The sequence below is a fragment of the Xanthomonas sp. NCPPB 1128 genome, from assembly GCF_001043115.1.
In the GTDB taxonomy this organism is placed as follows: Bacteria; Pseudomonadota; Gammaproteobacteria; order Xanthomonadales; family Xanthomonadaceae; genus Xanthomonas_A.
This window is the reverse complement of record NZ_LFME01000001.1, coordinates 113806-170296: the sequence shown is the minus strand read 5'-3', so window position 1 is coordinate 170296 and position 56491 is coordinate 113806. Positions and strand designations below refer to the sequence as shown.

General features: G+C 69.9%; 48 protein-coding genes, 4 tRNA genes and 1 pseudogene (2 of these 53 running past the window's edge). 28 read left to right on the top strand and 25 right to left on the bottom strand.

Annotation, left to right across the window (positions count from 1 at the left end; genetic code table 11):
- The 8 genes from ACP93_RS00750 to ACP93_RS00715 form a co-directional block, all read left to right on the top strand.
- A protein-coding gene (locus tag ACP93_RS00750) for an efflux transporter outer membrane subunit (protein ID WP_048488955.1) crosses the window boundary here: on the top strand, positions 1-1098 show its 3' portion. 327 nt of this gene lie to the left of the window's left edge; 1098 of the gene's 1425 nt are visible here — the last part of the coding sequence; its start codon lies beyond the left edge, outside the window; it ends in the stop codon at positions 1096-1098.
- Positions 1098-2231 (top strand): ABC transporter permease, encoded by a 1134-nt coding sequence (locus tag ACP93_RS00745; protein ID WP_048488954.1) that lies wholly within the window; start codon positions 1098-1100, stop codon positions 2229-2231. Before ACP93_RS00750 ends, ACP93_RS00745 begins: the two co-directional genes overlap by 1 nt.
- The gene (locus tag ACP93_RS00740) at positions 2228-2992 is read left to right on the top strand and encodes an ABC transporter ATP-binding protein (RefSeq protein WP_048488953.1); all 765 of its coding nucleotides are present in this window, start codon (positions 2228-2230) and stop codon (positions 2990-2992) included. Before ACP93_RS00745 ends, ACP93_RS00740 begins: the two co-directional genes overlap by 4 nt.
- Complete coding sequence (locus tag ACP93_RS00735) at positions 2989-3888, top strand: HlyD family secretion protein (protein ID WP_048488952.1); 900 nt, start codon at positions 2989-2991, stop codon at positions 3886-3888. The genes ACP93_RS00740 and ACP93_RS00735 overlap by 4 nt, the downstream gene beginning before the upstream one ends.
- 92 nt (positions 3889-3980) lie before the next feature.
- Complete coding sequence (locus tag ACP93_RS00730) at positions 3981-4808, top strand: alpha/beta hydrolase (RefSeq protein ID WP_048488951.1); 828 nt, start codon at positions 3981-3983, stop codon at positions 4806-4808.
- Entirely contained in the window at positions 4808-5170 is a 363-nt protein-coding gene (locus ACP93_RS00725; protein ID WP_048488950.1) for an EamA family transporter, read from the top strand. The genes ACP93_RS00730 and ACP93_RS00725 overlap by 1 nt, the downstream gene beginning before the upstream one ends.
- Entirely contained in the window at positions 5167-5565 is a 399-nt protein-coding gene (locus ACP93_RS00720; protein WP_019802414.1) for a DMT family transporter, read from the top strand. The genes ACP93_RS00725 and ACP93_RS00720 overlap by 4 nt, the downstream gene beginning before the upstream one ends.
- Positions 5555-6808, top strand: a complete 1254-nt coding sequence (locus ACP93_RS00715; RefSeq protein WP_048488949.1) for a DegT/DnrJ/EryC1/StrS family aminotransferase — start codon at positions 5555-5557, stop codon at positions 6806-6808. Before ACP93_RS00720 ends, ACP93_RS00715 begins: the two co-directional genes overlap by 11 nt.
- Positions 6809-7049: 241 nt before the next feature.
- Here the strand turns inward: ACP93_RS00715 and ACP93_RS00710 are convergent, their stop codons facing one another.
- Both ACP93_RS00710 and ACP93_RS00705 read right to left on the bottom strand, forming a co-directional pair.
- Positions 7050-7928: an arginase family protein gene (locus ACP93_RS00710; protein ID WP_082143330.1), complete on the bottom strand. Its 879-nt coding sequence runs from the start codon at positions 7926-7928 to the stop codon at positions 7050-7052.
- Between the two features lies 1 nt (position 7929).
- Positions 7930-8997: a GNAT family N-acetyltransferase gene (locus ACP93_RS00705; RefSeq protein WP_048488947.1), complete on the bottom strand. Its 1068-nt coding sequence runs from the start codon at positions 8995-8997 to the stop codon at positions 7930-7932.
- Positions 8998-9109: 112 nt separating this feature from the next.
- Here ACP93_RS00705 and ACP93_RS00700 point away from each other — a divergent pair, with 112 nt between their 5' ends.
- Both ACP93_RS00700 and ACP93_RS00695 read left to right on the top strand, forming a co-directional pair.
- Positions 9110-9385: an acyl carrier protein gene (locus ACP93_RS00700; protein ID WP_048488946.1), complete on the top strand. Its 276-nt coding sequence runs from the start codon at positions 9110-9112 to the stop codon at positions 9383-9385.
- Between the two features lie 6 nt (positions 9386-9391).
- Positions 9392-10630 carry a beta-ketoacyl-[acyl-carrier-protein] synthase family protein gene (locus tag ACP93_RS00695; RefSeq protein ID WP_048488945.1) on the top strand — a complete coding sequence of 413 codons (1239 nt, stop codon included), beginning with the start codon at positions 9392-9394 and terminating at the stop codon, positions 10628-10630.
- Between the two features lie 65 nt (positions 10631-10695).
- Here the strand turns inward: ACP93_RS00695 and ACP93_RS00690 are convergent, their stop codons facing one another.
- From ACP93_RS00690 to ACP93_RS00680, 3 genes are all read right to left on the bottom strand, one after another.
- Positions 10696-12051 carry an aspartate aminotransferase family protein gene (locus ACP93_RS00690; protein WP_198526533.1) on the bottom strand — a complete coding sequence of 452 codons (1356 nt, stop codon included), beginning with the start codon at positions 12049-12051 and terminating at the stop codon, positions 10696-10698.
- A gap of 122 nt (positions 12052-12173) precedes the next feature.
- A complete protein-coding gene (locus tag ACP93_RS00685; protein WP_048488943.1) occupies positions 12174-12866 on the bottom strand; it encodes an MtnX-like HAD-IB family phosphatase in 693 nt (230 codons plus the stop codon).
- 327 nt (positions 12867-13193) lie between these two features.
- A complete protein-coding gene (locus ACP93_RS00680; RefSeq protein ID WP_048488942.1) occupies positions 13194-14069 on the bottom strand; it encodes a LysR family transcriptional regulator in 876 nt (291 codons plus the stop codon).
- A gap of 113 nt (positions 14070-14182) precedes the next feature.
- Here ACP93_RS00680 and ACP93_RS00675 point away from each other — a divergent pair, with 113 nt between their 5' ends.
- A complete protein-coding gene (locus tag ACP93_RS00675; protein WP_048488941.1) occupies positions 14183-15046 on the top strand; it encodes an SDR family oxidoreductase in 864 nt (287 codons plus the stop codon).
- A 243-nt stretch (positions 15047-15289) separates the two neighbouring features.
- Here ACP93_RS00675 and ACP93_RS00670 read toward each other — a convergent pair.
- The 3 genes from ACP93_RS00670 to ACP93_RS00660 form a co-directional block, all read right to left on the bottom strand.
- Positions 15290-15376: transfer RNA gene (locus ACP93_RS00670), tRNA-Leu, on the bottom strand.
- Between the two features lie 189 nt (positions 15377-15565).
- Positions 15566-16972, bottom strand: coding sequence for an oxygen-independent coproporphyrinogen III oxidase (gene hemN / locus ACP93_RS00665; protein WP_048488940.1), 1407 nt, complete (start codon positions 16970-16972; stop codon positions 15566-15568).
- 44 nt (positions 16973-17016) lie between these two features.
- Positions 17017-17460: a group III truncated hemoglobin gene (locus ACP93_RS00660; RefSeq protein WP_228135920.1), complete on the bottom strand. Its 444-nt coding sequence runs from the start codon at positions 17458-17460 to the stop codon at positions 17017-17019.
- Positions 17461-17687: 227 nt separating this feature from the next.
- Between ACP93_RS00660 and ACP93_RS00655 the strand changes: the two genes are divergently transcribed.
- From ACP93_RS00655 to ACP93_RS00645, 3 genes are all read left to right on the top strand, one after another.
- A complete protein-coding gene (locus tag ACP93_RS00655) occupies positions 17688-17993 on the top strand; it encodes a hypothetical protein (RefSeq protein WP_048489141.1) in 306 nt (101 codons plus the stop codon).
- Between the two features lie 101 nt (positions 17994-18094).
- The gene (locus tag ACP93_RS00650; RefSeq protein WP_048488938.1) at positions 18095-19126 is read left to right on the top strand and encodes a 4Fe-4S dicluster domain-containing protein; all 1032 of its coding nucleotides are present in this window, start codon (positions 18095-18097) and stop codon (positions 19124-19126) included.
- Between the two features lie 135 nt (positions 19127-19261).
- A tRNA-Gly gene (locus ACP93_RS00645) sits at positions 19262-19337 on the top strand.
- A 142-nt stretch (positions 19338-19479) separates the two neighbouring features.
- On the opposite strand, the gene ACP93_RS00640 is transcribed toward ACP93_RS00645, so the two are convergent.
- Together ACP93_RS00640 and ACP93_RS00635 are read right to left on the bottom strand one after the other, a co-directional pair.
- Positions 19480-19896 (bottom strand): DUF4087 domain-containing protein, encoded by a 417-nt coding sequence (locus ACP93_RS00640; RefSeq protein WP_048488937.1) that lies wholly within the window; start codon positions 19894-19896, stop codon positions 19480-19482.
- Positions 19897-19987: 91 nt separating this feature from the next.
- On the bottom strand, positions 19988-20440 hold the full coding sequence (locus ACP93_RS00635) for a hypothetical protein (protein ID WP_228135919.1): 453 nt from the start codon (positions 20438-20440) through the stop codon (positions 19988-19990).
- A 253-nt stretch (positions 20441-20693) separates the two neighbouring features.
- On the opposite strand from ACP93_RS00635, the gene ACP93_RS00630 reads away from it, so the two are divergent.
- The 6 genes from ACP93_RS00630 to ACP93_RS00605 all read left to right on the top strand — a co-directional run bounded on the left by ACP93_RS00630 (position 20694) and on the right by ACP93_RS00605 (position 30753).
- Positions 20694-21266 carry an RNA polymerase sigma factor gene (locus tag ACP93_RS00630; protein WP_048488936.1) on the top strand — a complete coding sequence of 191 codons (573 nt, stop codon included), beginning with the start codon at positions 20694-20696 and terminating at the stop codon, positions 21264-21266.
- Positions 21247-22308, top strand: coding sequence for a FecR family protein (locus tag ACP93_RS00625; RefSeq protein WP_048488935.1), 1062 nt, complete (start codon positions 21247-21249; stop codon positions 22306-22308). The genes ACP93_RS00630 and ACP93_RS00625 overlap by 20 nt, the downstream gene beginning before the upstream one ends.
- 69 nt (positions 22309-22377) lie before the next feature.
- The gene (locus tag ACP93_RS00620; RefSeq protein WP_106407035.1) at positions 22378-25425 is read left to right on the top strand and encodes a TonB-dependent receptor; all 3048 of its coding nucleotides are present in this window, start codon (positions 22378-22380) and stop codon (positions 25423-25425) included.
- A gap of 168 nt (positions 25426-25593) precedes the next feature.
- Positions 25594-27267 (top strand): tetratricopeptide repeat protein, encoded by a 1674-nt coding sequence (locus ACP93_RS00615; RefSeq protein WP_048488934.1) that lies wholly within the window; start codon positions 25594-25596, stop codon positions 27265-27267.
- Positions 27268-27362: 95 nt separating this feature from the next.
- Positions 27363-28559, top strand: coding sequence for a DUF3142 domain-containing protein (locus ACP93_RS00610; protein WP_048488933.1), 1197 nt, complete (start codon positions 27363-27365; stop codon positions 28557-28559).
- Complete coding sequence (locus ACP93_RS00605) at positions 28546-30753, top strand: hypothetical protein (protein WP_048488932.1); 2208 nt, start codon at positions 28546-28548, stop codon at positions 30751-30753. The genes ACP93_RS00610 and ACP93_RS00605 overlap by 14 nt, the downstream gene beginning before the upstream one ends.
- 355 nt (positions 30754-31108) lie before the next feature.
- Here ACP93_RS00605 and ACP93_RS00600 read toward each other — a convergent pair whose 3' ends face one another.
- Complete coding sequence (locus ACP93_RS00600; protein WP_048488931.1) at positions 31109-31417, bottom strand: hypothetical protein; 309 nt, start codon at positions 31415-31417, stop codon at positions 31109-31111.
- A gap of 9 nt (positions 31418-31426) precedes the next feature.
- Positions 31427-32023 carry an STY0301 family protein gene (locus ACP93_RS00595; RefSeq protein WP_228135918.1) on the bottom strand — a complete coding sequence of 199 codons (597 nt, stop codon included), beginning with the start codon at positions 32021-32023 and terminating at the stop codon, positions 31427-31429.
- Positions 32024-32131: 108 nt separating this feature from the next.
- Between ACP93_RS00595 and ACP93_RS00590 the strand changes: the two genes are divergently transcribed.
- Positions 32132-32527: a DUF2628 domain-containing protein gene (locus ACP93_RS00590; protein ID WP_048488929.1), complete on the top strand. Its 396-nt coding sequence runs from the start codon at positions 32132-32134 to the stop codon at positions 32525-32527.
- Positions 32528-32687: 160 nt separating this feature from the next.
- Positions 32688-34853 (top strand): TonB-dependent siderophore receptor, encoded by a 2166-nt coding sequence (locus ACP93_RS00585; RefSeq protein WP_048488928.1) that lies wholly within the window; start codon positions 32688-32690, stop codon positions 34851-34853.
- A 146-nt stretch (positions 34854-34999) separates the two neighbouring features.
- On the opposite strand, the gene ACP93_RS00580 is transcribed toward ACP93_RS00585, so the two are convergent.
- Positions 35000-36184 carry a hypothetical protein gene (locus tag ACP93_RS00580; protein ID WP_048488927.1) on the bottom strand — a complete coding sequence of 395 codons (1185 nt, stop codon included), beginning with the start codon at positions 36182-36184 and terminating at the stop codon, positions 35000-35002.
- A 385-nt stretch (positions 36185-36569) separates the two neighbouring features.
- On the opposite strand from ACP93_RS00580, the gene ACP93_RS00575 reads away from it, so the two are divergent.
- From ACP93_RS00575 to ACP93_RS00560, 4 genes are all read left to right on the top strand, one after another.
- Positions 36570-36643 (top strand) — tRNA-Cys (locus ACP93_RS00575).
- A 903-nt stretch (positions 36644-37546) separates the two neighbouring features.
- Positions 37547-37876 carry a MoaF-related domain-containing protein gene (locus ACP93_RS20765; RefSeq protein WP_053069631.1) on the top strand — a complete coding sequence of 110 codons (330 nt, stop codon included), beginning with the start codon at positions 37547-37549 and terminating at the stop codon, positions 37874-37876.
- A 96-nt stretch (positions 37877-37972) separates the two neighbouring features.
- Complete coding sequence (locus ACP93_RS00565; protein WP_048488926.1) at positions 37973-38809, top strand: MBL fold metallo-hydrolase; 837 nt, start codon at positions 37973-37975, stop codon at positions 38807-38809.
- 546 nt (positions 38810-39355) lie between these two features.
- A complete protein-coding gene (locus ACP93_RS00560; protein WP_048489137.1) occupies positions 39356-40213 on the top strand; it encodes an SMI1/KNR4 family protein in 858 nt (285 codons plus the stop codon).
- Positions 40214-40356: 143 nt separating this feature from the next.
- On the opposite strand, the gene ACP93_RS00555 is transcribed toward ACP93_RS00560, so the two are convergent.
- From ACP93_RS00555 to kdsB, 6 genes are all read right to left on the bottom strand, one after another.
- A tRNA-Gly gene (locus ACP93_RS00555) sits at positions 40357-40432 on the bottom strand.
- Between the two features lie 36 nt (positions 40433-40468).
- Entirely contained in the window at positions 40469-41104 is a 636-nt protein-coding gene (gene pgsA / locus ACP93_RS00550; RefSeq protein ID WP_017912639.1) for a CDP-diacylglycerol--glycerol-3-phosphate 3-phosphatidyltransferase, read from the bottom strand.
- Between the two features lie 9 nt (positions 41105-41113).
- Positions 41114-42973: an excinuclease ABC subunit UvrC gene (gene uvrC / locus ACP93_RS00545; protein ID WP_048488925.1), complete on the bottom strand. Its 1860-nt coding sequence runs from the start codon at positions 42971-42973 to the stop codon at positions 41114-41116.
- Positions 42970-44391, bottom strand: coding sequence for a nhl repeat protein (locus ACP93_RS00540; protein ID WP_048488924.1), 1422 nt, complete (start codon positions 44389-44391; stop codon positions 42970-42972). The genes uvrC and ACP93_RS00540 overlap by 4 nt, the downstream gene beginning before the upstream one ends.
- The gene (locus ACP93_RS00535) at positions 44388-44876 is read right to left on the bottom strand and encodes a low molecular weight protein-tyrosine-phosphatase (RefSeq protein ID WP_048488923.1); all 489 of its coding nucleotides are present in this window, start codon (positions 44874-44876) and stop codon (positions 44388-44390) included. Before ACP93_RS00535 ends, ACP93_RS00540 begins: the two co-directional genes overlap by 4 nt.
- A complete protein-coding gene (kdsB, locus tag ACP93_RS00530) occupies positions 44873-45652 on the bottom strand; it encodes a 3-deoxy-manno-octulosonate cytidylyltransferase (RefSeq protein WP_048488922.1) in 780 nt (259 codons plus the stop codon). The genes ACP93_RS00535 and kdsB overlap by 4 nt, the downstream gene beginning before the upstream one ends.
- A 217-nt stretch (positions 45653-45869) precedes the next feature.
- Here kdsB and ACP93_RS00525 point away from each other — a divergent pair, with 217 nt between their 5' ends.
- Entirely contained in the window at positions 45870-48059 is a 2190-nt protein-coding gene (locus ACP93_RS00525; RefSeq protein ID WP_228135917.1) for a TonB-dependent siderophore receptor, read from the top strand.
- Between the two features lie 460 nt (positions 48060-48519).
- On the opposite strand, the gene ACP93_RS00520 is transcribed toward ACP93_RS00525, so the two are convergent.
- On the bottom strand, positions 48520-50121 hold the full coding sequence (locus tag ACP93_RS00520) for a phage tail sheath family protein (RefSeq protein ID WP_082143344.1): 1602 nt from the start codon (positions 50119-50121) through the stop codon (positions 48520-48522).
- Between the two features lie 212 nt (positions 50122-50333).
- Here ACP93_RS00520 and ACP93_RS20885 point away from each other — a divergent pair.
- Positions 50334-50545 (top strand): annotated as a pseudogene (locus ACP93_RS20885) (integrase core domain-containing protein); the annotation flags it as partial.
- On the opposite strand, the gene lpxK reads toward ACP93_RS20885, so the two are convergent.
- The 5 genes in view from lpxK to ACP93_RS00495 are tightly spaced (at most 4 nt apart) and all read right to left on the bottom strand, a layout consistent with a single transcriptional unit that may run on beyond the window.
- A complete protein-coding gene (lpxK, locus tag ACP93_RS00515) occupies positions 50542-51576 on the bottom strand; it encodes a tetraacyldisaccharide 4'-kinase (protein WP_048488920.1) in 1035 nt (344 codons plus the stop codon). The pseudogene ACP93_RS20885 and the gene lpxK overlap by 4 nt on opposite strands.
- Positions 51573-53345 carry a lipid A export permease/ATP-binding protein MsbA gene (msbA, locus tag ACP93_RS00510; protein WP_048488919.1) on the bottom strand — a complete coding sequence of 591 codons (1773 nt, stop codon included), beginning with the start codon at positions 53343-53345 and terminating at the stop codon, positions 51573-51575. Before msbA ends, lpxK begins: the two co-directional genes overlap by 4 nt.
- Complete coding sequence (locus ACP93_RS00505; protein ID WP_019800228.1) at positions 53342-53779, bottom strand: ExbD/TolR family protein; 438 nt, start codon at positions 53777-53779, stop codon at positions 53342-53344. The genes msbA and ACP93_RS00505 overlap by 4 nt, the downstream gene beginning before the upstream one ends.
- Positions 53780-53783: 4 nt before the next feature.
- A complete protein-coding gene (locus ACP93_RS00500; RefSeq protein WP_048488918.1) occupies positions 53784-54452 on the bottom strand; it encodes a MotA/TolQ/ExbB proton channel family protein in 669 nt (222 codons plus the stop codon).
- Positions 54346-56491: the 3' portion of a DNA internalization-related competence protein ComEC/Rec2 gene (locus tag ACP93_RS00495; protein WP_082143343.1), read on the bottom strand. 407 nt of this gene lie beyond the right edge of the window; the window shows 2146 of its 2553 coding nt (coding positions 408-2553); its start codon lies beyond the right edge, outside the window — the gene reads right to left on this strand; it ends in the stop codon at positions 54346-54348. Before ACP93_RS00495 ends, ACP93_RS00500 begins: the two co-directional genes overlap by 107 nt.

The following is a 56491-nucleotide window of genomic DNA, read 5'->3' as shown; positions in this document are numbered from 1 at the left end:
CTCGACCCGATCGACCCCGACGCCAGCGCCTCGTTCTTGGTGGTCGGGCTCGACTCGGAATGGGAGCTGCCGCTGTTCGGCCGCGGCGAGGCGACCCGGCGCATGGCGCGCGGCGATCTGGACAACGCCCAGGCCGACCTGGCGCAGGTGCGCGCGGCGACCATCGCCGAGGTGACCCGCAACTGGATCGACCTGCGCCACGCGCAGCAGGCCGAGCGGCTACAGCAGGACGTGGTCGCCGCACGCCAGCGCCAGGCGACCCTGCAGGCGGCGCTGGTCGACCTGCACCTAGCCACCCCGGCCTCCGCGACGCAGGCGCAAGCCGCCGCGCTGCAGGCGCAAAGCGCCATGAACGAACCACGCGAGGCCGCCGCCGCGGCCGCGCGGCGCCTGGCCCTGCTACTGGGCCGCAGCGCGCCCGACCCGGCGTGGAGCGCGGCCGCGGCCAGCGCCGCGCCGACGACGCTGCAGATCGCGGCGGTCGACAGCGTCCCGGCCGATCTGCTGCGCCGGCGCCCGGACATCGCCACGCGCGAGGCCGAGGTGCTGAGCGCCGCCGGCGCGCTGGACCTGGCCCGCGCCGATCAGTACGGCAGCATCGGCCTGGGCGGTTCGATCCGTTGGTCCACCACCCTGCTGAGCCACCGCCGCACCGCCACCCACGGCATCGCCTCGTTCGGCCCGGTGATCGACATCCCGCTGTTCGACTGGGGCATCCGCCATGCCAAGGCCAAGGCGCGCGGCGATCTGCTGGAAGCGGCGACCCTGGCCTACCGGCAGACCGTGCTGGCGGCGGTCAACGAGGTCGAGGACGCCCTGACCGCACTGGAACAGCAGCGGCGCAACGTCGAGACCCAGCAGCAAGTGCTGCAGGCACAACAGCAGGCCAGCGACGTCGCGCAGCAGCGCCGGCGGCTGGGCTTGGGCAGCGACCTGGACGTGGCCACGCAGCAGGCCGCGCGCGACCAGGCCGCCCTGGAACTGCTGGAAGCGCAGCGCCAGCGCGACCTGGCCTACGTCGCCCTGCACACCGCACTGGGCAGCGCCACCGCGCCGATTCCCGACACCGGCACCGAACACCAAGGCGCGCAACCCTGATGGTCGCGCTGGCCCGCCAGACCCTGCGCTACGAGTGGCGACGCTTCCTGCCGGTGGTGGTATCGGTGGGCTTCGCCAGCCTGTTGCTGCTGCTGCAGACCGCGCTGGTGCTGGGCATCTTCGGCAGCGCCAGCGTCTACGTGTCCGGCTCCGACGCCGACCTGTGGCTGGGCTATCCCGGCACGCAGAGCGTGGACCAGGGCCGCGCCATCGATCCGGACGCGGCCGCGCCGCTGTACCTGGACCCGCGGGTGGCGCAGGTCGAGCCGTTCCTCTGGTTCGACGGCGACTGGCGCGGCCCCGGCGACACCGGCGCGGTGTCGGTCTACATCTCCGGCATCGACACCCGCGACGGCGGGCTGATGTTCTCCCGTCTGCTCAGCCCGGCCCTGCGCGCGGCACTGCGCGAACCGGACACCGTGGTGGTGGACCGCGCGGAACTGGACAAGCTCGGCGTCGGCGTCGGCAGCAGCGCGCGCATCAATGGCCACCGCGTGCGGGTGATCGGGGTCGGCCGCGGCCTGCGCGCGCTGGGCGGGGTCAACGTGCTGGCCTCGCTGGACACCGCGCGCGCGCTCAACAGCGATACCGCACACCCGGACTGGCCGACCTACATGGTGGCCAGGCTGCGTCCCGGCACCGACCCGCAGGCGGTGGCGCAGGCGATCGACGGCGCGGTCGCGCGGCCGCGCGTGGAAGCCTGGAGCGCGGACGATTTCGCCCGGCGCAGCATCCTGTTCTGGATGTTCGACACCGGCGCCGGCTCCGGCGTGCTGTTCCTCGGCGGCATCGTGCTGCTGGTCGGCGTGGCCATCACCAGCCAGACCTTGCTCGGCACCGTGCTCGGTGCGGCGCGCGAGTACGCCACGCTCAACGCGCTGGGCGTGAGCATGCGCAATCTGCGCTGGGTGGTGCTGGAACAGGCCGCGTGGGTCGGCGCGCTGGGCCTGATCGGCGCCAGCGCGCTGGGCGCGGCGCTGGTCGCGCTGGCCCGCGCGCACGACGTGCCGGTGGCGTTCAACGCCAGCGGCTGGGGCCTGTGCGTGTGCGCGGTGATGCTGCTGACCGTGGTCTCGGCGCTGGCCGCGCTGCGCGGGCTGCGCCGCGCCGATCCGGCGTTGCTGCTGCGATGAGCCGGATCGTCGCCCCCGCCGCGCTGCACCCGGCCGCCGCCACCCTCTGCGGCAGCGGGCTGTGCAAGAGCTTCGTCTCCGGCAGCCTGCGCACGCCGGTGCTGCGCGACGTGGAACTGCAGGTGTGGCCGGGCGAACTGACCCTGATCTCGGGCCCGTCCGGCTGCGGCAAGAGCACGCTGCTGTCGATCCTCAGCGGCCTGCAGCGTGCCGACGCCGGCCAGGTACTGGCGCTGGGCGAGGAGCTGGGCGCGCTCGGCGCCACCGCGCTGGAACAGTTCCGCCTGCGCCACACCGGCTTCATCTTCCAGGGTTTCAACCTGTTCCCGGCGCTGTGCGCGCTGGACCAGGTGCGGCTGCCGCTGCAGTACATGGGCCTGGCGCCGGCCGAGGTGCGCAGCCGTGCCGAAGAGGCGCTGGCCGAAGTCGGCATCGCCCACCGCCAGCACCTGCGCCCGGCCGAACTGTCCGGCGGCGAGAAGCAGCGCGTGGCGATCGCCCGCGCGCTGGCCAAGCACCCGGCGCTGCTGTTCGCCGACGAACCGACCAGCGCGCTGGACGCCGGCAACGGCCAGATCGTGATCGACCTGCTGCACCGCATCGCGCGCCGCCACAACACCATGGTGCTGTGCGTGAGTCACGACCCGCGCCTGATCCGCCACGCCGACCGCGTGCTGTCGATGGAGGACGGCCGCATCCTCGACGACCGCCGCGTGAATGCGCCGCCCTCGCCCCTGCCCTCACGGAATCCCGCACCATGAAAGCGTTCGCCGCCGCGCCCCTGCTGAGCCTGCTGCTGGCCGCATGCGCGCCCTCGGACCGCACGCCGGCCCCGGCGCCGGCCGCCACCCCGGCCTACCTGGCGGTGGCGCGCGGCCGCATCGATGTGGAAGGCGGCGTGCTCAAGCTCGGCCTGCCGGTCGCCGCGACCCTGCGCGAGGTGCCGGTGCACGAGGGCGACGCGGTGCAAAAAGGCGCCTTGCTGATCGCCGGCGACGACCGCGCCGCCGCGGTCGACCTGGACATCGCCCGCACCCGCGCGCAGGCCGCGACCACCCACCTGAAACAACTGCAGCAACGCCTGCAAAGCGCCCAGCAGAAGCAACGGCGGCTGGCCGAGGCCGCACGCTTGGGCGCCGGCGACGGGCAGAGCGCCGACGACGCCAGCGACGCGGTGCAGGGCCTGGTCGACGCGCTGGACACCGCGCGCAGCGATGCGGCCCTGGCCGAGGCGCAGGTGCGCGCGGCCGAGTTGCAGCGCGCGCAATACCGGCTGCAGGCGCCGGTGGCCGGGCGCGTGCTGCAGCTGTCGGCCGCGGTCGGCGCGCGCAGCGAGGCCAACGCGCCGCTGCTGACCCTGCTGCCGGACGCGCCGCGCCTGGTCCGCGTCGAATTGAACGAAAGCTATGCCGGCAGCGTGACCCCGGGCATGGCCGCCGAGGTCATCAGCGACGATGGCCGCCAGACCGTGCTCGGCGAGGCGGTGGTGCGCTGGCTGGCGCCGGCCTACGGCCCCACCCAGCTGCACGACGACGCCACGCCCGCCGGCAACGACCGCAGCGTGGCCTGCGTGCTGGCCTTCACCCAGCCCTCCACCCTGCGCCTGGGCCAGCGCGTGCTGGTACGCTTCCGCAACCCGGCCGCGGCCAAGCGCTGAGCCTGCACGCCGCCACCGCGGCGAAAGGCTGCTGAAACGCGCGGCGGCGACCCTGCACGGATGACCTAGACTGCGCAGCCGCGCCCATTCCGATGATCCAATCTGCCGAGTTCCACTTCGAAGGCGGCCGCAACGGCGTGCTGCTGATCCATGGCCTGACCGGCACGCCCAGCGAGATGCGCCTGCTCGGCAAGAGTCTGAACCGGGAAGGCTTCAGCGTGCACGGCGTGCAGCTGGCCGGCCACTGCGGCGACGAGGACGACCTGCTGGCCACCAGCTGGCGCGACTGGTACGCCAGCGTCGAGGCCGCCGCCGAGCGCATGCGCCCGCAGGTCGACCGGCTGTTCGTGGCCGGGCTGTCGATGGGCGCGCTGCTGGCGCTGCGCCTGGCGCAGGAGCGTCCGCAGTGGGTGGACGGGGTCGGCGTGCTCGGCGCCACCTTCCGCTACGACGGCTGGAACATCCCCAAGCGCGCACGCCTGGCGTTCCTGCTGCCGTGGTTCAAGCGCCTGGGCATCGGCAAGCGCCGCATGTTCCTGGAAGAGCCGCCGTACGGCCTGCGCGACGAGCGCATCCGCGCCCAGGTCAGCAGCGCCATGCTCGGTGGCGACAGCAGCGCCGCCGGCCTGCCCGGCAATCCGTGGCATGCGCTGGCCGAGATGTACCTGCTCTCGCGCGACGTGCGCCGCAACCTGCCCAAGGTGGTCGCGCCGTGCCTGGTCGCGCACGCGGCCGAGGACGACATCGCCGACCTGAGCAACGCGCGGCTGGTGATCGCCAACGTCTCCGGGCCGACGGAACTGCTGCTGCTGCACGACAGCTACCACATGATCACCCTGGACCGCGAACGGCGCGTGCTCGGCGCGCGCCTGGCGCAGTTCTTCGCCGCCCTCGCCCCCCCGCAGCAGGCGGCTGCCTGATGGCGATGAGCGGCACGGTGGTCGGAATCTGGCTGGCGACGGTGGCGCTGGACACCGCCGGCCAGTTGGCCTTCAAGTACGTCGCCAGCCGCCCGCAGGGCACGGGCATGGCGCGCTGGCAGAACATGGCCCGGCAGCCGTACTTGTGGGCCGGCGTGGCCTGCTACGTGTTCGAATTCCTCGCCTGGACCGCGTTCCTGTCGCTGGTGCCGCTGGGCCGCGGCGTGCTGTTGGGTTCGATCAACATCGTGGCGATCATGCTGGCCGGGCGCTGGCTGTTCGGCGAACGCCTCGGGCGCATGCAGGTGGCCGGCATCTGCCTGGTCAGCGCCGGCGTGGCCGTGGTGGGGTTGGGCTCGTGAGCCGGCCGCCGCTGCATCGCTACGCGGTGGGCTTTGCCCTGCTGCTGAGCTTCGACACCCTGGCGCAGATCGGCTTCAAGCTGGCCGGCACCCACGCCTTCCCGCCGCAGGCCGAACTGGCCTGGGTGCTGCGCCTGCTCGGCAGCCCGTGGCTGTACGCCGCGCTGCTCGGCTACATCGGTGCGTTCTTCACCTGGATGAAGTTGCTCGAGCACGCCCCGATCGGCCCGGCCTTTGCTGCCTCGCACCTGGAGGTGGTCAGCGTGATGCTGCTGTCGGCCTGGTGGTTCAACGAACACATCGGCGTCCTGCAGGCGCTGGGCGCGGCGCTGATCGTCGGCGGCATCGTCTGCCTGGCGATGGGCGAACGCGCGGATCCCGCCGATGCGCATTGAGATTCCGCCGACCGCCGGCCTGCCGTTGCAGTGGCGCGACCTGTGGCCCGGCCGCGCGCGCACCCGCCTGGCCAGCGCGGTCGGCCTGCCGCAGGCACTGCTGACCTGCTCCGGCACCGCGGCGCTGATCGTGGCCCTGCGCACCCTGACCGCGGCCAACCGGCGCCGGCAGGTGCTGGTGTCGGCCTACACCTGCCCGCTGGTGGCACTGGCGGTGGCGCACTGCGGCCTGCAACTGGTGCTGTGCGATCTGCTGCCCGGCTCGCTGGAACTGGACCCGGTGCAGCTGGCGCAACGCTGCGGCAGCGACACCCTGGCGATCATCGCCACCCATCTCGGCGGGCGTCTGATCGACCTGGCGCCGCTGCGCCGCGCCGCCGAAGGCTGCGGCGCGCTGCTGATCGAGGACGCCGCACAGGCGCTGGGCGGCGTGCACCCCGACGGCCGCCCGGCCGGCCTGGGCGGCGACATCGGCTTCTGCAGCCTGGCCGCCGGCAAGGGCCTGACCCTCTACGAAGGCGGCCTGCTGATGTCGCGGCACGCGCCGCTGCAGCGCAGCCTGGCCGACACCGCCGCGCGCCTGGGCCAGCGCGACTGGCGCTGGGAACTGCGCCGCAGCCTGGAGCTGCTCGGCTACGCCGCGCTGTATCGGCCGCAGCCGCTGCGCTGGGCGTATGGCGCGCCGGTCCGCCGCGCACTGCGCCGCGGCGACCGCGTGGGCGCGGCCGGCGACCGCTTCGGCACGGCCATCGCCCAGCACGCGGTCGGCGCCTGGCGCGAAGGCGTCGGCGTGCGCGCCAGCGCGCGCTGGCCGGCATTTCTTGCCCAGATCCGCGAGCAGGGCCGGCGCCGCAGCGCGCGCCTGGCCAGCATCCCCGGCCTGACCGTGATCGCCGATACGCCCGGTGCCCAGGGCAGTTGGCCGATCCTGATGGTGCTGCTGCCCGACGCGGCTGCGCGCGAATCGGTGCTGGCGACGCTGTGGCCGCGCGGACTCGGCGTGGCGGTGCCGTTCGTGCATGCCCTGCCCGGCTACGATTACCTGGACGGCATCGTCGAGCGCACGCCGATGCCCAACGCCAGCGACTTCGCCGCGCGCTGCCTGAGCATCAGCAACAGTCCGTGGCTGGACGAGGCGCGCTTCGAGACCATCGTGGCCACGCTGCAGGCGGCCTGCGCCGCCGCGGTCGGGCCTGCGCCGCTGGACCTCGACCTGGTGCACGCCGCTGCGCCGAGCGTCTGACAGGGCACCATTTGCGAGCATCGCGTCGCGCGGAAAGCGCGCCGCTGATCACGACGGAAGCATCCCGTAGGAGCGGCTTTAGCCGCGACGGGCGTTACCGGTAATGCCCGTCGCGGCTAAAGCCGCTCCTGCGGGACAACCTGCACTGCCGTCGCCCGCGCAAGCGAACCGCGCGACGCAGGCATCCCGGCGCTCGTCGCTGCGGCAGCGCCTGCGAGGCGCTGCCTTGGCATCGGCCAGATCAATCCACAGTGGCCGCGTCCAGCGCCGCCAGCAGCCGCAGGTTCAACGCGTGCTGCTGCGCCTGCCACGCCGACAGATCCGCCGGCGACGGCTCGGGTTGCGCATCCAGCGCCGCCAGCTTGCGCTTCCACCACTGCGGGTAATGTGCCAGCGAGACTTCGCCGGTGATGTCGCTGCCGCACACCTGGCCGCGCAGCGCCTCGATCGCCTGCAGCAACTGCGGCACGCGCAGGTGGCCCTGGTCCCAGTTGGTGCGCACGTCCTGCGGATCCAGCACGTCCTTGTCCAGCGACAGATAGGTCGGCATCGGCGTGCGCCGCAGGTGCTCGACGAAGGCATCGCTCAGCGTGCTCACGCTGTCGAAGCCGCGCACCGCCTGGCCCAGGCCCAGCCGCCGCGCCCAGCCCACGTCCACGCCGCTGCACCAGTAGCGCAGCTTGCCGCGGTACAGCGGCAGCAGATGGTTTTCCCAGGCATGGCCGGGGCCGACGTCGCCGGAGGTGATGCCGGCCACCTCGACCTGCGCCACCTGCGGCAGCGCGGCGACGCGTCGCACCCACGAGCCGCAATGCACCCCGAACGGGAAGCGCATGTTGTCCGGGTGGTTGTCGAACACCACCACCCGCAACGGCGCCTGCGCGCGCTGTGCCAGGCGCACGATCAGCGGCAGGCTCAGGTGATGGAAATCGCCGCTGCCCAGCAGCACGGTGCCGTACTGCGCCGGCAGCGCCTGCTCCAGCGCCGCGCCGAAACGGCGCAGCCGCGCCATCGAGCAGGCGAAGCGCAGGCCATCGCACCACTTGCGCAACGGCAGGCGCACGGCGTCGGGCACTGCGCCCAGCGAATCATCGAGATCGAGCAGGACCGGGGTGCGCATCTCAGTCCTCCTCGGCGGCATCGGCCGCCGGCCCGACGTCGTCGGATTCGAACAGCGACCGCAATCGGCGCAGCACGGCGCGCAGCAGTGGATTGCGCAGGTACACCGCATGCCAGGTGTAGGTGAAGCTGGCGCCGAGCTGGGCCTTCACTTCCGGATCGGTCCAGCCGGCGACGTAGGCGGTCAGGCCGTGGCGGCAGGCGTAATCGAGGTTCTCGATCCAGCTCAGCGCGTACAGGTTGTGGTCGCGCGCATCCGGGTAATGCAAGCCGATGTACTTGTCGAGCAGCCGGCCTTCGTGCACGTAGCACAGGTTCCAGCCGATGATGCGGCCCTGGTGCCGGTACACGAACACCTGCCCGTTCGAGTCGGCGTCGGTCAGCAGCGCATCGAAGAACGGCGCGGTGAGCAGGTCGAAATGGATCTCGCTCTGCGCATACACCTCCTGGTACAGCGCATAGCAGTGCGCGCGCAGCGCCGCATCGGCGAAGGCCGGGCCGGTCGGCAGCACCTCGATCTCCAGGTTGGCGCGCGAGCGCAGCTTGCGGCGGATGTTGCGGCGGCGCCCGCGCGAGAGCCGCGCCAGGTATTCGTCGGTGGAGGCGAAATCGATCGGCACCCAGGCCAGCGCCTGCCCGCGCAACAGGACGTAGCCATTGCGCTCGCAGGCGTCCAGGAACGCCTGCGCCCAGGCGTTGTCGGTGTCATCGAGCAGCGGCGAGCGCTGCGGCACGTCCTTGACGATCATCAGCGCGCGGCGCCGGCCCAGTTGCGCGCGCCACTGCCGCGGCAACTGCGCCGGGTCGGCCGCGCGCGGCAGCCAGGCGTATTCGCTGACGGTACTGCCGACGAAACTGGTGCGCGGCCGCAGCAAGCGCTGCCACAGGCGCTGCAGCGGCAGCCGCGCGACCTTCGCGCGCAGCGCCGGCTCGGCCGTGGTGAGCAGGTCGAAATCGGCCTCGAAGGCCGGCACCCCGTGCTCCAGGGGCTGGATCAGGAAACCGGCGGGCGGGTGCTGCAGGAACTGCCGCTGCAAGGCCTGAGGCTCGAGTTGGTTGACGAAAGGCATCTGCAAGATTGATCGTCTAGCGTGGAGAATGGATGCTGCGGCCCAGGCCGCAGCGTGCGATCCACCGGCGGCGGGTGCCGCACGGTGGCCCTTCATTTCGCGGAGCACTGCCATGACCCCGTCCATCGAGTCGCAAATCCACAGCATCGTCGCCAAGCATGGCGAGATCGACCCGGCACGCCTGACCCCCGATGCCAAGCTGCAGGACCTGGGCGTGGATTCGCTCGAGGCCATCGAAATCCTGTTCGACATCGAAGAGCATTTCGACATCACCTTCCCGCAGCGCGACCCGAACCTGGACGACGGCTCGCTCGGCAAGCTGGTGCAGGCGGTCGAGGACGCGCTGGCGGCCAAGGCGGCGGCCAGCGCGGCGCAACCGGCGCACTGACGCACCATGGGCGCCTCTCCGCACGCGCGGCGCGTCGTCGTCACCGGCATGGGCGCGGTCAGCGCGCTCGGCCTCGGCGCCGAGGCGCTGTGGAGCGCGATGCGCGAGGGCCGCAGCGGCATCGCCGCCCTGCCCTCGCCCGATCCGCTCAGCACCCTGAAGATGCGCGTGGCCGCGACCCTGCAAGGGTTCGCCCCGGACGCCACGCAGACAGGCGGCATCGCCCCCGGCCAGCTCGATCGCATGACCCAGATGGCCCTGGTCGCCGCCCGCGAGGCGATCGCCCAGTCCGGCCTGCCGCACGGCGATGCCGCGCTCGGCGCGCGCTGCGCGGTGGTGGTCGGCACCGGCGTCGGCGCCGAACTCAGCCGCGACGAACAATCGCGCCGGCTGTACCGCGACCAGGCAGAGCGCCTGCATCCGCTGACCATCGTGCGCAGCATGGCCAATGCCCCGGCCAGCCAGATCAGCATCGCCTTCGGCCTGCGCGGCCCGGCCTTCGCCGTGTCCAGCGCCTGCGCCTCGGCCAACCACGCGTTCGCCCAGGCCGCGCTGATGGTCCGCCATGGCCTGGCCGACGTGGCCATCGCCGGCGGCAGCGAAGCCTGCCTGAGCCTGGCGCTGGTCCGCGCCTGGGAAGCGATGCGGGTGGTCAGCGACGACACCTGCCGGCCGTTCTGCGCGCAGCGCAGCGGTCTGGTGCTGGGCGAAGGCGCGGGGATGTTCGTGTTGGAAAGCGCCGAGCACGCCGCCGCCCGCGGCGCGCGGCCGCTGGCGGAACTGGCGGGATTCGGCATGAGCTCCGATGCCGGCGACATCGTCGCGCCGAGCATCGACGGCGCCGCCACGGCGATGCGCCTGGCGCTGCAGGACGCCGGCCTGGCGCCGGAACAGATCGACTACATCAACGCCCACGGCACCGGCACCCAGGCCAACGACCGCTGCGAAACCCAGGCGCTGCGGCAGGTGTTCGGCGCGCACGCCGAGGCGTTGGCGGTCAGTTCGACCAAGGCGGTGCACGGCCATGCGCTCGGCGCGGCCGGCGCGTTGGAACTGGTGGCGGCGATCGGCGCGCTGCGCGAGCAGGTGGTCCCGCCCACGGCCAATTTCCTCGATGCCGATCCGGAATGCGATCTGGACTACGTGCCCAACCAGGCGCGCGCCCGCCACGTGCAGGCGGTGCTGAGCAATTCCTTCGCCTTCGGCGGACTCAATGCGGTGATCGCGCTGCGCGCGGCGGGCTGAAGCGCCCGCCGCCGCAAACAACGGCGGGAGGCAACGCGATATGCGCGCGTCGTCTCCCGCCCGGCTCATGCGACCTGCTTGGCGCGGGTCAGCAACTGGTCCAGCAAGGACAGGCCAAGGTCGATCTCTTCGTGGCTGATGTGCAGCGACGGCGCCAGCGTGATCACGTTCTTGTAGTAACCGCCCACGTCCAGGATCAGGCCGATGCGCTTGCCGTTGTGGCGCAGCTCGCCTTCCAGGCCCATGTCGACCATGGTGTCGAGCAGCTTGCGGTTCGGCGTGAAGCCGTCCGCCTGGCAGATCTCCGCGCGCAGGGCCAGGCCCAGACCGTCGACGTCGCCGATTTCCGGGTGACGCTTCTGCAGGTCGCGCAGGCCGTCGAGGAAGTGCGCGCCCTTGGCCATCACCATCGACTCGTAGTCGGTCTCGGCCAGCATGCGCATGGTCTCCAGTCCGACCGCGGTGCCCAGCGGGTTGGAGGCGAAGGTGGAGTGGGTCGAACCCGGCGGGAACACGGTCGGGTTGATCAGCTCCTCGCGCGCCCAGATGCCGGCCAGCGGGTTCAGGCCGTTGGTCAGCGCCTTGCCGAACACCAGCACGTCCGGGGTCACGCCGAAATGCTCGATCGCCCACAGCTTGCCGGTGCGGAAGAAGCCCATCTGGATCTCGTCGACCACCATCAGGATGCCGTACTTGTCCAGCACCCGCTTCAGGCCGGTGAAGAAGTTCGGCGGCGGGATCACGTAGCCGCCGGTGCCCTGGATCGGCTCGACGTAGAACGCCGCGTATTCGCACTGCCCGGCCTTGGGATCCCACACGCCGTTGTACTCGGTCTCGAACAGGCGCTCGAACTTGGCCACGCACTGCTCGCCGTACTCTTCCTTGGACATGCCCTTAGGGCCGCGGAAGTGGTACGGGAATTCGATGAACTGGGCGCGGTCGAAATGACCGAAGCGACGGCGGTAGCGGTACGACGAGGTGATCGCCGAGGCACCGAGGGTACGGCCGTGGTAGCCGCCTTCGAAGGCGAACACCAGGCTCTTGCCGGCGCTGGCGTTGCGCACCAGCTTCAGCGAGTCTTCCACCGACTGCGCGCCGCCGACGTTGAAGTGCACGCGGCCCTTGCGGCCCCACTTGCGCTCGGCGTCGACCGCGATGGTCTTGGCCAGTTCGATCTTGGTCGGGTGCAGGTACTGGCTGGCGACCTGCGGCAGCGTCTCGATCTGGCGGGTCAGCGCCTGGTTCAGGCGCGGATTGGCGTAGCCGAAGTTGACCGCCGAGTACCACATCTGCAGGTCCAGGTACGGCACTTCCTCGGTGTCGTACAGGTAGCTGCCGTCGCAGCGGCCGAAGATGCGCGGCGGCTCGCTGTAGTGCACGGTGTCGCCGTAGGAGCAGTATTGGGACTCGTCGGCCAGCATCTGCGCATCGCTCAGCGCGCGCTGGTGGTCGGCGCCGGTGCGCAGCAGCGCCTCCGGATCGGGCGCGGCATCGCCATGCAGCGGTGCGAGCGAGGAAAGCGGGACATTCCGGTTCATCGGGATCAGGCTCGTTGGGTGACAGGAAGCGGGAAGGACACGGGGGCGGTCGCCGGCGTGGCCAGGTCGGGCAGCAGGGCGATGGCGTCGTCGAAACCGGTGATCGCGCAATGGGCGATCCCGTTGGCGCGGCAATGGCGCAGCAGCCCGTCCTTGGCGAACACCAGGTCGGCCTTGCCGGCCAGGCAGAAATCGGAGCGGCCGTCGCCGATCAGCAAGGTGGCGCGCTCGGGCGGCTGTTGCGCCATCACCGCGCACTTGCAGGTGCCGCTGGGGCAGTCCGGCCGCGCATGCGGCGAGGCCATGCGCCATTCGCCCGCGTCGGTACGCAGCAGGCGGTTGGCGATGATCGGCAGATGGTGCAGGCCGTGGCGGGCCAGGATCCGGGCGATGCCGTAGTCGAGGCCGTCGCTGACGATGCTCAGCGGGATGCCCAGGCGCTCGGCCAGCGCCACGAAGCGCACGAAGGCCGGATCGATCCGCACCGCATCGAGCACCCGGTGCAACGCATCGACGTCGCCGTCGAGCAGCGCCACCTGCTTGCTCATGCACTCGCGGGCCCCGATCCGACCAGCGACCCAGTCGTCTTCCAGTTCCTGCCAACCGGGACGCCCGAGGTGCTCGAGCAGGCTGTCGGTCACGTCCTGCAGGGAAACGGTACCGTCAAAATCGCAAAGGATGTTCCATTGGGCGCGCAAGGTGGCTCTCCGGCTGATGGGGGCAGAGCCTAGGCACGCTGTCTTTCGCACTCCTTTCGGCGAGGTGAAAGAAAGCGGAGCGTTCACATTGGGCGTGGTAGGCGGCCGGGCCCCCTCCCCTACGGTTGAAGCCGGGATGCCCAGCACGGGGACTTCACGGGCCGAGCTTGCTGGCGTGTCCGGTTGGAGAGGCAGAGAGGGCGTCGGCGGAAGTGAGGGCAGTAACCCTAGTGGAGCCAGCCAACGCATGTGGCCGCATGCCGCTGGCGCGATGACGCGACGCGGTCAAACACGCTAGATCGTAAGCGGATCCATGCAGCAGTCCTGTTACACGACAAACCATCCGGTCGGGTACTGCTCCGCCATGAACTCCACGAACGCCTTGACCTTCGGGCTTTGCAGGCGACGCGACGTATGCATCACCCAGAGCTGGGTGTCCTTGCCGGCGATGCCCCAGGACACGAGTTCTCCGCTGTCCAACTGGGTGCCGACGATCGACTGCGGCAGCAGGGCGGCTCCCGCACCCGCCACGACCGCATCGCGGATCGACAGCAGCGACGACAGCGTGAGCACCGGCTGCGGCTCGTAAGCGGCCTGCCCATCTCCTACGGACCAGACGTCTCCCTCTCGATGGGTCTGCATGACGACCGCAGGGATAGGAGCCGGTTCGCCAAAGGCGTCTGCAGGAATCCGTACCGACGGGGCCGCTGCGAGGATCAGCCTGTCTTTGGCGAAGCACCTGCCGACCAGGCCCCCTTCTTCCCTTGGATTGACACGGATCGCGACGTCGAAATGCTCCTCGACCAGATCGGCCAAACGGTCTTCCGCAACGACCTCGATCTGAACGTCCGGATATAGGGCCCTGAATCGCGCAGCCAGCCGACCAAGCGCGACCTGCGAGAACAGCAGCGGCGCGGCAACGCGAAGGCGTCCGCGCGGCCCGGTCACGCCTTCCCGCGCCGTCATGACCGCCTCGACGATCTCACGCATCGGGCCGGCGGTCTGGGAAAGCAACAGCGCTCCCGTCTCCGTGAGCACCAGACTTCGGCCGCCTCGCTCGAGGAGGCGAACCCCCAAGGCGTTTTCGAAATCGGCGAGCCGTCGCGAGAGGGTGGCTTTCGAACGGCCGCTGGCGCGGCTGGCTTTACCAAAGCCACCGTGCGCCGCCACGAGCTGGAAATCCTGAAGCGCGTCGAGATCCATAGCCGTCCCATATATGAGACGTGCAGTCTATATTTTTCTATCTGTGATTCGCAAATGAAACGACCTACAGTTCATTCGCACCAACCAACCCATCCCATCAAGGAGCACTCGCTATGACCATCCTCGTCACTGGCGCTACTGGCCGCGTCGGCCGCCACGTCGTCGCACAACTCTCCCAGCGTGGCGCACGCGTCCGCGTTCTGAGCCGCGACCCATCCAAAGCTGAATTCGACATCACCGTTGAAGTGGTCAAAGGCGACCTGTTGGACATCGGTTCCCTGCGTCGCGCGCTCTCCGGGGTCAGGACGCTCTTCCTCCTGAACGCGGTGACCGGCGACGAGTTCACCCAAGCGATTATCACGCTCAACATCGCGCGCGAGATGGGCGTCGACCGGGTCGTCTATCTGTCGGTGTTCGATGCCGACCGTGCGGTGAACGTGCCGCACTTCGCCGTGAAGTACGGTGCCGAACGGATGCTGGAAGCGCTGGACTTCAGCGCCACGATCCTGCGGCCGACCTACTTCATCGACAACGAAGTGATGATCAAGGACATCGTGAAGAACTACAACGTCTACCCCATGCCCATCGGCTCCAAGGGCGTGGCCATGGTCGACACCCGCGACATCGCCGAAGTCGCCGCGATCGAGCTGATGCGCCGCGATCAGGCGCCCGGCAAGCTGCCGATCGAGACGATCAACATCGTCGGCCCCGACACCCTGACCGGCGCGGACGCGGCTGCCATCTGGAGCGAAGCGCTCGGCCGTCCGATCGCCTATGGCGGCGATGATCCGAGCGGCTTCGAAGCGAACATGGCCAGTTTCATGCCGACGTGGATGGCCTACGAAATGCGGGTCATGGCCGAACGCTACGTCAGCGATGGCATGCTGCCCAACGAGGGCGACCGCCAGCGGCTGGTCGAACTGCTCGGGCGTCCTCTGCACTCCTATCGCGGCTTCGTCGCTGGACTTGCAGGTTGATTACCTCCCAAGGATCGGAGGCTGGAGTTCCATACGCGGAACTCCAGCGCCTCGCGCGAGGGCGGCGGGCGGCGGGCGGGAGGCGATCATCAGCAGCAGAATGCTGTTCGCATTGGCCATGGCGGTAAGCGGCCTCGCACAGGTAGCGCCCTACCCTCACTGCGCGAACTAGTGGGCTGCACAAAAACTACACAGCAGTGAAGTCGATTCGAGCCACTGAAGCGCTCGAAATTTACGCATCCATGGTGCCCGGAGCCGGAATCGAACCGGCATGGGGTCGCCCCCGGCGGATTTTAAGTCCGATGCGTCTACCAGTTTCGCCATCCGGGCCTGGTGGCGCGTAGCGTGCCTGATCGCGTGGCGCTTGTGAACCGCGGGGCGATGCCGATCCACCACGCGCTCCGAATCGGGACACCGCATGCTGGCATCGGCACGCCCGAGCGACGCCACCGAAAAGTCCCCGGTACCGCCGCCACGGCGGCACCGGGGATGCCAACGGCAAGGGAATCCGCGCGGCGCTCAGATCGCGCGCGAATAGCGCGCCGGCTGGTCGGGCTGGCGCAGGTAGCGGTCGAAGCACATGGCGATCAGGCGCAGCAGCGGGCGGCCGCGGGCGGTGGCCTGGACCACGCCGTCGCGGTAGTCGGCCAGGCCGTCCGCGCACAGCGGCACCAGGGCGCGCAGCTCCTCGCGGAAATAGCTGGCGAAGTCGATGCCGTGGCGCTGCGCCAGCGCTGCCACGTCCACGCTTCCCTGGCACATCAACTGCTGGATCAGCTCGGCGCGCAGGGCGTCGTCGGCGCTGAGCTGCAGGCCGCGCAGCACCGGGCTGTCGCCGGCGTCCACGGCCGCTTCCCAGGCCGGCAGGTCGCGCTGGTTCTGGCTGTAGCTGGCGCCGATGCGGCTGATCGCGCTGACGCCCAGGCCCAGCAGGTCGGTGTCGGCGTGGGTGGTGTAGCCCATGAAATTGCGATGCAGGCTGCCCTGCCGCTGCGCGCGCGCCAGGTCTTCCTGCGGCAGCGCGAAGTGGTCCATGCCGATGTACTGGTAACCGGCCGCCGAGAGCCTGCGCACCGCCAGCCCGAGCAGTGCCAGCTTCTGTTCGGCGTCGGCCAGGTCGGCGTCGGCGATGCGCCGCTGCGCCTTGAACAGCTGCGGCATGTGCGCGTAGCCGTAGACCGCCAGGCGGTCCGGACGCGCGGCGATCACCGTCTCCAGGGTCTGCTCGAACCCGGCGAGGGTCTGCCGTGGCAGTCCATAGATCAGGTCGACGTTGACCGAGCGCATGCCGTGCACGCGGCAGGCACGCAGGATGTCCAGGGTCTCGTGCACGCCCTGGCGGCGGTTGATCGCCTGCTGCACCAGCGGATCGAAATCCTGGATGCCCAGGCTGGCGCGGTTGAAGCCCAGTTCGGCCAGCGCGGCGATGTCCTGCGGGGTCACCGTGCGGGGGTCCAGTTCGATGGACATCTCGCGGTCCGGCGCCTGGCTGAAGCGGAACAGGCTGCGCAGGCCCTGCACCAGTTCGCCGAGCAGCTCCGGCGCCAGGAAGTTCGGGGTGCCGCCGCCCAGGTGCAGTTGCACCACCTCGCGCTCGCCCTCGAAACACGCGGCCATCATCGCCGCCTCGCGCAGCAGCCGCTGCACGTAGCCGCGGCCGCGCTCCGGGTCGCGGGTGATGACCCGGTGGCAGCCGCAGTAGAAACAGGGGCTGCGGCAGAACGGCACGTGCACGTACAGCGACAGCGGCCGCCGCGGATCGCTGGCCTGGACCGCGGCGAACAATTGCGCCGGGCCGAAGCCGGTCTGGAAATGCGGCGCGGTCGGGTACGAGGTGTAACGCGGGCCGGGACGGTCGTAGCGGCGCAGCAGGTCGGCGTCGAAGGTCCAGGCGGCGGAAGGATCGGGCGCGGTGGGGATGTCCATGGACCGAGCATGCGCGGCACCGGGCGCGGCCGCCTTGACCTGGATCAATCTGCGCATACGGCCGGCGGTAGCGGCGACACCGGCTCGAACGGACGCCAGCTCATCTGGTGACGGCGCCAGAAGGTCTCGGCGATGCGCTGGGCGATGTCGTCGGCCAGCAGCCGCATCGGCGCGTTGTGCAGTTCGGCGGTGGTGGCGCGGAACAGGCCCAGCCAGCGCTGGAACAGCAGCTCGCTGAGTTCGCGCATGGCCATGTGCCGCGGCATTGGCGCACCGCGGAAGCGCCGGGTACCCCGCAGCATCGCCGACCAGAAATCACACAGCTGCCGCTCATGCGCATCCCAGTCCTCAATGTGCGCGGCGAACACCGCCGACAGATCGGCGTCGGCGCGCACGCGGCGGTAGAACGCTCCCACCAGCGCCTGCACCTCCGCTTCGCTGCACAGGTCCGGCCCCGGCAAGGGCATGCCTTCGATCTCGTCCTGCATGGCCCGCTCCGCATTCTTCGATGTCGCCAGTCTCCACGCCGCCACGGCGGCGGCCTTGATCAGGATCAATGTCGGGCCGGCCCGCGCTGCCTAGTCTGCCGCTGCGGCATGCGCCGACGCCGGTGTCGACGGGGGATCGGCGGCCAGGCGGCTGGCAGGCGCGGCGACGTGTGGCGCCGCAGCCTTGGCGCATGCCGCATCCTCCTTCCGCGATGGAATCCACCGTCATGACCCCTCCCGACGATCCGCTGCTCGATCCGCTCGATCCCGGCACGCCGCGCCCGCTGGTGCAGCGGCTGGGAGTGATCCTGTGGCCGAGTTTCCTGGTCGCCGGCGCCATGAGCGTGCTGTTCTTCGCCCTGGTCGATCCGCTGGCGCTGCGCGACATCACCTTCCCCGGCCGCCAGATCAGCCGCGAGCTGGGCTATACGGTGGGTTTCTTCATGTTCTGGCTGGCGACGCTGGCCTCGAGCCTGCTGACCGGCTTCCTGTTGCGTCCGGCGCCGCACGGCGACGCCACGCCGCTGTCCTGAGCCAGCTGCCGATGCCTCGCCCGATCCACTTGCATGTCGTCACCTCACCCGCAGCCGCGGCAGGACCGGCGCTGCCACATCGGTACACGCAATGCCGACGCGTGGTGCTGTGGCTGCTGTTCGCCGCCTTCTACCTGCTGCCCTGGCTGCGCTGGCAGGGCCGGCAGGCGCTGCTGCTGGACCTGCCGGCACGGCGCTTCGACGTGTTCGGCTGGACCCTATGGCCGCACGACGTCGGCTGGCTGCTGCTGGCGCTGGCCGCCGCCGCCGCGGCGCTGGCGTTGCTCACCACCTTGGCCGGGCGCCTGTGGTGCGGATTCGCCTGTCCGCAGACGGTGTGGAGCCACGCTTTCGGCTGGATCGAACGGCGCTTCGCCGATTGGCCGGCCGCGGCACGACACCTGCTGTGGGCGACCGTGGCGCTGTGGACCGGGGTCAGCTTCGTCGGCTACTTCTTGCCGATCGCCGATCTGGTCGCGCGCCTGCATCCGTTCGCCTGGAGCGGCTGGGAGACGTTCTGGGTGCTGTTCTATGCGCTGGCCACCTGGGGCAATGCCGGCTCCCTGCGCAGCCAGGCCTGCCGCTATCTGTGTCCGTACGCGCGCCTGCAGCCACTGCTGTGCGACCGCGACACGCCGCTGATCGGCTACGACGCGATGCGCGGCGAACCGCGCGGCGCCCGCGCATGCGGCACTGGCAGCATCGCCCAGCGCGGGCGGCGCCTGCTCGACCCCGTCACCGCCCGCGACTACGCGTTGCGCGCCAGCATCGCCCAGCTCGCCGGCCAGGGCGGCAGCCGCAGCGAGGCCCTGGCCGCCTATGCCGGCACCCTGCCCAAGTTCAGCGCCGAGCAGCTCGGCGACTGCGTGGCCTGCGACGCCTGCGTGCAGGCCTGTCCGGCCGACATCGATCCGCGCAACGGCGCGCACTACGCCTGCACGGCCTGCGGCGCCTGCGTCGAGGCCTGCGACCGCAGCATGGACCGCCAGGGGTTCGCCCGCGGCCTGCTGCGTCGGGCCGGCGCCAATGCCATCGACCGCCAACCGCGGCGCTGGTGGCAGCGGCCGCGGTTGCTGGGTGGCGGCGCTATCTTGCTGGTGGCACTGCTGGCGTGGTGGTGGCTGGCGGCCTGAGCCGGATTGGCCCGCTGTCGCGGCGCTTTGGGAGCCGCGCGGCCCCGCAGACGTCCTGACGCGGCGCGCGGACATTTTTTTGCAACGCAGGGCTAGCGCACCTACCGGCAGGCGTGTAGAATGCGCGGCTCCCAAGCGGGAATAGCTCAGTTGGTAGAGCGCAACCTTGCCAAGGTTGAGGTCGCGAGTTCGAGTCTCGTTTCCCGCTCCAAATTGCGTCACTCGCCTCCTGCATGCGAGTGAAACCCTAAAAAGGAGCTTCGGCTCCTTTTTCCGTTGTTGCGCTCCGCACCCTCCGCGGCAACGCTTCCGGGAATGCCGCCGCACAGGCAGCCCGCTACGGAGCGAACACGCTACTTCAGCGGATTCTCCGGCTCCTTGCCCTGCAGCGCCTTGTCCTGCCGGCAGATCTTCAAGGGCTGCACCGTGACCGCTACGATCGTGGTCACTTCCTGGGTGTCGTCACGCGCACGCACCTTCAGACAGGCGCAGCCATAGCCGGCACTGCCCGTTCCGGTCGCCACCCAGCGCGCCCGGGAAAACGTCGGCCACGTGCCCTCGGCCTGGTGACCACCCTGCTGGCCGACCATCCATTCGCCGTCCTTGTCCACGAGCGTGGCGTTGCCGGGCGAGGGATTGTCGAACCAGCCGCAACGCGTGACGGTCTGCGCAGGCGGCGCGGCCTGCGCGACGACGCACAGGCCGAGCGCCGCGACCAGGGCCGCGCCGCATACGCGGACGCACTGCAGGACAGGTCGCGATGGGGTCATGAGGTCAGCATCGAGTGGCGAGGCCGGCATCATCGCAGATTGGCGTTTGCCGGCGTTCTCGAGAGGCCAGGCACAGCGCCAGCGCAGCGCGTTAGTGCGCTTGCTCCTGATAATCGGTCAGATAGTGCTCCGGGTTGCTCTCCGCCGACAGGCCGGCGTCGTAGCGCACCCAGGTCGGCTTGGGCGCACCTGGCACATACAGCTCGCCCGCGGCCTCGCTGACGATCAGCAGCACGTAGGGACGTCCGTCGAGTTGCACGGTGTAGCGGGTGTCCTTGTCGGTGGTGCGCGTGCTGGCGAGCAGGATCTTGCCGTCGATGGCGCTGTCCGCGTCGATGACCTGGATCAGCGCCTGTTGCCGCTCGCGCGGCCCGTAGCGCAGCGTGGACACCTTGACGCCATCGGCCGAGGCGTAGGCCTTGACCTGCTTGGCCACCTCCGGCCGCGCCGGCTCGGCATGCGCGACGGCGGTGGCGCCGGCGAGCGGCAACGCGCACAGCAGCAGGGCGAAGGTGTGGTGACGCAAACGGGACAACAGGTGCATTGGCCGGGTCCTTGGTGGGAAACTAGCGGGGATGAGCGGACCGATCGCATCGGCCCGTGCTGGAATAGACGAAGCAGACCGCCGCTTCCCCCATGGCAGCGGATCGAGGAGAAGCGAGTGACAGGACGCACCCTGCTTTGCCGCGACGGCGGCTCCCTGGCGCCACCGGCGCCATCCCACCCGAGCAGCGACACGCCGGCCCATCGCCTGCGCTACGCCGGTCGTGTGCAGTGCCATCGCATGGAGCCGCGCCATGAGCAATGAACTGGACCGCTGGTTCGCCCAGCAGATCCTCGTCCACGAGTCGGCGCTGGTCGCCTACCTGATGCGAAGCTGGCCGCATCCGCAGGAAATCCACGATCTGCGCCAGGAGGTCTACACCCGCGTCTACGAAGCGGCGCGACGCGCCTTGCCGGACACGCCGCAGGCGTTCCTGTTCGCCACCGCGCGCAACCTGATGGCCGACCGGGTGCGGCGCAGCCGCATCGTTTCCATCGAGGCGGTGGGGAATCCGGACGACTTGAACGTCTTGATAGACGAACGCTCGCCGGAACGCTGGCTCGGCGGCCGCCAGGTGCTGGCGCGGCTGGCCCATGCGCTGGACCGGCTGCCGGACCGCTGCCGCGAGGTGCTCTGGCTGCGCCGGGTGGAGGAACTGTCGCAGAAGGAGGTGGCGGTGCGCCTGGGGATCAGCGAGAAGACCGTCGAAAAACACATGGCCAAGGGCGTGCGCCTGCTCGCCGATCATTTCCATGGCGCGGTGGTGACCGCCGCGCCGATGCCCGTGGTGGTGCAGGAACCGCAAGATGGAAAGCTGGGCGATTGAAGCGCTGGCCGCGCAGTGGCTGACGCGGCGCGAGAGCGGCACCTGGAGCGCGGCGGATCAGGCCGAACTCGATGCATGGCTGGAGGCGTCCACCGCGCACCGGGTCGCATTCCTGCGCCTGGACGTGGCCTGGAACGAAGCCGCGCGCCTGCGCGCGCTGGGGGCCGGCATCCCCGCCGGGCAACCGGCGCCGCGCGGCTTGAGCACCGGCCTGACGGTGACGCCGGGGCCATCGATTCCGTCGCCGCTGCAGCTGCCGGTGGTCGCACGCGCGGCCACCACGCGGCGGCACGCCACAGTCCGCCGCCGCGGCTGGCTGCTGGCCGCGCTCGGCGCCGCAGCCAGCGTCGCCATCGCCGCCGGGCTGTACCTGGGCCTGGTGCCGGCGACACCGACGGCCCAGGCCTACCGCACCGAGATCGGCGAGCTGCGCACCGTCACCCTCGCCGATGGCTCGCAGGCGACGCTGAGCAGCGACAGCCTGCTCGAGACCAGCATCGGGCCGCAGGCGCGCCGGGTGGTGTTGCAGCGGGGCGAGGCGTTCTTCTCGGTCCACAAGGATCCGGCGCGGCCGTTCGTGGTGCAGAGCGGCGCGCGCCGCGTGGTCGCGGTCGGCACCCGCTTCGACGTGCGCCAGGATCGCGACGCGCTGCGCGTGGTGGTGACCGAGGGCATGGTGCGCATGGAGGATCCCGGCGCCGCCGACCGCACGCAGGCCGTGCTGCTGCCCGCCGGCAGCATCGCCACGGCCGGTCCGCAGGGCGCACGCGTCCACCGTACCAGCGTCGCCGAGGCGGAGCGGCAACTGGACTGGCGCCAGGGCTACCTCAGTTTCGACGATGTGACGCTGCCGCAGGCGGTGGCCGAGATCAACCGCTTCAACCGGCGGCCGCTGGTGCTGGCCGATCCGGCGCTGCATGCGTTGCGGATCAGCGGCAGCATCCGCTGGAACGATCTGGAGGGCTTCGCGCGGCTGCTGGAACGCGAGTATCCGGTGCGCATGGAACCGCATGCGGAAGCGGTGATCCTGCACCGGCGTTAGCCGCCGCGGCCGCGCCGTGCCGCGGCGCGCCCCCCCTCCCCCGTTCCGTCGCGCCACCAGGAGATGCGTATGCCGCAGCGGTCGATCCAGCGCAGACTGACGTGGGGCGCGCTGCTCGCCACGGCAGCCGCTTCGGCGATCGCGCAACCGGCCCGCTTCGACATCCCGGCCGGGCCGTTGGCGCCGGCGCTGAACACGCTGGCGCGGCAGGCGGGCCTGCAACTGCTGTATCGGCCCGACCTGGTCCGCGACCTGTCCACCCCGGGCGTGCGCGACGTCGCCGATCCGCTGCGGGCGCTGGACGCGCTGCTGCAGGGCACCGGCCTGCAGGCCCAGCGCGTGGGCAACGATATCGTGCTGCAACGACAGGCCGCAGTCGCGGCGCAGGCGGTTGCACCGGCGCGCACGGATGTGCCATCTGCCGCCGCGGCGCCGGCGCAGCTGGCCACGGTGCAGGTCACCGGCTCGCGGATCCCGCGCGCGCAACTGGAAGGGCCGGCGCCGGTGACGGTGATCGATGCCGAGCAGATCCGCGCCAGCGGCTTCCGCCGCCTGCCGGACGTGCTGCGCGCACTGACCCAGAACAGTGGCGAGACCCAGAGCCAGCAATCGGGCAGCGGCGCCGACTACACCCCGGGCGCCGAACAGGTGAGCCTGCGCGGGCTGGGCCCGAACCATACCCTGGTGCTGATCAACGGCCGCCGCGTCGCCGACTTTCCGCTGCCGTTCAACGGCCGCAGCAATTTCGTCGACGTGGCCAGCCTGCCGCTGGCGATGGTCGAGCGCATCGAAGTGCTGAGCGGCAGCGCCTCGGCGATCTACGGCTCCGACGCGATCGCCGGGGTGATCAACATCCTGCTCAAGCGCGACGCCGATGGCACCACCGTGGACGCCCGTGTCGGCCAGAGCAGCCGCGGCGATGCGCGCACGCTGCAGGCCAGCCTCACCCATGGGTTCTCCGGGCAGGCGCTGTCCGGCCTGGTCGGCATCGAGGCGAATCTGCAACAGCCGCTGTGGGCCTACCAGCGCGCCCGCCAGGATTCCAGCAACGACGCCCCCAATGCACGCGCGACCGCACCGCGGCGCACGTTCCTGCGCACCGATGGCGACGACGTCTATCTCGACCCGGGCGCGGCGGCCTGCGCGCAGCTCGCGGCGCTCAATGGGCATGACACCGGCTACAGCGCGCGCGACGGCGCCGGTGCCGGCGGCCTGCCCGGCTACTACTGCGGCAGCTCGCGCGCGATCGCCTACGGCACCATGCTGCATCGCCGGCGTAGCCTCGATGCCTATGCCACGCTGCATCGCGCGCTGGGCGAGCGCGCCGAGTGGTTCGCCGACCTGCAACTGGGCCTGCAGGACATCGCACTGATGCGCGGCGTCCAGACCTGGGCCTACATGCGCCCGGATGGCAACGAGGAAGGGTATTTCTACAACCGGCGCACCGCGCAGGTGGAGTACTGGAGCCGGCAGTTCGCACCGGAGGAAATGGGCGGACTGGCAGTCGGCATGGTCCGCAACCGGCAACAGCGCCTCAGCGTGGCCACCGGCGTGGACGGCGCGTTCGGCAGCGACGGCTGGTCCTACGAGGCCGTGCTCAGCCACTCCCAGGCACGGCTGCGCACACGTTGGCCGCAGATCGTCGCCGCGCGCGCCAATGCCTGGTTCCTCGGCAACCAGGTCGGCGTGGATCCGCGTTCGGGCTATCCGAGTTTCGACGCCGACCCGGCGCGGCTGTACACCGCACTGACGCCGGCCGAGTACGCCGCGATCGCCGCGCGCACCACCTACCGACCGCAATCGCGGATCGACGCGGCCACGCTGACCCTGCGGCAACCGGCGCTGTTCGGCTTGCGCGGCGGCGATGCCGGCCTCGCGCTTACCGCCGAAGTCGGCGAGCAGGCCTACGCCCTGCACCCCGATCCGCTGGCGACGCAGTCCTACTACTACAGCTGGCGCGACGCCGATGGCGCAGGGCAGCGCCGACGTTGGGCGCTGGCCGCGGAACTACGCGCGCCGCTGCTGGAATCGCTGATCGTGGACAGCGCGGTGCGCTACGACCGCTACGCCTATTCCGGCCGGCAGATCGGCCGCTTCACCTGGAGTGCCGGCCTGGAGTGGCGGCCGAGCGAACGCCTGCTGCTGCGCGCCTCGCAGGGCCTGGCGTTCCGCGCGCCCGACCTGCATTACCTGTATGCCGGTGAGGGCATCGACGAAAGCCAGGGCACGGACTACCTCCGTTGCGCCCGCGAAGACGCCGCCGTGGCCGCCGCCGATTGCCGCTTCGACAACGAGCCGCTACTGCGCAGGCGCGCCGGCAATCTGGATCTGAAGCCGGAGACCAGCCGCGCCTGGACCGCCGGGCTGGTGTGGTCGCCGCTGCAGGGGCTGGACCTGAGCCTGGACTATTTCGCGATCGATCTGCGCGACCAGGTCCAGGATCTGTCCGCCGATCGCGCGTTGCGCGATGAAGCCGACTGCCGTCTGGGCCGCCGCCCGCTCGCCTCGCCCGCCTGCCAGCAGAGCATCGCCCGGGTCGTCCGTACCGCGGACGGACGGCTCTACGCCGTGGCGCTGGGCCCGATGAATCTGGCCCGCACCACCACCAGCGGCCTCGATGCGTTGCTGCATGGGCAACGCGACACCCGCTTCGGCACGTTCGACGCCTTGCTCGCCTACACCTGGGTCCGCCAGTACCGCACCCAGCTCTATGCCGGCGAGCCGATGCACGGGGCGTTCGCGGTGAACAGCGGAGTCGACATGCCGCGCACCAAGGCCAGCGCCAGCCTGCGCTGGTCGCGCCAGGCCTGGTCGGCGACCCTGCACGCGCAGCGACTGGGGCGCCTGCCCAGTTGGGCGTCCTCCACCGGCACCTACGACCCGAACAGCGGCCTGTCGCCCTGGATCGGCGCCAGCTATCGCGTCAACGCCACCGTGGAATACCAGCTCGACGCGCGCACCACGCTGTCCCTGGGCGCCACCAATCTGTTCGATGCGATGCCGCCGCGCGATCGCAGCGCCATCGTCTACCCGTTCTACGACATGTCCTGGTTCGATACCGTCGGCCGCCAGCTGTTCGTCCAGTACAGCCGGCGCTTCGGCGCGGCGGCGCCCTAACGGCGCAACGCCGTGCGATCGGCGGCAGCGCGCAGCGCCGCCGATCGGTCCCGGCCGCGGTAGGGAAAGCGGCAGCTGGCTCGTCTATCTACCGCAACGTTCCCGCGGGAGACGCTGCCGCGCGCTGCTGCCGGTTCCCGCACCGCCCTGTTCCGGAGCCTTCGCTGCATGCAGACCCTGATCCAACGCGGCATGGCCGCCCTTCACCAGGACGACGTCGACGGACTGTACGCGCTGTGGTCCGGCACCACCGTGCTCAACCACCTGCAGGAGGCCGACCTCGACCTGCTGATGCAGCGCTGCGACGCCAGGATCCAGGCCGCGCCGGGCGACGCCGGGCCATGGCTGTTGAAGTGCCTGATCTACCTGGACTGCAGCGCCCACTTCAGCGGCGACCGCCGGCAGGCGCTGCGCACCGTCGCCGACTGGGCCGAGCGCGCGATCGGTCTGGCCCCGGACAACGCGCAGGCGCACCGCCTGCTCGGCAGCGCGCACTACTGGCTGGACGAACCTGCCGCCGCGATCAGCGCCTATCGCAACGCGCATGCGCTGCAGCCGCAGGTGGACCTGCAGGTGCGCCTGTTCGAGATGGAGGCGCTGCCCGCCGGGCAGTCGCCGCAGCTGCTGCAGCTGGACTTCCGCGACGGCAACGCCTGCCACTACTACGGCGCCGGCGTGTCCATCGGCAAATGGAAGTACCCGCAAATGGATCCGGCCGACGCCGGCTACGTCGATGCCGTGCAGTTCGCGCTCTACGAGCACTGCACCACGCTGTTCCGGCAGTCCCTGGAACTGGGCGACGCCGCCACCTGCAACACCGACACCCATACCTTCGCGATGTGCTGCAACAACCTCGGCCTCCTGTACATGGACCGAGGCCTGTACGCGCAGGCCCAGGCGATCCTCGAAGAAGGGCTGCGCCACAGCCAGTTCCAGTTCCTGCATCAGAACCTGCGCGAGGCCTACCGCCAGCAGGGCATGCGCGCCGAGGCGGCGGACCTGGCACTGACCCTGATGATGGACTACGAGCTGGACACGCCGCTGTTCCTGGATTGCGCGCAGGGCGCCTGCAGCCATCTCAACCGCGTCGGCCGCTATACCGACGTGCTGGAAATCGCCGACGCGGCGCAGGAAGAATTCGAGGCACTGCCCGACGACGCCCAGGCCGATCCGGAACTGCTGCGGCTGTATGCGCTGGTGCAGGCGCACCACCGTCTCACCGCGGCGCGCGCGCTGGGCCGGCTGCAACCGGAGCACGTCGATACCGCCCTGTCGCAAGCGGCAGCCGAGGCCAATCCGCACGACCTGGACACCCTGTTCGTACACGCCAGCGCGCTCGGCGAAGCGCGCGACTACCCGGCCGCGGTTGACGCCTACGCCGCCCTGATCGCCCAGGCCGCGCAGCAGCAGGATCTGCAGGCGCTCAAGCGCGCGCGACACGGGCGCGGTTACCTGCTGCTGTACTATCTGCCCGACGCCAAGGCCGCACTGCAGGACTTCCTCGCCGTGCAGCGCGACGGCACGGACGACTTCTACACGCACTACTACCAGGCCAACTGCCATTACGTGCTCAAGGACTACCGCAGCGCATTGCCGGCCTGCGACGCGGCACGCGCCCTGCTCGACGACGCAGTGCTGCAGTCGGATCCCGGCTCGGCGGCGCAGCTGTACATGATGGAAGCCAATTGCCACATGAACCTCGATGCCTATCCCGCGTCGGTCGCCGCCTTCGAGCGCTCGCTCGCGCTGCACGAGCGTGTGGACGTGCGCGAGAGCTACGACCTGGCCCGGCAACTGGCCGCCAAGCCGAAGAAGCGCTTGTTCGGACGACTGTTCTCGTGACCGCTACCGCATGAGCCACGTTGCGCGCGCTGCCGGCCCGACGGCGCCATTCCTGCGCCGCGGCGTGCGGCCGCGTGTGCCCTGATCCGGCCGCCGTGTTGCTGCGCCACGCGCTGCTCGGGCTGAGTCTGTTGCTTGGCGGCTGCGCGGCATCGTCGCCAGCGCCACTGGAACAACAGGTCTACATCTGGCAGCGGCAATGGAGCGGCGCGCATGCCACGGCGCTGGCGCAGACGCGCGAGGATTTCTCGGCGCTGCGCGTGCTCGCGCTGCAGGCGCATCCGCGCGCCGGCTGGGGCCGCGCCGCGGTGGATCTGCGGCAGCTCGCCGCCGATGGCCGCCCGGTGATCGCAGTGGTGCGGCTGGACGGGCAGTTGCCGGCACTGGACGCGACGCGCATCGACGCCGAGGTATTGCAGGTGGTGCGCACCTGGCGCACTGCCGGCGTGACGCTGCGTGGGGTGGAGATCGACCACGATTGCGCCACCGCGCGTCTGCCCGCCTACGCCGCGCTGCTGCGGCGGCTGCGCAGCGTGCTGCCGGCCGACCTGGCGCTGAGCATCACCGCCCTGCCCGCCTGGCTGGACAGTCCGGCGCTGAACTCGCTGCTGCGCACGGTCGACAGCTCGGTGCTGCAGGTGCATGCCGTCAACGCACCGGCTGCCGGCCTGTTCGATCCGGTGCAGGCGCGGCGCTGGGCCGACCGATACGCCCGGCGCAGTGCCACGCCGTTCTGGCTGGCCCTGCCGGCCTACGGCGTGGCCCTGGTCGATGGCACTGACGCCGATGCCGCGCCGCTGATCGAAAGCGAGGCGCCGCTGGCGGCGAGCGGCACACGCCGCGAACTGCGCGTGTCGCCGCAGCAGCTCGCGGCCTTCGTCGATGCGCTGCGCGCCCACCGCCCACCGCACCTGGCCGGTATCGTCTGGTTCCGCCTGCCGCTGCCGGGTGACCGCCGCGCCTGGCCGCTGGCGACGCTGCAGGCGGTGGTGCGCGGGCGTGCCTTGCACCCGGCCGTGCAAGTGCAGGCCAGCGGCACCGGCCCGGTCTACGATCTGACCCTGGCCAACCACGGCAACGCCGCGGCCGCGCCGCCGCGGCGCGTGATCCTGCGCGGCAGCATCTGCGAGGCCGGCGACGCGCTCGGCGATTACCGCCTGCACCTGTCGGCGCAGGCGCCCAGTTTCGACCGCACCCCCACCTCCCCGTCCCTGGCCGCCGGCGAACGCCGCGCGCTCGGCTGGGTCCGCTGCCGCACGCTGCACACAGGTGCCATCGATGTCCTGCCGTGATTCCCGGCGCGTAGTCGCGCTCGCCACCGCGCTGCTCCTGCTGCCGCTGGGCGGCGCCCGCGCCTGTGGCCCGGAGTTCCCGTACCGCTTGCTCGACGACCGCGCCGGCGCGCTGGCGCAATTGCCCGAGGGCAGCTTCGCCCGCGAGGTGCAGCGCCTGGGCGCACCGATCGAGGGCCTGGGCCGCGCCAGCGCGGCGACCCTGCCACGCTACTGGGACGCCGGCACGCAGTTCCCGCAGCAGCGCAGCGACGTCGAACGCACGCAACTGAGCGCTGCGCAATTCGCCCGAATCGAACAACTGCGCGCGCTGGACGACGCGCGGCAGGCAGAGCGCGCGGGTGCCGACTTGCCGCCGGAACTGCGCCTGTACACCGCCGGTGCAGTGGCGTTCGCGCAGGGCGACTATCCGTCGGCCGCGGACTACTTCCGCCAGGTGCTGGCCCTGCCCGAGGCGCAGCGCCGAGCGCGCAGCACCTGGGCCGCCTACTCGCTGGGGCGCAGCCTGGCGCTGGCCGCCGACGGCGCGCTGGCCGGCGATGCCACGGCGCAGCGGCAGGCGTACCGGCAGCAGGCGCGACAGGCCTTCCAGCAGACCCGCGCACTGCGCCTGGCCGGCTTCGACGACCCGCTGGAGCTGGGCATCGCCAGCCTTGGCGAGGAAGCGCGCGTGCTGCTCGCCACCGGTAACTGGAACGGCGCGATCGGCCTGTACGCGGTGCAGGCGGCACAGGGTTCGGACACCGGCATGAGCTCGCTCAAGCAGGTGGCCGCCGATCTCGCCCGCCGCGGCGATGCCGAACTGGCGCCGCTGCTGCAGCAGCAGGCGGTGCGGCGGCTGCTGATCGCCAAACTGCTCAGCGACACCACCGCCTTCGATCCCGACACCGGCAGCGCGCTGTCCTCGGCACGCTTCCTGCGCTTGCTCGAAGAGGCGACCCACGACCCAGTGGAAGATGCCGACCGCCTGGCGGCGCTGGCCTATCGCCAGGGCGATTACCGCGACACCGCGCGCCTGCTCGCGCATGCCGGCGACAGCGGCCTGGCCTGGTGGCTGCGCGCCAAGATGGCGCTGCGCGACGGCGACGCCGCGCGCGCCGCACAGGCCTATGCGCAGGCGGCCCGGCGCTTCCCGCCGAACGAGGACTGGGGCACGCGCCGCGCCGCGAACTGGAGCAACGAGACGCTCAAACCGCAATGCCGTATCGAGGGCGAAGCGGCGATCCTGGCCTTGCAGCGCGGCAGCTACGTGGAGGCGTTCGCGCAGCTGTACCGCAGCGGCGACCTCTACTGGGAAGACGCCGCCGCGGTCGCCGAACGCGTACTCACCGTGCAGGAACTGCAGGACTACGTGGATCGCCATGTCCCCGCCGCGGCGCCGGCCACCACGGACGGGACGCCGGAATACTGGGAGCGCGCGCCAGCGCTGAAACTGCGCGAACTGCTGGCGCGCCGGCTGATGCGTGCCGGCCGCTACGACGATGCGCTGCCCTATTTCGCTCAAGCCGAGCTGCGCGAAGCGGCGCGCGGCTATCGCGATGCGCGGGAACAGGCCGCATCGGCATGGACCGGCATCGGCCGCGCCGCGGCCAATTACCGGGCGGCGTTGATCGCGCGCCGCCAAGGCATGGAATTGCTGGGCTACGAACTGGGGCCGGACAACCGGGTCTACGCCGGCAACTACGCCGAAGCGGCCTCGCACGCGCAGGTGCGCCCAGGCGGCCTGATCGCCACCGCCGAAGCGCAGCGCTGGAACGCCACCGCCGCACAACCCTACCGCCGCTACCACTACCGCTGGATCGCCGCGGCCCTGGCCGATCGCGCCGCCGACGACCTGCCCGCACGCAGCCAGGCCTACGCCGCGGTGCTGTGCCAGGCCACCGACTGGCTGATCACCCTCGACCCCGCGCAGGCGCGTCGCTCCTACCAGCGCTATGTCGCGCAGGGCGCGCTCAACCCGGTACCCGGCAAGGCCTATGTGTTCGGCGTGGGCGCCTGCGAAACGCCGGATTTCGAAGGCGCGCGGCGACGCCTGTGGATCGAGCGCGGCCAGGCCGTGCGCCAGTTCGTGCACACGCAACGACTCGCGCTGGGCGCGGCCGGCCTGGCGCTGCTGGCCGCAGCGGCCTGGCTGGTGCGCCGACGCATACGGCGCAGGGCGCGCGAAGCGGCAACGCAAACGCCGCAGACCTGAGTCAAGCGCCGGATTGGGCGATCGAGCGCATGACACCGGCTGCCCGGCATCACCGGCGAAACCGTCAGGCCCGCGCTGCGCCGCCCTGACCAATCCCCAATCCCGACTCCCCAATCCCCGCCATCAGGCCGGGTAGGGATCGCCGCCCCTCGCTCGTCTCTTCAACAGGACTTTCCCCTCCTGGGCTGGAATGGCGTCGGCGTGCGCGGCGCCAGCCGCTCCTCCGTCCTGGACGACCGTTCTTCCGATGCAGCACTGCAGCACGCGCGACAAGGATGTCATCGCCCGCGGCATGCGCCGCGCAGCGTTCGCGTGCCTGCGTCAACCGTGCGCACGCACGGCCTGGAGACTGCGCTCAGTTCCAGCAATACCAGGCCAGGCAGGCCAGCACCATCGCACCCAGGCAGCCCAGGCGCACGCCGCGGCGGCGGCTAAGCAGCGCATGCACACCCTGCAGCAGCACCAGCACAGCCAACACGCACAGGCCGACCAGGCGCCCGTTGCCGCTGTCCTGGAAACTGGCCGAGGACAGCGTCGGATCAGTGCCGTCCACCCATGCGTACGGGCTGCCGGACACGGCGTACAGCAGCAGCATCCCCAACACGTAGCCGGCCCAGGCCAGCATTTGCGCCGCGATCGCCACGGCTTTGCGCGCACCTGCCATCGCGCAGGCTCACTCGCACACGAACATCGTGCCGGCGGTCGGATCGGCGCCACTCGGGCGCAGCGGCGTCGCCTCGCAGCGCGCGACGTCGCCGACACGCTGCGAGATCTGCACCCTGCCGTCCGGCCCGTATCCGCACACCAGGTAGATGCCGTGCGGGTCGGGCGCATCGAAACGCCAGATCGACACGCCGGCATCGCCGGGGCGGTGCGCGTCCTCATTGCTCGGCACAAGCGCGGCCATCTCGTGCGGCGGCCCGGAATAGACGCCACTGGAGAACAGCCGCAGCGGCGGCGCGGCGGCGAGATCAACGCGGGCACCGGCCGGCACGTCGGGACTCTGCAGTTGTGCCTCGGCGATGCGCAGGCGCCCGGGGCACTGCAGCGCCTCCCTGGCCGCGGCGGGCGCAGCGGACAGCGCGGCCATGAGCAGCGGCAGCGCGCAGCGCGCCGTGGCGGAAACTCCCTTCAACACCATCACACGCTCCTTGTCGACTGCAGGATCGAGACCGGCAAAGACCTCGGCTTTTGCCTCACACGCCTGGCGGCACAGCCAACACCTGCTGCAGGCCACATCGCCAGGCCGCGCATACGGTGCCTCCGACATCGCCAAAGGTCAACGCGACGACACGACGCACAACCGGCGTCATCGCGCGCGTTGCGCCCACCCACCCACCCAATTCCCCACTCCATCCACCCGCAGAAGAGAACCCCGATGCACAGCACGACCCACGACTACAGCCAGTACAGCCCGAAATGGCAGTTCCGCTTCACCTTCTACGACACCCACGGCGAACCCAAGTCGGCGAGCTTCAAGGAAGCGATGAAAGCGCTGCCGTTCAAGGAGAAGCTGCGCCTCAACATGAACTGGTTCGCCTTCTTCTTCGGCTTCATCTACCTGTTCGTCATCGGGCTGTGGCGCAAGGCGCTGGTCCTGCTCGCCATCTCGCTGTGCTTCGGCATCGCGTTGGCCTTCCTTCCGGACGCGTTCGGCCGGGCCTTCGGTATCGCCTATTCGATCCTGGTCGGCATGACCGCCAACTACGCCTACTATCTGGACAAGGTGAAGGGCAGCACCAGTTGGAACCCGTTCGAAGGTATCCGCTGGTAACCGCCCCCTCGTACAACGCCTAGCTTGCACAGCGTCCGCCGCCGCAACGGCGGCGGACCCACTCATTTCCTCGCCACCCAGGCACGCGCCCAGGCAGCCCTTCCCTCCGCCTGTGCGCCGCGTTCGTCGCGCACAGGCACCGCATCGAAGGAGTCGCCTGATGTCGCCCACGTTCCACCGCCCGGCGTTCGTACGCCGCACCCGCCGCGTCGCACCGCTGGCCGCCACCATTGCCGTCCTCGCCACGGCCGGCCCACACGTCGCCTACGCGCAAACGCACGCCACCACCCTGCCCACTGTGCGCGTCAGCGAGCGCAACGATCCCGGCAAGCGCAGCAGCACCGCCACCAAGACCGACACCAGCCTGCTGGAAACGCCGCAATCGCTCTCGGTGATCGACGATGCGCGCATGCAGGCCCAGGGCGCACAGACGCTCAAGGACGCACTGAGCTACACACCCGGGGTGATCCCCACGCGCTACGGCACCGACTCGCGCTACGACTGGATCTCGCTGCGCGGCTTCGACGCCTATGCGCCCGGCTTCTACCTGGACGGCATGCCGCTGCGCAACAACGGCAACTGGGGCATCTGGCCGATCGAGCGCTATGGCGCCGAGCGCATCGAAGTGCTGCGCGGCCCGGCCTCGGTGCTGTACGGACAGAGCGGCCCCGGTGGGCTGGTCAACGCGATCAGCAAGCGGCCGACCGCCGAACCACTGCACGAACTGCAGGTACAACTCGGCGATCACCAGCGCCGGCAACTCGCCGGCGACCTGTCCGGGCCGCTGAGCGAGGACGGCACCGTGCTGTACCGCCTGACCGCCCTGGCGCGCGAGGCCGAACTGCCTGCCGGCGAGATGCGCGACGACCGCCGCTTCCTGGCCCCGGCGCTGACCTGGGCGCCCACCGAGGCCACCCGCCTCACCCTGCTCTCGCAACTCGGCCGCACCCGCGCCGGCGTGTACCTGCGCATGCGGCCGGCGGTGGGATCGCTGGTGCCGACCGCGATCGGCACCTATCTCCCCAGCCGCCTGTTCGAGAGCGACCCGAGCTACAACCGCTTCGACCTGGACACGGCAATGCTCGCCGCGCTGTTCGAACATCGCGTCAGCGACGTGCTCAGCCTGCGCCAGAACGCGCGCTACGGCCGCCTGAAGGTGGACTACCGCAGCGTGCAGGGACGCGGCTTCGTCATCGACGACCCCGCCAACCCGCTGGACCCGACCAACTTCGCGCGGCTGCGCCGCACCGCCTCGGACAGCAAGGAAACGGTGCACGCGCTGAACCTGGACAACCAGCTCGAACTGCGCCTGCACGCCGGCGCCGTGCAGCACACGCTGCTGTTCGGCCTGGACTACCAACGCACGCGCATCGACCAGGTCAGCCACAGCGGCGGCACCACCACGCCGCTGGACGTCCGCCATCCGGTCTACGGTGATCCGGTGAAGATGCCCGCGCCCTGGTACGACGGCATCGCCACGGTGAGCCAGACCGGGCTGTACGTGCAGGACCAGGTGCGCTGGCGCGAGCGCTGGCTGCTCACCGTCGGCGCGCGCTACGACCGGGCCGACAGCCAGCTCGACAGCCGCCTGGACGGCAGCCGCAGCGACATCGTCGAACGCAAGGCCAGCAAGCGCGCCGGTCTCACCTACGTGGCCGCGAGCGGCTGGGCGCCGTACCTGAGCTACAGCGAGTCCTTCGTACCGACCGCCACGCGCGACCCGTTGAGCGGCCGTGCGTTCCGTCCGGAGAGCGGGCGCCAGTACGAAGCCGGTCTGCGCTTCCAGCCGGACGGCGGCACGCAGACATACAGCGCCGCCGTGTTCGACCTGCGTCGGCGCAACTACCTGACCTACGACCCGGACTTCGTTCCGCGCCAGACCGGCGAGACCCTGGTCCGCGGCCTGGAACTGGAGGCATCGCTGCACCCGCTACCGCGCCTGCAGGTGATCGGCTCCTACAGCTACACGCCGACGGTGGACGTCACCGCCAGCAGCAATCCAAGCGAACTGGGCAAGCCGCTGTCGGCGGTGTCGCGCCACGCCGCCGCCCTGTGGGCCGACTACCGTTTCGACAGCGGCATCCGGCTCGGCCTGGGCGCGCGCTACACCGGTGCCAACCGCGGCGACCTGGACGCCGCACGCGCCGAGGTGCCGGCGTTCACCCTGTTCGACGCACTGCTCGGCTACGACCGCGACCGCTGGAACTTCGCCTTGAACGTGCGCAATCTCACCGACAAGACCTACCTCAGCAACTGCGACGCCTACGACAACTGTTACTACGGCGAGCAGCGACGGGTGACGGCCACGGCCACGTATCGCTGGTGAGGCAGCGCGGGCACGATGGCAGCCTGTGCCATCGCGCCCGCGTCTGCTGCAGGTCGATGCGCAGGCTGCGCATCGAGTGCCGTTGGCGGCCTTGCATACCAGGCATACATGTCTGCCACCGGCGATCGCGAGCGCGACGCAGACCCTCAATCGCCCGGTGGCGTCGTCCTGAAGCCGGCATGCCCGCAGGCAGCGTCGTAGGCGTAGTCGCCCGCGGCGAGCAGGTGCCGGCCGCTGTTGATGTGCGCCGGTGGCGTCTTCAGTGGGCCGCGCCACTGCACGCTGTCCGGGGTCGCCGCCTTGCCGTCGCCGACCGCAAAGCCGTAGCCGAACACCGACTGCCCCTTTGCGTCGACGACGTCGAGCCGCAGCTGGGTGGCGTCCGGCACCACGCGCGTGGGATGACCGGCCATCTGCACGGTCTGTTGCAGGCTGTCGGGCGTGGCCGGCGGCACCACCGGGTTGAGCATCATGTAGGACACGCCGGTATCGGGCAGCAGCTTGCCGCAGACGCGGTAGTCGCTGCCGCTGCCAGGGAAGCTGGCGCAGGCGCTGGGCGCCTGCCAGTCACTCGGGGCGGTGGCGGTGGCCGCGCCGCGCTGCAGCGGCACCAGGGCGAAACCGGCCAGCGCCTGATTGCTGACGCCCAGGGTGATGCCCTTGGCGCTGACAATGTAGCCGGGGCTCATGCGCTGCGCACGCATCTGCGCCAGGTTGAGGAACGGGTTGCGCGCGGGGTCGACGCCGCGGTCGTAGCCCACGCCCATCATGCCGAAGGTCGGCGAGATGGTGCTGCAGTTGCGCAGCACCTGCGTGCTGCTGCTCAGCGCCGGGCTGCCGTCGTAGCCGGCGCAGGTGGCCGGCACCTGCGCCAGCGGCTTGGGTTGCTGGGCGACGGTGGCCACATCGCAGGTGCACTGCGCGGCCAGCACGGTGATGCGGTCCACCCGCGCGGCGGCGCGCTTGCCGTCGGCGGAGACGCCGAGTTGCATCGGCACGTCAACGTACTTGCCGGGGTGATATTTGCTGTCGCTCGAATAGAAGATGTGGCCGGGCGTGCTGGAGGCGTCCCAGGCGCTGCGCAGCGCCTCGCTCAGCGGCACCACCACGCCGGTGGAGCCGGTGTCCACCTCCAGCACCTGACTGCCGCGGCTGCGGCCGTCGGCATCGGTGCCGAGCTGCACACGCACCTGGTAGGCGAATTTGGGCGTGGCCTTGGAGGCCAGCGGCAGGTTCACGGTCTGCGTCTGCAGCGCGCAGGTCTGCGCGGCGGCGGTGGCGCTCGCGGCCAGGCACAGCGCGGTCCCGCTCCAGCGTGTCCATCGATTCATGGCGATGTCTCGTTTGGGTGTGGCGCCATGCTAGAGCGCGGCAGCATGCCGATCGTGCGCGGGTCCGCGCGATGCGGCGCTTGTCTACTGCCTCCGGCATGGCGTTGTGGTCGGCATTCCAGTCCGGTGGCGACGCCATGTGCGCGTCGTGGTTGCGCAGCGCAGTCTCCACAGAGCGCGTATACACGCAGCCCAGGGTTGCCAAGCCGGGGAGCTTGGTACACAATGCACTCCGTTGTGCGCCGGACTGATTCAAAAACATCTTTTGAATCAATGCGTTGGACGAGAGCCGTAAGGCCCTGTCCGCTACCCGCGCCAGGGCCCCGGTAGCGGGGCTTTGTTTTTGTCGGGCGCCACGGGCGTTGCGGCAAGACGTCAGTCCACCGGCCTGGTGGCAGAGTGGTTATGCAGCGGACTGCAAATCCGCGTACGCCGGTTCAATTCCGACCCAGGCCTCCATCTTGTTTCGACGTCGTGGGCCGCTTCCAGCGGCCCTTTTGCGTTGGGTACTGCCTTGCCAAGTGCCGGCCTAGCGCTGGCGATGGTTTAGTCCAATGTGCCCCAGCGTGCGCAGCATCGCCCACAGCGCATTGGGCAGGCCTGCGCAGGTTCGCCGCCCTGCCCGAACGGCCGATCGCGATGACAACGCCCGCCTAATCCGCGCCCGCACCGCGACGCGTGCTGTTCCCGTCCACTGGGATCCGGTGTGATCACCGGCGCCGAAGACGATCCGTCGGCAATCGGCACCGACGTCAGCGCTGGAGCCTGCCATGGCTTCTCGCGCCGGTGGGCGCTGCTGTCGACGATGTGTCCGCTGGTGCATCTGTCGGCGAAGCTTGGACAGCCTCTGGCGAGGGCCTGTTCGCGATCATCCACGGCGCCACCCGTGGGCCACGAAACGGAATGCGGATGCTCCAACAGGGGCGCGAGATTGTCAGCGAGACGGTCGGCAGGTTGTCCAGCACAGTGAGGCCGTAGCCGTCGTCGAGCAGGCGCAGGCACAGATACGCACCGGCGAGCAACGCGCGGGGGGGGGGCACGTGGATGACGGGGTTTGTACATGGCTGCGCCGCTCCGCACCCATGCGCCTACGCCCGCGCGGACACGAGCAACGGATTCCACAGTTGCACGCGGGCCTTTGCCACGGACCAAACTTTGGGTCACCGCCCATCGCCATGCACGCCGATCGTTTGCACACTGACTGACTGGCGCGGCGCGAGGAGCCGGCTTGCGGCACGAACACGGCTGGGCCAATCCCGATGTCGCGACCGGCGCGCGGCGGTAACGCATGCCGATGCCACGGCTGTCACCAGCCGCGGCAGGCCAGGACGTCCGCCGCTTCCCACCTCCGAGGAGATCACCTTGAGCACTTCGCACAATGATCCGCTGCCCGCAGCCAAGCATACGTACCACGTCGATTTCGGCGGGGGAAACGCCTTCGAAATCGCCTTCGACAATAGCGCGGCGATGACCTTCACGAAGTTGCAGGAACCCAACCAGGGCATGGTGGAAACCATCCGCTACACCCACAGGAAGCTACGCGACGGCCTCTACCTGGTGTACTGGCAGGAGCAGGACGGCACCAGCGTGGTGCACGCACAGGACTTCGCGCAGTGCCACGTGTACACCCATATCACCTCCCCCGATCGCCGTTTCTATAGCGGCATGTCACGCCTCGAAAAGCTCAGGTGAGTGCGCCGCTGCAGTCGCTGCGCAGCCCCTCACACACACCAACGGCGCCGCTGCGCGACAGCTTCCCCCTTCCCCTTCTCCCTCCGCAGGATCGACATGCAGGCAGATCATCCGACTACCCGGCCGACCACACTCACCACCCAACTCTTCAATCCCGGCGACAAAGCGATCTTCGCGGTCAGTTCGGTACTGGTGCAGGGGCAGCACGATGCGGTGCTGATCGATGCTCAGTTCAGCGCCACGCAGGCGCGCAAGCTCGTCGCGCTGATCCAGGCCTCGGGCAAGCGCCTGATCACCATCTACATCAGTCACAGCGACCCGGACTTTTACTTCGGGCTGGACATCGTGCACAGCGCGTTTCCGGACGCCAGGATCGTGGCCACCCCCTACGTTGCCGCTCGTATCGAAGCGACCAAGGACGACAAGCTGAAAATATGGGGGCCGCAACTGGGCAAAGATGCACCCAAGCGCCTCATCGTGCCGCAACCGCTGTACGACAATACACTGAGCCTGGAAGACCATGTTCTGCAGATCGTTGGCCTGGAGGGATTCTCGCCAGGCCGCAGCTTCGTCTGGATCCCCTCGATCAGAACGGTGGCGGGCGGCGTGCTGGTCTCCGCCGGCCAGCACGTGTGGATGGCCGACACGCAAACGCTGGAATCGCGTGCAATCTGGCTGACGATGCTCGGCCAGATCAAGGCGCTGGCACCGCTGCAGGTGTTGCCAGGGCATATTGGACATGCTTTGCCGCGCGGGCTGGAAGCGGTGGATTTCACTGCCGGCTACATCCGCTCCTTCGAAAACGAAGCTAGCAAGGCGCGCAATTCGACCGAATTGATCGAGGCGCTCAAGCAGCGTTACCCAGAGCTGGGTGGTGAAGGTGCACTGGAAATCAGCGCAATGGTCGCCAAGAAAGAAATAACGTGGAAATGATCTCGCTGGGCGCGCCGTCGAATCAGCTGCACACCGTGGCTGATGGTGCGCGCCTGGTGCTCATCCACCCTGCTGCGGGTTCACCAGCCCGGCACGTACGAACCAACGCCATCCAGCGCTTCGCAAGTACAAAAAGGCCTTGCCCGCTTCTTTTTGCGCTACTGACGACACCGCGGGAAGCCGTTGTCCTATCGGTGCCGACATGGCGTCAGCCACCGCCACGCCGAGGCGGCACGGAAATTTGCCGACCACCTGTAGCACGCGTCCGCGAAACGTGGGCTGGCCCGGCGATGCGGTGGTCGGCAATAATCCGTCGCAACCATGGACACAACGGTGCGCAATGGAACGTCAACGCTGTACCGCGAGCAGCGTAGGCCACGCTTCTGCACCACGCCTGCCTTTACCACTGCGCAGTTGGGGAAGATCGCTGCATGGCAGTAACGGGGACGGCAAGCGCCAGGTCCGCAGCACCCACAACATCGCCGTGAATGCCGCCTGGGTCTGCGATGCCGCACGCGGTCGTGCGCTGTTCCGGCGATGCCGCGCATGAACGTGCTGTTCGGTTTCGAGGCCTTGGCGGACGCGACCGGCATCGCGCTCCCGCCCCTGCTGCGCTCGCTGCTCGGCACGGGCAACGCCACCTACTTCCCGCACTGGTTCGATGCGTGGAAGGACCCCGAGCAACCACGCATCGTGCCGTTCGTCAGTTGGTGGGACTACGAGTGGATCGGCACCGAAAAGAGCGCGCGCAGCATCGCCGACTGGTTGCATCCCGAGGCGCAGGACGGCCGGCGCTTCCTGCCGTTCGCGCAGTCCGGCGCAGGCGATCTCTACTGTCTGGTGCCCGACGACGAGGGCAGCGTGGGCGTCGCCCTGGCGTGGCACGACGACGACCGCTGCCGGATCCAATACCGCACGTTCGACGATTTCGTGTATGCGCAGTATCTGCAGACGCTCGGCAACGCCAGTCATCTGATCGACGACTACGGCGCCCTGACCGCCGATCTCATCGCCGCCGACATCCGCAGCGTGAGTGGCTTCATGGACCCACAGCGCGGGGAGCGGCTGCATCAGTTGTGCCAACGCCCGCTGACGCTGCACGATTTCCGGCCCGGCCCCAGGGCCTGCGTGCAACGCGTACCCGCGTTCCTCTCGCAACAGGAACTGGACCTGTATCTGGCCGAGCTTGCCCAGCCACTACCGCACTTCGACATCACCATGCGCCATGAGATGCGGGCGTACGACACGCCGCCACCGCCGCCGCCGCCCGATTGGCGCGAACTGGCGAAAGCGCCGGAAACCAGGATGCAGGCGATCCGCACTTACCAGCAGGAACACGGCTGCACGCTGCTGGAGGCCAAACAGGCAATCGACGGCGTCCTCGCCATGGCTCAGAGGGTCTGACTACCCGGCGCATCGCTCGATCGGCGAAGCATGAGCTGCACGCGCAGCGCTACACAGGTCCGGCGCGCAGGCATGAAAAAAGGGCCGAAGCCCTTTTCATCGACGCTCCATACGTAATCGCTGGAGGCCGGTACTGCTGAATCTGGAGCGGGAAACGAGACTCGAACTCGCGACCTCAACCTTGGCAAGGTTGCGCTCTACCAACTGAGCTATTCCCGCTTGAGGCCGCGAATTCTACCGGGACCACGCAGCCTGTCAACCGTTGCCTTCGATTTTTTTCGCGTTCTTTTCCGCCATCGCCGCGCGCTCGTCGTCGCGCAGGCTCGGCCAGGCCGCGTGCAGGTACTGGATGCCCGACAACAGGGTCAGGATCGACGCGATCGCCAGGGTCCAGTCGCCGACGTGGAAGATGAACAAGCCCATCCACACGCTCTCCGGCGGCGAGCCGTCGGGCATCACCGAATACAGCAGGCACAGCAACGCCACCATCTGCGCGGTGGTCTTGATCTTGCCGATCATCGCCACCCGCACCTTGGCGCGCTGGCCGATCTCGGCCATCCATTCGCGCAGCGCCGACACCGCGATCTCGCGGCCGACGATCACCGCCGCCCAGAACGCCATCCACGGCGTCGGATGGCCCTGCACGATCAGGAACAGCGCCACCGCCACCATCAGCTTGTCGGCCACCGGATCCAGGAACGCGCCGAACGCGGAGTACTGGTGGTAGCGCCGCGCGACCCAGCCGTCCAGCCAGTCGGTGAACGCGGCCAGGCCGAAGATCGCCGCCGACGCGAAGTTGGTCCAGGTGTACGGCAGATAGAACACCAGCACCAGTACGGGGATCATCACGATCCGCAGCAGCGTGAGCCAGGTGGGGATGGTCAACTTCATTGCGCTGCTCTACTCGCCTGCCGGATCGGGCACCGGCAGTCCGTGCAGGTTAGCGTAGATTCGTGCGGCCAGTGCGTCATTGATGCCCTCCACCCGCGCGATCTCGGCCTCGCCGGCGGCCTTGAGCCCGGCCAGTCCGCCGAAATGCTTGAGCAGGCTGGCACGTCGCCGCGGGCCGATGCCCGGGATGTCCTCCAGCTTGCTGGTCATGCGCGCCTTCTGGCGGCGCCCGCGGTGGCCGGTGATGGCGAAGCGGTGCGCCTCGTCGCGCACCTGCTGGATGAACTGCAGCGCCGGTGACGCGGCGCCCGGGCGCAGCTCGCGCCCGTCGGGCATCACCAGGGTCTCGTGGCCGGCGCGGCGCTCGGCGCCCTTGGCCACGCCGATCAGCAGCACCCCGTCCACGCCCAGGTCGGCCAGCGCGCCGGTGGCCTGCGCCAGCTGGCCGGCGCCACCGTCGATCAGCAGCAAGTCCGGCAGCACCACATCGCCCTTGCCCTCGCCTTCGGCGGCACGGCGGAAGCGGCGCTCGATCGCCTGGCGCATCGCCGCGTAGTCGTCGCCCGGCTCGATGCCGCTGATGTTGTAGCGCCGGTACTGGCTGCGCACCGGGCCGCTGGCGTCGAACACCACGCGCGAGGCCACCGTGGCCTCGCCCATGGTGTGGCTGATGTCGAAACATTCCACCCGCTTGACCGGCTCGGCCAGGCCGAGCATCTCGCGTAGCGCTTCGCTGCGCGCGTGCTGGGCGTTGCGGCTGGTCAGTTCGGTGACCAGGGTGGCCTGGGCGTTGCGGCTGGCCAGCTCCAGGTAGCCGGCACGCTCGCCGCGCACGTTCCACTTCAGCTGCACCTTGCGCTCGGCGGCCGAGCTCAGCGCCGCCTCGATCAGCTCGGCCTCGGGAATCTCGCGGTCCAGCAGCACCTCGCGCGGCGGCGCGTGCTCGACGTAGTACTGCGACACGAACGCACCCAGCACTTCGGCGGCGCTGTCCTCGCCGTTGGTCTTGGGAAAGAACGCACGGGTGCCGAGGTTGCGGCCATCGCGGAACGCCAGCAGCAGCACGCAGGCGTTGGCGCCCTGGGTGGCGCAGGCCAGCACGTCCAGGTCGGCGGCGCGGCCGTCCACGTACTGCCGGCTCTGCATGCTGCGCAATGAGCCGAGCAGGTCGCGCAGGCGCGCGGCGCGCTCGAACTCCAGGCGTTCGCTGGCGGCCTGCATGGCCTGCACCAGTTCCTCGCCGAGCTGGTCGCTGCGCCCTTCCAGGAACAGCGTGGAGCGGCGCACCGCCTCGGCGTACTCGTCGGCCGCCACCAGCGCCACGCACGGCGCGCTGCAGCGGCCGATCTGGTACTGCAGGCATGGCCGCGAGCGGTTGCGGAACACGCTGTCCTCGCAGCTGCGCAGCTTGAACAGCTTGTGCATCAGGTTCAGCGTCTCGCGCACCGCGGTGACGCCGGGATACGGGCCGAAATAGCGCCCGGGCACCGCGCGCGGGCCGCGGTGCAGGGTGATCCGCGGCCACTCCTCGCGGGTCAGCAGCACGTAGGGATAGCTCTTGTCGTCGCGCAGCGACACGTTGTAGCGCGGCGACAGCGACTTGATCAGCTGGTTTTCCAGCAGCAGCGCCTCGCCCTCGCTGCGGGTGACGGTGACGTCCATGCGCGCCACCTGCGCCAGCATGGCCATGGTCCGCGCGTTCTTCGGCGAGCCGCTGAAATAGCTGGACACGCGCTTGCGCAGCGCGCCGGCCTTGCCGACGTAGAGCAAGGTGTCGTCCGCGGCGTACATGCGGTAGACGCCGGGCGCGGTACTGAGGTTGGCGGCAAAGGCCTTGCCGTCGAACGCGGGCAATGCGGGGGTGCTCATTCGCCGATCGCGACGTCGTGCAGTTCGCCGCTGGCGATGTCGTAGCGCAGCACCGCATGTGCGTCGGTCTCGGCGATCCACACCGTGCCGGCGCCGACCGCCAGCCCGGCCGGGCCGTGCAGGCGCCGCGGCAGGGCCGCGGTGGACAATTCGCCGCCGCCCAGGCGCAGGCTGCGCAGGCTGCCGTTGCCGCTGTCGGCGATCCACAGCAGCGGCGCATCCGGGCTCAGTGCGATCGCCTGCGGGAACTGCAGGCGGGCACGACTGCGCGGTCCGTCCTCGTCGCCGAAATCCCACGGCCCCTGGCCGCCGAGCAGGGTCTGCACCAGGTCGCCGCGCAGTTGCATCGAGCGCACCGCCGAGCCGAGCGCATCGCACACGTACAGTACCTGCTGCACCGCGGCCAGACTGCACGGCTGCGCGAACGCGGCCAGGTGACCGCTGCCGTCGCGCAGTTCCAGCGCGCCTGCGCCGGCCCGCCAGCGCAGGCTGCGGCTGCCCAGGTCGTAGCTCCAGATGCGGTTGTCGCCAGCCATCGCCAGGTGCACCTGGTTGTCGGCGACCACCACGTCCTGCGGATGGTTCAGCGGCGCCAGCAGCGGTTGCTCCACCGGCCCTTCCACCGGCTCGCCGGCACGGCCGTTGCCGCACAGCGTGTCGACCTGACCGGTGAGCAGGTTGATCCGGCGCAGCGCGTGGTTGCCGGTATCGGCCACGTACAGCACGCCACGCTCCAGGGCCAGCCCGCGCGGGCGGTGGAACGCCGCCTCGCCGATCGCGCCGTCGATGAAGTCGGCGGTGCCGATGCCGAACTGGCGCAGCACACGACCGCTGGTGCTGCATTCGAGAACGCGGTGATGGCCGCTGTCGGCGACGTACAGGCGGTCCTCGGCCACCGCCAGGCCGGTCGGGAAGCGCAACGGCAGGCGCGGCTCCGGCTGGGTCTCGCGGACATCGCGCAGATCCTCGTCCAGCGGCGGCGGTTGCCCGGCGCACAGCGCATGCAGCGCCTTGTCCAGTTCGGCGCCACCGATCCCGACCAGGCGCTCGCGTTCCACCCCACCGGCATCGATCAGGAGCAGGGTCGGCCAGGCCTGGATGTCGAAGCGCTGCCAGGCGGCCCAGTCGGCATCGAGCAGGATCGGCGCGGACACGCCCTGGCTGCGCAACAGCTTCAGCGCGCGCTGCGGCGCGCGCTCGCTGTCGAAGCGCGGCACCTGCACCACGATCACCTGCAGCCGTCCGGGATTGCGCGCCTGCCACTGGCCGAGTTCGGCCAGGCGCTGCGCGCACCACACCGAAGCGGCGTTGACGAAGGCCAGCACCAGTGCCCGGCCCTGCAGATCGCGCAGGCGGATCGGCTCGGCGTTGAGCCAGGCGCCGGACGCGGGAAGTTCCAGGGCGGCGATGGAATTCATCGGCCGATTATGCCGGAGCCGACGTCGACGGACAGTCGTGCGACGCTGCCGGCGGCGGCTTCGTCTACCAGTTGCCAGACCTGCTCGAACTGCACGCTGCCGCCGGTGTACGGATCCGGGATCTCGCTTCGGCCATGCACGCCGGCCCACGGCAGCCACAGCGCCACGCGCTCGTGTGCCGACGCCGGTGCGCGCTGGCGCACGTCGCGCAGATTGGCCGCATCGGCGCACAGGATCCAGTCGAACTCGGCAAAGTCGCGGTTGTGCAGCTGCCGCGCACGCAGGCCGGCGATGTCCACGTCATGCGCGGCGGCGCAGGCCACCGCGCGCCGATCCGGCGGCTCGCCGCGGTGCCAGTCGCCGGTACCGGCCGAGTCGACCTCCACCAACCCGGCGAGCGGCGAGCGCTGCAGGTGGCGGCGCAACGCGCCCTCGGCCATCGGCGAACGGCAGATGTTGCCCAGGCACACCAACAGCAGCTTCATGCCTGGCCCTGCAGGTAGGCCTCGGCGCGCGCCAGGTCCTCGGGCGTATCGACGCCGGGCGGGAACGGCGCCGGCGACAGCGCCACCGCGATGCGGAAGCCGGCTTCCAACACCCGCAACTGCTCCAGCGACTCGATCCGCTCCGGCGTGCCCGGCGGCATCGCCGCGAACCGGCGCAGGAAGCCGGCGCGATAGGCGTAGATGCCGATGTGCCGCAGCCACGGGCCGGGCAGCGGCAGGTGCGCCTGCGAGGTGGCGAAGGCGTCGCGGTGCCAGGGGATCGGCGCGCGGCTGAAGTACAGTGCATCGCCAGCGGCGCTGCGCACCAGCTTGACCACGTTCGGATCGAACAGGTGCTCGGCCGCGTCCACCGGCGTGCCCAGGGTCGCCATCTCGGCGCCGCTGTCGGCCAGGGTCTGCGCCACCGCGACGATGCCGGCGACCGGCGCGAACGGCTCGTCGCCCTGCAGATTCACCACCAGGGTCGCATCGTCCCAGCCGGCGATGTCGGCGCACTCTGCCAGGCGATCGGTCCCCGAGGCGTGCTCGGTCGAGGTATTGGCCACGTGCACGCCGTCCAGGTCGGCCACCGCGGCGGCGATGCGCGCATCGTCGGCGGCCACCCACACCTGCGTGGCGCCGGCGGCGAGCGCGCGCCGCGCCACGTGGCGGATCAGCGGCTCGCCGCCGAGCGCACGCAAGGGCTTGCCCGGCAGCCGCGAGGCGGCATAGCGGGCCGGAATGGCGACCACGAAGCGCGGCACGGCGGCGCTCATGCCGGCACCGCACCGGCGGCGGGAGCGTCAAGGGCCACGGCGGCAGGCGCGTGCTGGAACAGGACGAATCCGGCCATGAATTGATCTTTCCCCATGAATTATTGAGAATAGTTCGCATTCGCCACTTGATCGGCCGGACTGCCCAGCGCGTATCCCGCTGCGCCAGCCTCCGGCGCGACGACGGCGTTGCCTCCTGCCCATTCTATAGACCCTACCGATGAACCTCCCCGCCCGCCCCATCCGATCCGCTGCACAGGCCCCCTACGCCACCGCGCGCCGCGCGCTGTGTCTGGCCATCGCCGCCCTGCTGCTGCCGACCGCGGCCGTCGCCGCCGAGGCCAGCGCCGGCTCGGCCGACGCCACGGTGGCCGGCGACCGGGAGCCGACCCAACTGCAGAAGCTGGACGTGGTCGCGCAGCGCGAGGACGGCTATACCGTGCCGCCCAGCGCCACCGGCACCGGATTGGTGTTGAGTCCGCTGGAGACGCCGCAATCGGTGAGCAGCATCGGCCGCGAGCAGATGGACGACTTCGGCCTGCGCAACGCCAACGACGTGCTGGCGCTGGCCACTGGCATCAACGTCGAGAAGATCGAGACCGACCGTACCTACTACAGCGCGCGCGGTTTCGACGTGGTCAACTTCCAGGTCGATGGCCTTGGCCTGCCGTTCACCAACGGCGGCGCCGAGGGCGACCTGGACACCGCGATGTACGAGCGTGTGGAGGTGTTGCGCGGCGCCAATGGACTGCTGTCCTCGACCGGCAATCCGTCGGCCACGATCAACTTCGTGCGCAAGCGCCCCACCGAGGACCTGCAGGGCAGCGCCGGGGTGACGGTGGGCAGCTGGGACACGCGGCGGCTGGACGCCGACCTGTCCGGCCCGCTCAACGCCAGCGGCAGCGTGCGCGGCCGCGTGGTCGCCGCCGGCCAGGACGGCGACAGCTACCTGGACCGCTATGCGCTGAAGAAGCACAGCATCTACGGCATCGTCGAGGCCGATCTGGGCGATCGCACCCGCCTGAGCGTCGGCGCCAGCGATCAGAAGAACGACGCCACCGGCGGCATGTGGGGTGCGCTGCCGCTGTACTACAGCGACGGCAGCGCCACCGATTTCGCGCGGTCCACCAGCACCTCGGCCGACTGGTCGCACTGGATCACCGAAGACAAGCGCGGCTTCCTGGAGCTGCGGCAGGACCTGGGCGCGGACTGGCAGCTCACACTGGCGCTGAACTACCGCAGGCTCGACAACGATGCCCAGCTGTTCTACGTCTACGGCACCCCCGACCGCGATACCGGCCTGGGCCTGTTTTCCTATCCCTCGCAGTACGGCAGCACCGAAACGCAGAAGTACGCCGACGTATACGCCACCGGACCGTTCGCGCTCGGGGGGCGCGAGCACGAACTGGTGGTGGGTGTGAAGTGGGGCCGCGTGGAGGCCGACCAGGTGTCCTGGTACGGCAACGACATCGGCACACCGCTGCCGCCATTGCAGGACTGGACCGGCGCCTATCCCAAGCCGCGTTTCGATGCTTTCTCCGACGGCGCCCAGTTCGACATCACCCGCCGCACCGCCTACGCCACCGCGCGCTGGAACCTGAGCGACGCGCTGAAGCTGATCACCGGCGTCAACCACACCAGGATCGAGAGCCGCGGCCAGAACTACGGCGTGCAGCACGCCTACGACGACAGCAAGACCACGCCGTTCGTCGGTGCGGTCTACACCTTCGATTCGAACTACGCGCTGTACGCCAGCTATGCGGAGATCTTCAACCCGCAAACCGAACTGGACCGCAACCTGCAGGTGCTGGACCCGATCACCGGCAGCAATGCCGAGCTCGGCATCAAGGGCCAGTGGTTGCAGCAGCGGGTCAATGCCTCCTTCGCCCTGTTCCGCGCCAAGCAGGACAACACCGCCGAAGCCGACACCTACGTCGGCACGCTGCAGACCTACAAGCCGGTGGACGCCACCTCCACCGGCTACGAGTTCGACGTCGCCGGCCGGATCGGCACGCACTGGCAGCTCAACGCCGGCTATACCCAACTGGGCATCAAGGGCGACGACGGGCGCAACGTGCGCACCTACGTGCCACGGCGCACCTTCAAGCTGGCCACCACCTACACCGTGCCGCAATGGGAGGCGCTGAAGCTCGGCGCGACCCTGACCTGGCAGGACGCCATCGTCCGCGACCAGCAGGCCGTGGACACCGCCGGCAATGCCATCTACACCCGCCAGGGCAGCTATGCGCTGCTGGGGCTGATGGCGCAGTACGCGATCACGCCGCGGCTCAACGCGACGCTCAACGTCTACAACGTCACCGACCGCAAGTACATCAACAGTCTGTACTGGGCGCAGGGCTACTATGGCGCGCCACGCAACACCGCGCTGTCGCTGACCTACAGGTTCTAGCGCAAGCGCCGTAAGGGCTATCAAGTCGTCGAAAGAACACCCAAGTACGCCGTAGCCGACCGCCGCAGCAGCAGCGTCATCGGCACCGGCAACTGGGAATGGAGCTACTTCAACACCGTGGTGGACACCTCGGTGTTCGTCAAGGGCAGCGTCCCAGTCTGGACGCTGACGCGCATCTTCCAACGCGACAGGAACGGTCCCTACCTGACGACGCTGCAGCCTGATCAGAACGATGAGGCGTCACGTACCGAGTAGCCGCTGGCATCGTCATGAAGGCGTGCTTCGAGGGTTCGACCGGGTTGCCGGCCAGCGCGTGGTCCGTCGCGTCACTGGCCGGCAGGCGCAGTGGCGCAGGCAAGGATCGTCTGCTTCGGTTGCATGGTTTGGAGCAGCGAACAAAACCGCTGCGCCGCTGCCAGGCGGGCGTGGTCAGGGCCCGCAATCCTCATGGACCACGTGTTTACCTGGCGACGGCTGCAGCGGTCGTCAGCACGATAGGCAGGACAATGAACTCCCCTGGATATATCGGCGCCAAGCCAATATCGATGTAGAGCTGGCCCTGCGCCTGTGCCTCCGCCGGATTGTTGGAGGCGTCGCAGATCACATCGAACGCTTCGCTCGGCCTTGATCCGACCAATGCACCCTGCTGCCATAGCGAGGTCAGGAATGCGTTGATGTCGCGGCTGACTGTTGCCCACAGGACAGGGTCGCTTTTCTCGAACAAAGTCCATTGATGGCTGATTTTCAGGCTTTGCGCGATATGGATGAACAGACGGCGGACAAGAACATAGGTCCAGTCACTTTCCAACGAGAGCGTGCGCGCGCCCCACACGACGTAGGAGTCGAGGAAATTTCGCAGCGCATTGATGCCATTTGGATTGAGTTCGTTTTGCTCGGCATCGACCACTCTCGCATCCAGATCGACAACCGTCCGCATCTTGCCACTATGGATGCCTGCTGGAGACTTCCACACGCCGACCTCGGTATCGGTGCGGACATAGCAGGCCAATACAGGACCCGAGGGCGGCATCGGCACCTTACTGTTGCCGAAGGGACTGCGAATCCAGACCCACGGATAGTACAGGGCGCCGTAGCTGGAGTTCAGCGCCTCGGCATGTGGTGTGCCGAGCTTGAATGCCAGCACATTCTGTATGTCCAGCCCGTAGGGCGGGTCGACCACATGGAACGTGGTGGCCTGCCGCTCGCACTGCAGCAACGTCTGTTGCGCCCTCCGGCGCTGCTGTGCGATATCGCTACTGCCGGCGCTGTCGACCATGCCCACCGTATCCGGGGTGGCCACCAGGCCGATGCCCTGCACCTCCTTCAGCGTCTCCAGACCAGCCTGGAACGCCAACGTTCCATCATGGCCACCGGCCAACGGGCTTGGCGGTGCGCCGACACTGGTTGCGCGCCCGCTGGCCGGCACGCCGACACGGACGAACATCGACTGACTGTTGATGCGCTGTTGTGATTCCGGCCCCAGATCCGCCAACTCAGTGAAGCTTTCCAGGATGTAGTAACGACAGTTGCCGAGCGTGACCTGCGCCAGTTGGTTGTGGTTCACGTAGGCGCCAAGCAACCGGCTAGACAATCGTGCGGTCGCATTCGCGCCGGTCTCGTGGACGCGCGATGCAGGCAGAAGCACCTGCAAGTTCAATCGCAGCGGTTGCGCCGCGTCACCGGCAACGGAGCTCCTGCCGCCGCTTTCGGTCAAATGTACGCACAGGCTGTTACCCCACTCGCCGTTGCTGGCCGCCATCAACGTCGCACCAGCCAGATCAAGCGTGGCGGGCGTACCGCCGTCGTCCTGCAGACGCACGACATGACATCGCTCGCCGCCTTCCTGGAAGAACGCGTGCACGGCCCACGCGTTGAATCCTTGCCAGGCCAGGTGACCGAATTCACGGACGTAGGCAGACCAACTCTCGATCAGGATCGGGGTGTTGAACGCCCCACGTTCGGCCACCCCGACGAAGGCCGGGACCGAGGTCTCGGCGCTCAGGATGGTTCGCGAGGTCGGAATTTCAACGATAGAGACGCCGGGGTACGGAGAGTTCTTCACGATCTGGTTCCTTGGCTGAAGGAAGGCGCTGGTGCGCCACATGTAGTTTCGACCATGCGCGCGATGCCATTGCCGGGGAGCGATCCGGCGCTATCGTTGAGTCTGGCGCTGCGGTGTGCGTCCGACAGAGGCTAGATCGTTTCGGTAGGGAATGCGAACGCTGCGTCTGCTGCCCCTTCGCGATGCGATAGGCACGAGCGCTGCGTATGCCCACCCCTCGCACCAACGGCAAAGCCGAATGTCTAGTGCAGACCACCCTGCGCGAATGGGCCTACGCGTGGTCCTACATCAACTCCCAACGGCGCGCTAACGCCGTCCCCGCATGGGTACATCGCTACAGCTGGCACCATCCTCACGCCGGCCTCGGATACCTACCGCCCATCTCACGTATCCAATGAACAACGTACTGGGTTTACACAGCTAGTCGCCAGCCTCGCCCGCGCGGCCGCGCAGCTTGTCCAGCCGGTCCAGCAAGCCGATCCAGAACGCCGCCGGCAGCTCGGCGACCAGCGGCACGCTGAAGCACCAATCGTTGACGAAGGCGGCACATTTGACCGCATCCTTCTCGGTCATCAGCACTGGCAGTTCGCTGCCGAAAGCAAGATCCGCGGCGCGGTACTGGTGATGGTCGGGAAAGGCATGCGGCACCACGCCGATGCCCTGCGCGCGCAGCATGTCGAAGAAGCGCTGCGGGTGGGCGATGCCGGCCACGGCATGCACGCGCTGGCCGGCGAAACTGCGCAGCGGCCGCGCCCGCCCGCCGCGCAGCGGTTGTGCGCTGTCGATGCGCAGGCGCATCGCCCATTCGCCGAAGCCCGCTTCGAGCGCGCCGCTGTCGCTGGCCTGGCCGAGGTTGATGACGCGGAAATCGCATTCGTTGCCGCGTGCCACCGGTTCGCGCAGCGGCCCGGCCGGCAGCAACCGGCCGTTGCCGTAGCGGCGCTGGCCGTCCACCACCTCGATCTCGATGTCGCGCTGCAGGCGGTAGTGCTGCAGGCCGTCGTCGCAGACCACGATGTCGCAGCCGGCCTGCAGCAACGCCCGCGCCGCGGCCACGCGGTCGCGATCCACCCGCACCGGCACGCCGGTCTTGCGCGCGATCAGCACCGGCTCGTCACCACCCTGCTCGGCCGGGGTGCCCGGCTCGATCCAGCGCGGTTCCTGCGGCTGGCTGCGGCCGTAGCCGCGGCTGGCCACGCCCGGGGTCCAGCCGGCGTCGCGCAGGCGCTGCACCAGGGCGATGGTCAGCGGCGTCTTGCCGGTGCCGCCGGCAGTGAGATTGCCCACCACCACCACCGGCGCGGCGATGCTGTGGCGCTTGCGCCAGCCGCGCCGGTACAGCGCGCGGCGCAATGCGATCGCCGCCGCGTACAGCGGGGTCAGCAACCGCGCGTGCAGCGGCGGCGCGCCCGTGCCGTACCAATAGGCGGGTGCGTGTGGCCCGCGCTCGCTCATCCGTACTGCCTTTCGCGGAACTGCATGCTGTGCAGGTGCGCATAGACGCCGCCCAGCGCCAGCAGCTCGTGATGGGTGCCGCGCTCGACGATACGGCCGTGGTCCATCACCAGCACCTGGTCGGCGTGTTCGATGGTCGACAGCCGGTGGGCGATGACCAGCGTGGTGCGGTCGGGCATCAGCCGGTGCAAGGCGTCCTGCACCAGCCGCTCGGATTCGTTGTCCAGCGCGGCGGTGGCTTCGTCGAGGATCAGGATCGGGGCGTCCTTGAGCATCGCCCGGGCGATCGCCAGGCGCTGGCGCTGGCCGCCTGACAGGCGCCCGCCCTTGGCCCCGACCTGCGCCTGCAGGCCCTCCGGCAGGTGGTCGACGAATTCCATGGCATTGGCGTCGGCGACCGCCTGGCGCAACTGCGCCGGGCCTGCCTCGCGCATTTCGCCATAGGCGACGTTCTCGGCGATGCTGCCGTCGAACAGCATCACCTGCTGGCCGACCAGGGCGATCTGCCGGCGCAGATCCTCCAGGCGATAGTCCTGCAGCGGATGGCCGTCGAGCAGGATCTGCCCGGACTGCGGATCGTAGAAACGCGGGATCAGCTTGACCAGGCTCGACTTGCCGCTGCCGGAGCGGCCGACGATGGCGGTGACGGTGCCGGGTTCGGCGACGAAGCTGACCTCTGCCAGCGCCGGTCGCGCCTGCCCCGGATAGGCGGCGGTGACCTCGCGGAACTCGATCCGCCCCTGCGCGCGCTCGATGTGGCGGGTGCCGCTGTCCTGCTCCTCCGGCGCGTCCAGCACCACGAACAGCCGCTGCGCCGAGGCGACGCCCCGCTGCAGCATGTTCTGCACGTTGGTGAGGTTCTTCAGTGCCGGGATGATCGCCATCATCGCGGTCATCAGCGAGACGAACTCGCCGGCGGTCAGGCGCCCGGCCAGCGCTTCGTGGCCGGCGATCAGCAACAGCGCGGCCAAACCGATCGCGCCCAGCAACTGCACCGCTGCCGAGGAGATGCCGCGGGTGGATTCGACCTTCATCGCCAGATGCAGGTTGGTGTCCGCCAGTTGCTGGTAGCGCTCCATCTCGCTGGCGCGCGCGCCGTAGACCTTGACCTCCTGGTTGCCGGACAGGGCCTGCTCGGCGGCCTGCATCAGTTCGGCATTGCTTTCCTGGATGCGGTGGCTGACCCGCCGGTAGCGCTTGGCCACGCGGTCCATCACCCAGGCCAGCGGCGGCGCCACCAGCAGGATGGTCACGGTCACGGTCCAGCTGTACCACAGCATCACCGCCAGCGCGCCCACGATCTGCAGGGTCTGCTGCACCATCACCTTCATCGCGTCGACGGCGGCCTGCGCCACCTGCTCGCTGTCCGAGCCCAGCCGCACCAGCATCGACGCCACCGGCTCGGCGTCGAAGCGGCTGCCCGGCAGGCGCAGGTACTTGTCCAGCACGTTGACCCGGAAATCGCGGGAAATGCTCCGCGCCGCGCGGCCCATCGACATGTCGGTGACGTAGCCGGCGATGCCGCGCAGCACGAACAGGCCGACGATCTGCAGCGGCAGCCACATCGCCACCTCGCGATTGCGCGCGATGAAGGTCTCGTCGGTGATCGGCTTCATCAGCGCCAGGAAGCCGGAGCCGGCCGTCGCCTCCAGCAGCGCGCCGACCGCGGCGATCAGCAGCAGGCCGCGGTAGCCGCCGGCATAGGACAACAGGCGGCGATAGGTCCGCCAGGGGGAATCCTGGACGGGCACGTCGGTGGGTACATTCACTTGGAGCTTCCGTCCCTGTTGACTTCGGGGGCAGTGGCGATGGCGATGCGGCGGAACCCGAGCTGGCCCAGCGCGTCCTGCGCGGTGACCACCGCCTGGTACGGCGTGCGCGCGTCGGCGCGCAGCAGCACCGGCTGCTCGCGGTCGTCGCCGGCGACCTGGGCGATGCTGCGCTTGACCGACTCCACGTCGGTGCGCAGCACTTCCTGGTCGTTGATGAAGTAATGCCCGTCGGCGTTGATCAACACGCTCAGCGCGCGTGCCGGCGGCGGCGCGTTACGGTCGCTGGCGTTGGGCAGTTGCAACTGCAGCGTGGAACGCGCATCGAAGGTGGTGGTCACGACGAAGAAGATGATCAGCACCAGGATGACGTCGATCAACGGCACCAGGTCGATCTGCGGCTCGTCCTGGCCACGGTCGTCGCGGATCCGCACCGGCTCAGCCCTTGGCCGCCGCGGCGTTCGACGCGGCGCCGCGTGCCGGTGCGACCGCCGCAGCGGCACGGCCGTGGCCGTCCAGCGCATCGGTCAACGCGGTGGCTTCCTGCTCCATCTCGATCACATAGCCGGCGATGCGGCCCTTGAAATGGCGATGGAAGATCAGCGCCGGCACCGCGATGATCATGCCGGTGGCGGTGCACACCAGCGCCTTGCCGATGCCGCCGGCAAGCTGGTTCACGTCGCCCAGGCCATGGTCGAGGATGCCGAGGAACATCTGGATCATGCCGACCACGGTGCCGAGCAGGCCCAGCAGCGGCCCGGCCGAAGCGACCGTGCCCAACGCGTTCAGATAACGCTCCATACGGTGCACGACGTGCCGCCCGGTGTCCTCGATGCGCTCGCGCACGATCTCGCGCGGGCGGTTGCGCACGTCCAGGCCGGCGGCGAGCAGCGCGCCCAGCGGCGAATTGCGCCGCAGCGATTCGATGTGGGTGGGATCGAGCTTGCCGCGCGTGGCCCAGTTGCGCACTTCCTGGCCCAATCCCGGCGGCAATACCTCGCTACGGCGCAGGCTCCAGAACCGCTCCAGGACGATCGCCAGCGCGACCACGCCCAACAGCAGCAAGGGCACCATCGGCCAGCCACCGGCCTTGACCAGTTCCCACACGTCGCAACCCTCCGGCACGCTCGGCCGTTCGTTCACTGGCCGATAGGATAGCAGCCGCCCGCGCCCGCTCCGCCGCATCCCATAGCCGCGCCCGCCAGGGCCGCCGCTCGCGCAGTTGCAGGCCGGTGCGTCCCAGCCACACGCGCAGCGCACCACCCTGCGGCGTGCCGGCGACCTCGGCACCGGCCGCCTGCCAGCGCGCCACCACACCTGGATGCGGATGGCCGAAGCGGTTGCCGTAGGCCGCCGAGACCAGCACCAGCCGCGCGCCCGTGGCGGCGACGAAGCCTGGATGCGAGGAGTGTCCGCTGCCATGGTGCGGCGCCACCACCACGTCGGCGCGCAGCGCCTGCGGCGCCTCGCGCAGCAGCTTCCGCTCGACCACGTCGCCGATGTCGCCGGCCAGCAGCAGCACCCCATGCGCGGTTTCCACGCGCAGCACGCAGCTGGACTCGTTGCGCAGATAGGGAAAGTGCGGTGCCGGATGCAGGAACCGGAAACGCACGCCATCCCATTCCCAGGCATGGCCGGCGACGCAGGGCCGGTCCAGCGGCACCGGCGCGCCTGCCGGGGCCTGGACCAGGCCGATCGGCAGTGCCGCGCGCACGGCGGCCAGGCCACCGGCGTGATCGTTGTCGCCATGACTGATCACCGCGCGATCCAGCCGCGCCACGCCGAGCGCGTGCAGCGTCGGCACCACCACCCGCTCGCCGGCGTCGTAGCCATCCTCCACCGCCGGCCCGGTGTCGTACAGCAACTGGTGGTGGGCGGTGCGCACCAGCAACGACAGCCCCTGCCCCACGTCGAACATCACCAGATCGGCCTCGCCCGGCCGCGGCCGCTCCAGCGGCGGATGCAACAACGGCAACCACAGCAGCGCCGCCAGCGGCTTGCCCGGCACCGCGCGCGGCAACAGCAGCCAGAACGCACCCAGCAGGGCCAGCGGCAGCGCCCAGTCGCGCGCCTCCGGCAACCAGCGCAGTGCGAAGCGGCTCTCGCCCAGGGCCACGAACAGCGGCCAGGTCAGGTCGAAGCAGGCCGCGGCCAGACGCCACAGCCAGGCACCGGCGCCGGCATGCAGCGCCTCCAGCGCGGTCCCGAGCAGGGCCAGCGGCACCACCACCAGGCTCCACCACGGAATCGCCAGCAGATTGGCCAGCGGCCCGACCAGCGAGGCCTGCCCGAACAGCATCGTGCTCACCGGCAGCAGGCCGACCGTGGCCACGCCCTGCGCGGTCAGGAAACTGCGCAACGTCTCGCGCCAGCCGCGGCCGGCATCGGGCATGCACCAGGCCAGCCAGGCGACACCGAGGAAGCTCAGCCAGAAGCCGGCCGAGAGCACCGCCAGCGGGTCGCAGAGCAGCATGGCGATCGCCGCCAGCGCCAATGCATCGACCACCCGCACCGGTCGCCGCCACAGCCGTGCCGCCACCACCACCGCGATCATCAGGGCGGTGCGCACGGTCGGCAGGGCCATGCCCGACACCAGGGTGTAGCCGCCGGCGCCGAGCAGCGCCAGCGCCGCCGCAGCCTGGCGGCGCGGCCAGTAGCGACCGAGTTGCGGCCACAGCCGCCACAGGCCGCCGCCGAGCAACGCGAAGGCGCCGGCGACCAGGCCGACATGGAAGCCGGAAATGGCGATGAGATGGGTCAGCCCGGCAGCGCGCAGGATGCGCCAGTCGCGATCGTCCAGACGCCGCGTGTCGCCCAGCGCCAGCGCCTGCGCGTAGCGCGCCGAGGCCTGCGGTATCGCCGCAGCGATGCGTGCGGACATGCCCGCGCGCCAGGCGTCGATGCCCTGTCCCGGCGCCAGTTGCGCTGCCGCATGCGGCGCCACCACGTAGCCGCTGGCGCTGATCCGCTGCGCCAACGCATAGGCCTCGGCGTCGAAGCCGCCGGGATTGCTCAGGCCACGTGGTGCGCGCACGCGCACCTGCAACTGCCAGCGCGCGCCGGCGCGCAGCGCGCTGCGCGGCCCCGCCTGATGCGTGCCGAAGTCGTCGTACCACGCCAGTTGCAGCAGGCGCCCGCGCAACGGC

Excerpts from the sequence above, each read along its gene's own strand:
- ACP93_RS00660 (WP_228135920.1), bottom strand. The coding sequence starts at position 17,460 with ATGCAGGACGAGATCGAAGGCATGCCCTTGCCGGGGCCGGACCTGTGC.
- ACP93_RS00630 (WP_048488936.1), top strand. The coding sequence starts at position 20,694 with ATGAGCAATGAACTGGACCGCTGGTTCGCCCAGCAGATCCTCGTCCAC.
- ACP93_RS00535 (WP_048488923.1), bottom strand. The coding sequence starts at position 44,876 with ATGAAGCTGCTGTTGGTGTGCCTGGGCAACATCTGCCGTTCGCCGATG.
- ACP93_RS00690 (WP_198526533.1), bottom strand. The coding sequence starts at position 12,051 with ATGCTGGCCGACGAGTCCCAATACTGCTCCTACGGCGACACCGTGCAC.
- ACP93_RS00740 (WP_048488953.1), top strand. The coding sequence starts at position 2,228 with ATGAGCCGGATCGTCGCCCCCGCCGCGCTGCACCCGGCCGCCGCCACC.
- ACP93_RS00725 (WP_048488950.1), top strand. The coding sequence starts at position 4,808 with ATGGCGATGAGCGGCACGGTGGTCGGAATCTGGCTGGCGACGGTGGCG.
- lpxK (WP_048488920.1), bottom strand. The coding sequence starts at position 51,576 with ATGAGCGAGCGCGGGCCACACGCACCCGCCTATTGGTACGGCACGGGC.
- ACP93_RS00700 (WP_048488946.1), top strand. The coding sequence starts at position 9,110 with ATGACCCCGTCCATCGAGTCGCAAATCCACAGCATCGTCGCCAAGCAT.
- ACP93_RS00655 (WP_048489141.1), top strand. The coding sequence starts at position 17,688 with ATGACCCCTCCCGACGATCCGCTGCTCGATCCGCTCGATCCCGGCACG.
- ACP93_RS00600 (WP_048488931.1), bottom strand. The coding sequence starts at position 31,417 with ATGGCAGGTGCGCGCAAAGCCGTGGCGATCGCGGCGCAAATGCTGGCC.
- ACP93_RS00540 (WP_048488924.1), bottom strand. The coding sequence starts at position 44,391 with ATGAATTCCATCGCCGCCCTGGAACTTCCCGCGTCCGGCGCCTGGCTC.
- ACP93_RS00595 (WP_228135918.1), bottom strand. The coding sequence starts at position 32,023 with ATGTCGGAGGCACCGTATGCGCGGCCTGGCGATGTGGCCTGCAGCAGG.
- ACP93_RS00735 (WP_048488952.1), top strand. The coding sequence starts at position 2,989 with ATGAAAGCGTTCGCCGCCGCGCCCCTGCTGAGCCTGCTGCTGGCCGCA.
- ACP93_RS00715 (WP_048488949.1), top strand. The coding sequence starts at position 5,555 with ATGCGCATTGAGATTCCGCCGACCGCCGGCCTGCCGTTGCAGTGGCGC.
- hemN (WP_048488940.1), bottom strand. The coding sequence starts at position 16,972 with ATGGACATCCCCACCGCGCCCGATCCTTCCGCCGCCTGGACCTTCGAC.
- ACP93_RS00745 (WP_048488954.1), top strand. The coding sequence starts at position 1,098 with ATGGTCGCGCTGGCCCGCCAGACCCTGCGCTACGAGTGGCGACGCTTC.
- ACP93_RS00565 (WP_048488926.1), top strand. The coding sequence starts at position 37,973 with ATGCAGGCAGATCATCCGACTACCCGGCCGACCACACTCACCACCCAA.
- ACP93_RS00580 (WP_048488927.1), bottom strand. The coding sequence starts at position 36,184 with ATGAATCGATGGACACGCTGGAGCGGGACCGCGCTGTGCCTGGCCGCG.
- ACP93_RS00605 (WP_048488932.1), top strand. The coding sequence starts at position 28,546 with ATGTCCTGCCGTGATTCCCGGCGCGTAGTCGCGCTCGCCACCGCGCTG.
- ACP93_RS00615 (WP_048488934.1), top strand. The coding sequence starts at position 25,594 with ATGCAGACCCTGATCCAACGCGGCATGGCCGCCCTTCACCAGGACGAC.
- ACP93_RS00675 (WP_048488941.1), top strand. The coding sequence starts at position 14,183 with ATGACCATCCTCGTCACTGGCGCTACTGGCCGCGTCGGCCGCCACGTC.
- uvrC (WP_048488925.1), bottom strand. The coding sequence starts at position 42,973 with ATGAGCACCCCCGCATTGCCCGCGTTCGACGGCAAGGCCTTTGCCGCC.
- kdsB (WP_048488922.1), bottom strand. The coding sequence starts at position 45,652 with ATGAGCGCCGCCGTGCCGCGCTTCGTGGTCGCCATTCCGGCCCGCTAT.
- ACP93_RS00695 (WP_048488945.1), top strand. The coding sequence starts at position 9,392 with ATGGGCGCCTCTCCGCACGCGCGGCGCGTCGTCGTCACCGGCATGGGC.
- ACP93_RS00625 (WP_048488935.1), top strand. The coding sequence starts at position 21,247 with ATGGAAAGCTGGGCGATTGAAGCGCTGGCCGCGCAGTGGCTGACGCGG.
- ACP93_RS00525 (WP_228135917.1), top strand. The coding sequence starts at position 45,870 with ATGAACCTCCCCGCCCGCCCCATCCGATCCGCTGCACAGGCCCCCTAC.
- ACP93_RS00635 (WP_228135919.1), bottom strand. The coding sequence starts at position 20,440 with ATGCACCTGTTGTCCCGTTTGCGTCACCACACCTTCGCCCTGCTGCTG.
- ACP93_RS00620 (WP_106407035.1), top strand. The coding sequence starts at position 22,378 with ATGCCGCAGCGGTCGATCCAGCGCAGACTGACGTGGGGCGCGCTGCTC.
- ACP93_RS00730 (WP_048488951.1), top strand. The coding sequence starts at position 3,981 with ATGATCCAATCTGCCGAGTTCCACTTCGAAGGCGGCCGCAACGGCGTG.
- ACP93_RS00705 (WP_048488947.1), bottom strand. The coding sequence starts at position 8,997 with ATGCCTTTCGTCAACCAACTCGAGCCTCAGGCCTTGCAGCGGCAGTTC.
- ACP93_RS00560 (WP_048489137.1), top strand. The coding sequence starts at position 39,356 with ATGAACGTGCTGTTCGGTTTCGAGGCCTTGGCGGACGCGACCGGCATC.
- ACP93_RS00640 (WP_048488937.1), bottom strand. The coding sequence starts at position 19,896 with ATGACCCCATCGCGACCTGTCCTGCAGTGCGTCCGCGTATGCGGCGCG.
- pgsA (WP_017912639.1), bottom strand. The coding sequence starts at position 41,104 with ATGAAGTTGACCATCCCCACCTGGCTCACGCTGCTGCGGATCGTGATG.
- ACP93_RS00590 (WP_048488929.1), top strand. The coding sequence starts at position 32,132 with ATGCACAGCACGACCCACGACTACAGCCAGTACAGCCCGAAATGGCAG.
- ACP93_RS00680 (WP_048488942.1), bottom strand. The coding sequence starts at position 14,069 with ATGGATCTCGACGCGCTTCAGGATTTCCAGCTCGTGGCGGCGCACGGT.
- ACP93_RS00710 (WP_082143330.1), bottom strand. The coding sequence starts at position 7,928 with ATGCGCACCCCGGTCCTGCTCGATCTCGATGATTCGCTGGGCGCAGTG.
- ACP93_RS00585 (WP_048488928.1), top strand. The coding sequence starts at position 32,688 with ATGTCGCCCACGTTCCACCGCCCGGCGTTCGTACGCCGCACCCGCCGC.